The organism is Clostridium senegalense JC122, from assembly GCF_000285575.1.
Classification (GTDB): Bacteria; Bacillota; Clostridia; order Clostridiales; family Clostridiaceae; genus Clostridium_J; species Clostridium_J senegalense.
The window spans coordinates 233154-290824 of sequence record NZ_HE611052.1 but is presented as its reverse complement, the minus strand read 5'-3'; the positions used below and the strand labels follow the sequence as shown (position 1 = coordinate 290824).

The following is a 57671-nucleotide window of genomic DNA, read 5'->3' as shown; positions in this document are numbered from 1 at the left end:
TAGGCATCTTTTTTTTATTCTAAAAGTTCAAAAGTATAACCTTGTTGTTTTGCTTCTTTTATAACGTCTCCTAAAATTTCATTATTTGTTTTAGAGACAGCATGTATAAGCATTATAGAACCATTATGTAAACCATCTAAAATTTTTTTCTTTGCTTTTTCAGGTTCAGGTTGATTATTAATATCCCAATCATGATAAGCAAAACTCCAAAATACAGTTTTATAACCTAAATTTTTAGTCATAGCTAAACTACGTTGTGAATATTTGCCCATCGGTGGTCTAAAAAATTTAGGCATTTCAGTTCCTGTAATTTCAGTAAATAATTCTTCTACATCAGTAAACTCTTTATTGAATTTACTTTCATCAGTGGCTACTTCAGGCATAGAAGGGTGATGGTTAGAGTGGTTTCCAACAATATGACCTTCATCTACCATTCTTTTTATGATATCTTGATTATCTCTGATATAAGGTAAGGTAACAAAAAAGATTGCTTTTACATCATTTTCTTTTAAAGTATCAAGAATTTTATCAGTATAACCATTTTCATAACCTTCATCAAAGGTTAAATATAAAACTTTTTTAGAAGTATCTCCAAGACAGTGTGCATCATAATCTTCGAATTTAAAAGATAATTTATCATTCAGACGTGGAGCTTCATGATTTCCATTGGGAACAAACCACCAGTCAATACAGGTGTTATCTACATTAGTATCCATCTTTTTAGCTGTTTTTTCTTTTTTCTCAAGTGGTTTATTATTTTTATCCTTTTCTGCTTTTATTGTTTGCATTACCATTTCATATTTTTCATTATTCTCAGGTAAGTATTGTTTAAAGTATGAAAAATATGAAAAAGCACAAGAACCAATAACTGCAACTGAAAGGGTAAGTGGCAGTAATTTACTAATTTTTTTCATTTGAGTACTCTCCTTTCTACACAATATAATATTAGTTTATACAGATTTAAAGAATTTTATTACAATGAGAAAATATTAAGTTTTTACAAGTAGAAAGTATAGTATAGTATAGTATAGTTTGTTTTTTTATATAAAAAGGTACTTGAACTTTTAATTTCAAGTACCTTTTAAAAAATATTATATTAAAATTTTAATTTATTGAAATTGAATTATTATCATTCAATGATTTTTTTTTTAGTTTAACTTCAGGTTCACGTGGTAATTTAAATAATGGTATAAATCTATCAAGGCCAGTAAGAGTAAGTAAAAGTATAGAGATTACTGCAACAAAGGCCATAATGTTATATTTTATAAAATCAGTTGCTGCAAATTGACGAAGAGGATATACAGCAGATGCTATGCCGGCATAAAAAGTTAAATATACATGCCATGGCAGTAGTTGAGATCCAAAAACTCCTAATGCATCAGAAAAAGTTGCATTTCTTAAACGAAGCTTGTACATAGCTTCATCATCACCTTCAACATTTTCTTCAACTAATTCTTTAATAATAGGTCCAATAGTAACTATTTGTGCCATTTCATCTGCAAGAAGTGCATTACCAGCTATTGAAAGAACACCATTCCAGAACATAAGTTGGCGTACGTTTCTTGAAAATAAAACTACAAGCCTTGATAAAGGTTCAAAGGCTTTCATTTTAGCCATTATACCACCAAAAGCACCAACCCACATCATCATTACAATAACCCAACTACCAGCTTCAGAAAATCCACCTTGAACTAAAGCTAAGAAGTCTGTTAAATTTGTAGTTCCAGCAAATGTTCCTAATATTAAAGAGGATATAATACCTATAGATAAACAAGCAAGTGTTGGAATACCTTTAACAGCTGCTGCTATAACAAGAATTAATGGTATTATCATATAATATGGAACTCCAGATTTAACTTGGTTTAGTAAATCTACAGCTTCTGGTTTTTGTGCTTCTAAAACACCCCAAACTTCCTTAGGAATTGCATCTATAGCAGCACTTCCTGAAGATACAGTTGTAGGTAATTTTAATGAAATTATATAAAATAAGATTGCTGTTACAACTAAACAGCTTAAAGACCAAACCCCTTGATGCTTAATTCTATCAATAACTTCAACATTTTGTATACCTGAACTAACAACAGTAGTATCAGATATAAGACCAATATTATCACCAAAACAAGAACCACCAGCTATAGCTGCCACTGTTATAAGTATGTTGCCATCAACAATATGAGAAAGCCATAAAAATATAGGAGCACAGGCTGCAAAAGTTCCCCAAGAAGTACCTGTAGCAATTGAAAGTATTGAAGTAACTAAAAATCCTGTAACAGCAACAGTTCTAGCAGTAAGACCAAGTTCTAATGCTAAGTTAACTATTGATGCACCAACACCAGTAGACATAAATGCAGACGCCATAGCGTAGGCAAACATTAGAATAAAGAAAACAAGTTGCATTGATTTTACATTATCTACAGCACAGTCAACAAGTTCATTAAATTCAATTTTTTCTGTTATTGTGGCAATTATAGCTGCATAAAGAGTTGAAAGTGGTGCTGCCATTAAGGCATTCATTTTCATCATCATCAAACCAGCTAAAAGAAATACTGGAGATAATTTTAAAAAACCAATTATAATTTTTTTAAAAGTCAATATAAACTCCCCCTTTTTATAACGTCAAAGTTTGGTTAAAGCGTATGTTTGTTTTAGAATTAAAAGTAGAGTTAAAATATTTCATATATTTTATGTTAAATATATATGAATATTTATAAACTAGTCATTTAATGCTAAAACAAGGTTTGGTTATAAGTAGATTATAAGGCCATACAAAAAAAAATTCAATATCTTTAGAAAATTCTAACAATTTGTTAATAAAGTTATAAACCTATAATTAATAGGGCAGAATTATGTTGAAAGTGAATTTTTGTATGTAATTTTATAATGAAATAAGAGAGAAAAGTTATATATTAAAATAATAAAAAAGCTAGCATTTACATAATGCTAGCTCTACATACATATATTATGAAGTTGCTTCTAATTCATTGTTATAATTGTCATCTGTAGAAGCAGACTTCTTTTTAAGTCTAACCTGTGGCTCTCTTGGTATACCGAAATAAGGTATAAATCTATCGAGACCAGTACCGGTAAGAATCAATAATGAGAATACTGCAACAAATGCCATAACATTATATTTTATAAAATCAACTGGTGTGAAATTATATAATGGATATACGGCATTGGCAATTGATACATAAAAGCCTAAATAAACATGCCATGCAATTAATTGAGAACCAAAAACGCCTAATGCACTTGAAAAAGTAGCATTTCTTAAACGTAATTGATACATGGCTTCTTCATCACCTTCAATATTTTCCTCAACTAAATCTTTGATAATAGGTCCAATAGTAACTATTTGCGCCATTTCATCTGCAAGAAGCATATTACCAGCTATTGAAAGTATACCATTCCAAAACATAAGCTGACGTACATTTCTTGAAATAGAAACAACTAACTTAGAAATAGGTTCAAAGGCCTTCATTTTAGCCATTATACCACCAAAAGCACCAACCCACATCATCATTACAATTACAGTTTGTCCTGCCTCGGAAAATCCACCTTTTACTAACTCTAAAAACTCAGGCACAGAAGTAGTCCCTGCAAATAATCCTAAGATTAATGAAGAGATAATTCCTAAGAATAAACAAGATAATGTAGATAAACCTTTTATAGCAGCACCTATAACAAGGATTAAAGGAATTACCATGTATATAGGAACACCTAATTTAACTTGGTTTAATAAATCTACAGCAGCAGGACGTTGTTCTTGCAACACACCCCATACTTCTTTAGGAATTGCATCTATAGCTGAAGCTGCATTGGTAGAAGCAACATTTGAAAGTCCAAAATATGCACTTAAGAAATAGAATATTATAGCAGTTATAACTAGACATATAATAGACCAAACACCTTGGTTTTTAAGCCTGTCTATAACTTCTACCTTTTGAATACCTGAACTAACAACGGTACAATCAGATATAAGTCCAATATTGTCACCAAAGCAAGAACCACCTGCAGTAGCAGCAACTGTTAATAAAACATTTCCGTCAACTATATGAGAAAGCCATAAGAATATAGGTGCACAAGCGGCAAAAGTACCCCATGACGTTCCAGTAGCAACAGATAAAATACAAGTAACTATAAAACTTGTAACAGCAACTGTTCTAGCTGTTAATCCTAATTTTAATGCAACATTAACTATAGCAGCACCTACACCAGTAGCCATAAATGCAGCTGCCATAGCATATGCAAACATAAGTATAAAGAAAACAAGTTGCATAGATTTTACGTTATCTACAGCGCAATCAATAAGATCATTAAATTTAATTTTCTCTGTCAAGTATGCCATCAATGCTGCCCAACAAGTTGCAAGTGGTGCAGCGATTAAAACATCCATTCCAGACATCATTAAGCCTACAAGAACTCCAACTGGTGAAAGTTTTAAAAGTCCAATTAAAAAAGTCAATATAAATTCCCCCTCTACGTTAACCATCTTTATAATGATGGTAACTAAAAAATAAAATAATAAATAAAAATTAAAAAAAGTAGATTTATAAGTTTTTTGAAATAATTTTGTATGTTTAAGTAAATTATAGAATGAAAAAATAAACAATTCAATGTTTTGAGAAAATTCTAATACTTTATTAATAATTTATATACATATATTAAAAAATCTACGTATATATTCAAGAAAATTCTAATTAATTTTTAAATTTATTTAAATTTTAAATCTTATATGTCTATTATATCATATTTTTTTATATATATTTAAATTGAAAAGTTATAAAATATATACCGCATCTAACAATATAAGCCATTTAATTAAATATTTATAAGAAAAAATAGGGTTTAATTAAATGAAAATGTAAAAAAATTAACAAAATGAAGATAAGAAAAATATAAAATTAACATTTTATTAACACAATATTCATAAATAATGGTTATTTAGGAAAATCTTTTTTTATTATAAATAATAAAGAGCAAATTAACAAGTTATTTTTACGAAAAAATTAAATTACTTTTAACAATGTGTAAAATAAATGAATGACATACAATTATTTTACACATTGTTAAATGTATATATAATTACCTATATTTAATATAAAATCTATTTATTAAATATAAAAATGGTATGTTATCTTTCAATAAAATAACATACCATTTAAGAAATTAATAATCAGATTTTACAGATTTATCATCATTTACAATTGCAACGGAAGCACTAGCTCCAATTCTATTAGCACCAGCTTCTATAGCGTTTAATACATCAGCTTTAGTTCTAACTCCACCAGATGCTTTAACTCCAACATTTGGACCTACAACTTTTCTCATAAGTTGTAAATCTTTAGCATTAGCACCACCGGTACTAAAACCAGTTGAAGTTTTAACAAAATCAGCACCAGCTTCTACAGAAAGCTCACAAGCTTTTACTTTTTCATCATCAGTTAAAAGGCAAGTTTCTATTATAACTTTAACAAGTGCTTTTCCTTTAGCAGTTTCAACAACTTCTTTAATATCATTTAGAACTAAATCGTAGTTTTTATCTTTTAATGCTCCTACATTTATAACCATGTCAATTTCATTAGCTCCAAGTTCTATAGATCTTGCAGTTTCAAAGGCCTTTGCTTTAGAATCCATAGCACCTAGAGGAAAACCAACAACAGTACAAACTAGAACTCCAGAATCTTTTAATTGTTCTGAAACAAATTTTGTGTAACAAGAGTTAACACATACAGATTTAAATTTATATTCTTTTGCTTCATCACATATTTTTTTTACTTGATCTAATGTAGTATCAGCTTTTAATATAGTGTGATCGATCATTGATGCAATATTCATATTGGTAACCTCCAAAAATTATATATTTAATAATAATTAATATAACATATTAACTACATAAATATTTATATTATATTAAAAAACAAAAAATATACTTTATTTATACAGTATATTTGAAAATATATTATATACTGTAAAGAAAAATATGTCAATTAGGTATATTTTAAAAGATATTAATTTTTCTTAATCATCTTAAAATCATAACTGCCATCTTTAGATTTTTTATTTAATTTAGATGAAAGTAAAAATGAAACTACTAAAAATACTAACCCAATTATAGCACCAAAAAGTTCATAGTTCGATATATTTAATGCTTTGAAAGTAAAAACTCCTCCAAATAAACCAATAAGAGTCATTATTGTTGGAAATACATAAGCCCAAAAAGTCATACTAGAAAATGCTTTGTTGTTAACTGAAACAGTTATTGTATCTCCAATATTAGCATTTAATGTGTTTTCTACAGGAATTATAATAGTATCAGAAGGGCAAGGTGATTTACAACTGCCACAATTTCCTCCACATCCAGATTTTTTTATAAAAGCAATTTCAGCAATATCGCCGTTGATTCTTTTTACGACACCGTTTTGTTCCATAACTTTCGCCTCCTTAATTTAATATTAAATTAAATATATGTAAAATACAAATACAGTTGATTATAGGGTTCCAAGTTAATTTCTAAAAAAATGATTATTTACAAAAATAGAAAACTATAAATAGGCATAAAAATATTGTTTAAATTAAAACCATTAGAGAAGAATATATCTTCTCTAATGGTTTTATAAGTTTTACTATCTAAAATTTTAAGCTTTAATAGTTTCACTTTCTTTAGGTTCTACTTTGTTAGTGTTTGCTGGTTTACGTAAATTTTCTATACAATGTTTTGGACATTTAGTAGCACATATTCCACAGTTAACACACTTAGAATAATCAATTACAGGTAAGTTGTTTACCATAGTAATTGCTTCTTTAGGACAGTTTTTAGCACATAAGCCACAACCAATACATCCTACAGCACAAGCATCCATAACATCTTTTCCTTTGTTATTAGAATTACATTGTATACGTACTTTAGATTCTTTAGGTACAAGAGCAATTACACCTTTAGGACAAGCAGTAACACAAGCACCACAAGCCACGCAGTTTTCTTTATTAACCTTAGCAATTCCATCTACTATTTCTAAAGCATCAAATTTACAAGCTTTAACACAACTTCCTAAGCCTAAACATCCAAAATCACAAGATTTATTACCTGTACCAGGAGTGTTCATAGCCATATTACAATCTTTTACACCGTAGTAAATAGATTTTGTTTTAGCTTTATCACAAGTTCCGTTACATTTAACATAAGCAACTTGTGGATCAGAAGTTTCAACAGATACACCTAAAATCTCAGATATACCAGCAGAAGCTGTAGCACCGCCAGGATTACAAAGATTTGGTTTAGCACCATCATTAACAACTGCTTCTGCATAGGCATCACAACCAGCAAATCCACAAGCACCACAGTTAGCACCAGGTAGACAGTTACGAACTTTAGGTATTCTATCATCTACTTCAACTTTAAATTTATCATTAGCATATCCAAGTAATAAACCAAATAAAAGACCGAGACCTCCAAGGCTTAATACAGGAAATAATATTTCTTTAATTCCAATGTCCATTAAAATGCCCCCTTATATAAGACCACTGAATCCAAAGAATGCTATAGCCATAATTCCTGCTGTAATTAATGCAAGAGGCAATCCTTTGAACGCTTCTGGTATATCGGTATTTTCTTCCATTCTTTCTCTAAGACCTGCAAGTAAAACTATTGCAAGCATATAACCAAGTGCCGCACCGGCAGAATTAACAATAGATTCTATTAAGTTATAGTTATTGTCCATGTTTAAAACAGCAATACCTAAAACAGCACAGTTAGTTGTTATAAGTGGTAAGAATATACCTAATGCTTTATAAAGACTAGGGTTAGTTTTCTTTACAACTATTTCAACAAATTGAACTAATGCAGCTATAACTAATACGAATGCTAGTGTAGATAAATACCCAATATCAAGAGGTATTAATATACACTTATTAACTATATAAGTAATTATTGAAGCAAGTATCATAACGAATACAACAGCAAGCCCCATACCTTTAGCAGTTTCAGTTTTTTTAGAAACTCCTAGGAAAGAACATATTCCTAAGAACTTTGATAAGATTACGTTATTAACAAGTAACGCACTTATAAATATTGCAAAAAGTCCCAAATTTATTCACCTCTTTATATTATTTTGAAAGTTTAGATTTTTTAGCACTAGAAATCTTGTATTGATTTAATATGGCTAGTAGTACTCCTAAAGTTATGAAAGCACCAGGTGCAAGAAGCATAATTCCTGCTGGTTCATAAGCTTTTGGTAGAACTTGTAATCCATAAAAAGTTCCAGCTCCTAATATTTCTCTTACAGAAGCTAATACAGTTAATGCTAAAGTAAATCCAAGACCCATACCAATAGCATCAAATATAGAATCAATAACTGTATTTTTAGAAGCATAAGCTTCAGCTCTTCCAAGAATTATACAGTTAACAACTATAAGCGGTATGAATAATCCTAACTCTTTATATAAATCAGGTAAATATCCTTGTACTAAAAATTGAATCAAAGTAACAAAGCTAGCAATAATAACTATAAATGCTGGTATTCTGATTTTATCAGGAATACATTTTCTAAGTAGTGCTATAACTGCATTTGATCCTATAAGAACTGCAGTTGCTGCAAGGCCCATACCAATGGCATTTTTTACGTTACTTGTAGTAGCCAGGGTAGGACACATAGCTAAAACTTGTATAAAAACAGGGTTTTCAACAATTATACCCGCTTTTAATCTTTCTGTAAGTTTACTCATGATTACTGCGCTCCTTTCAGATTTTCATTAAATAGTTTAACAGCATTATTAACTCCAGCTGTAACAGCTTTAGATGTTATAGTAGCACCAGAGATTGCTAAAATTTTATCATCAGAACCACTTTCTTTATCTACAGATAGTTCAGTAGCTTCTTTATCTTTAAATTGATCTATAAACTCAGGTTCTTTAGCTTTACTACCAAGACCTGGAGTTTCGCTTAGTGATAAAATTTGTACACCTTCAATTTTTCCATCTTCAGATATACCAATCATCATGTTAATAGGTCCGCCATATCCTTTGCTAGATACGTTTATACAGTATCCAACATTTTTACCATCTTTAGTTCCAGCTTCAACGCCAAGAATTTCTTCTGTTATTTCAACATCTTTTACAGTGGTAAAATCTTCAGCTTCAGGTAATATAACCTTCATAGCTGCAACCTTTTCTTCTTTTTCTTTAGCTAAAATAGGTCCCATAGTAACTGAATGGGCAACAGATAATATAAGTCCAGCAATTGCTGTAATTATAAGAAGTATTCCACCTAATTTAAAATTTTCTTTCACTTATTTTACCTCCCCAAAAGCACGTGGCTTAACATATTTATCGATTATAGGTACAAACAAGTTCATGATTAATATTGAATAAGATACACCTTCAGCATATCCACCAAATATACGAATAACTGTAGTTAAAATACCACAACATATACCAAAGATTACTTGTCCTTTTTTAGTCATAGGAGATGTAGTGTAATCTGTAGCCATAAATATTGCACCAATCATTAATCCACCTGAGAACATTTCAATAATTGCTTGGTTAACAGTAAAACTATCTCTACCTATAAATCCTAATATTAATGTAAGAATTAATGTAGTTCCTATATAAGCTACAGGAATATGAAAAGTAATAACTTTTCTATATAATAAATAAGCAAAACCTATAAGTAGTGCTAATGCAGAAATTTCACCAATACAACCGCCTACATTACCTAAAAATGCATCTGCAATTGAAGGCATTGAGCCACCACCATACTTAGCAATAGCAAGAGGTGTTGCTGTGGAAACTCCATTTAGTGTCCATTGTGTCATATGACCAGGATAAGCAGATAATAAGAAAGCTCTACCTAATAGTGCAGGGTTTACTATATTTTGTCCAATTCCTCCAAAGAAGCATTTAACAACTATGATAGAAACAGCACTTCCTACAACACAAATCCAAATAGGGGCAGTTGGTGGAAGATTATAAGCTAAAAGTATTCCTGTAACAACTGCACTTAAATCCTTTATAGTAATAGGGCGTTTTGTTATTTTTTGAAATAAATATTCAAAAACTACGCAAGAAACTACACAAGCAATTGTAACTACAAGTGCTCCAATTCCTAAATATATAACTCCTGCAATTAGAGCAGGCATTAAAGCAATAACAACATCTCTCATTATAGTGTTTACAGAGTCTTTAGACTTTATATGAGGAGATGATGATACTGTAAATAACTTTTCAGACATATTTTTTCACCTCAATTATTTACTTTTCTTTCTATTGTTCATTATTACTCGTTTTCCTTCACGACAAGATTGAGTTAAGTGTCTTTTAGCAGGACAAATATAAGAACAAGCACCACATTCTATACAAGATAGTCCGCTATTCTTTTCAAACTCTTCAAACTCTCCTCTTAAAACTAAACTATTTAATTTAGATGGTACAAGCCACATAGGGCATGCTGTTACGCATCTACCACATCTTATACAATTAGATTCTTCAGAAAGATCTGCTTGATCTTTTAAAAGTGCTAATACTCCAGAGGTACCTTTAATTGAAGGAACTTCTAATGATATAAGTGACATTCCCATCATTGGTCCACCAGATAAAACTTTAACTGGATCTTCTTTGAATCCACCACAAGCATCTACAAGTTCAGTTAATGAAGTACCAAATTTAACTTGTAAATTTTTGGGTTCCTTAACTGCTTCACCAGTAATAGTAACAATTCTATCTGTTAAAGGTTTTCCTTTTATAACAACATCACGTATAGCGTAGATTGTTGCTAAATTTTGTACTATACATCCTACATCAGCTGGAAGTTTTCCAGTTGGAACAGCTCTTTTAGTAAGGGCGTAAATAAGTTGCTTTTCAGCACCTTGTGGATATTTAGTTTTTAAACTTTTTACTTCAATACCTTTATATTCTTCAAGTGCAGATTGAAGAATTGATATTGCATCACTTTTGTTATCTTCTATACCAATATAAATATTAGCTTTAGGGAACATATGTTTAATAATCTCTAAGCCTTCTATAATTTCTGCATGCTTTTCAAGCAATAATCTATAGTCACAAGTTAAATAAGGTTCACATTCAGCCCCATTTATAATAATTGTGTCTATTTCTTGCTTTGGTGAAAGCTTTACATGAGTTGGGAAACATGCTCCGCCAAGTCCCACAATCCCACCTTCGTTTATAATTTTTAGCAGTTCATCTTTTGAAAGTGATTTATAATCTTCATGTGGAGTAAATTCACATTCCTCATATAGACCATCATTTTCAATTACGATTGACATGATTTTTTTACCGCTAGGGTGAAGCATTGGTACAACATTTTTAACTGTACCTGATACACTTGAATGAATTGGAGCAGATACAAAACCTGTAGCCTGTCCAATTTTTTGACCAACTAGAACCCTATCACCTTTTTTTACTATTGGTTCACAAGGTGCACCGATATGTTGGCTCATTGGAAATACTAAGTCTTTTTTTGGTAGTAAAGGTTCAATTGCTTTGTCTTTACTTAGAGTTTTTCCATGTGGTGGATGAATACCACCTTTGAAACTAAAAAGTCCCATAAATAATCCTCCTTTTTGTATTCTGAAAGTTAAAAAAATTAACATTTATAAATTAAATGTATGTATACAATTAAAATTATAAGACAAATTATGCGATTTGTAAAATATTTAACCTAATATTAAAAATTTAACAAATTTATATAAATTATAAAAATTAATGTTTAATATTTTAAAAGAAATATTAAACATTAATTTTTAGAAAAAATAGCTTTAAATTTAATACAATTAAAATAAATCTATTAAATTTAAAAGGAAAATACATAGTAAAGTAGAAAAAAAGTAATATTAAAATCCTTTAAAAGTCTGTATATTTCAATAAAATTACTATGAAATATATGGTAAAAATATTAATATTATAAAAAGTAGATGAAAAATGTCGAAAAATACGAAAAGTCTTTAATTTGAATTATAACTATAATATTATATCAAAATTTTAAAAATTATTTTAATATAAAATTAAAAAATATTTTAATATTTAAAAAATATGTAGTAAATTTAACAATCATAGAGAAAAATATATATTATTTGGTAAAAAAGTAGGATGTTTTCTAAAAAAATATACTTTAATTTTAAAAAAATATTAATAAAATTATATTAATTTTAAATAACATTAAATAATAAATCTAATTATTAAATAAAAATTTGTCAAAATAATTATTTTTTAATGTAAAAAATAAATTTGTATGAATATTTATGTAGAATGAAAAGTAAAAATTCTAACATTATTTATGTTAATTGAGTTCAAATTTTATTTATCTATTAAGTTTAAAAAGTTTTTATTTAAATAATTTTATAAAATTTAAGTATTTTTTAGGTATTATAAATTTAAAATGAATAATTTAAAGGAAAATTAAAGAATATGTTTTACATAAGATAAAAATTTATGTTTAAGACAATAATAAATTTAACATATATGACTAATTAAAAAATAGAATATAAATATTAAAAAAAGCAAATTTTAAGTATATAAAGAAACTAAAAAATAGATATTTTTTAGTTGCATTTATAAAAAAACGTGATATTATTTAAACAAGCTAAACAAATGCTTATAAAGTAAGCAGATATGTAGGTGAAAAGATGACAAAAAGAGAAGAAGAAATATTAAACTTAATAAAAAAGAATCCTTTGATATCTCAAAATCAGTTAAGTGATGTATTAGGAATAACAAGATCTTCCGTAGCTGTACATATAACTAATCTAATAAAGAAAGGTTATATAAAAGGCAAGGGGTACATTGTAAATGATGAAGATTTTGTTGTTGTAATAGGAGGAGCTAATGTAGATATTTTAGGAATAGCCAAGAAAAATTTAATATATAGGGATTCTAATATAGGAAAAATAAAAATGTCATTAGGTGGAGTTGGACGAAACATTGCTGAAAATTTAGTAAGACTTGGAGTTAACACAAAACTTATAACTACTATAGGGGATGACCTTTATGGAACAAAAATACTGAATGAATGTAGAGATTTAGGTATAGATTTAGAAAATAGTTTAATGCTTAAAGGATATAATTCATCTGTATATATGTCTATCTTAGATTCTAAAAATGACATGCATGTTGCTATATCTGAAATGGAGATATTAGATAATATGTCTATAGAATTTATTAAACAAAAGAGAAATATAATAGAGTCTTCTAAAGTAGCTATTATAGATACAAATATACCTAAAGAAGTTATAGAATATGTTGTAAATAATTTTAAAGATACTAAATTCTTTTTAGATACAGTATCTACAGAAAAAAGCAAGAAAGTTAAGGATATAATAGGAAAATTTCATACAATAAAACCTAATAGGTATGAAGCTGAAATTTTGTCAGGAATAGAAATAAAAAATAAAGAAGACCTAACAAAAGTGAGTGAGTTTTTCTTAAATAAAGGTGTTGAAAGAGTTTTTGTATCTTTAGGAGAAGAAGGAACTTATTATAATGACCAAGAGGGTAATGAAAAAATTATTAAACCAAATAAAGTTGAAGTTAAGAATGCTAATGGAGCAGGGGATGCTTTTGTATCTGGTTTAGTTTATTCATATCTTAGAGATTATTCAGTGGAAGATACTATAAATTTTTCAATGGCATGTTCTGCAATGGCGTTAAGTCATGAAAACACTATAAATCCAAATATAAATGCAGAGGATGTTAATTTATTAGTTGAACAAAATAAAAAAGATAAAAATTATAATTAATTTATAAATGAAAAGGTTTATTTAAAAGGAGTGTAATTTTATGTTAGAAAAATATTTAGAAATAAATGAAGATGTTAAAAAAGCCCTAGAAGAAGGAAAACCAGTAGTTGCACTAGAGTCTACTATAATTTCTCATGGTATGCCATATCCTAAAAACGTAGAGATGGCTTTAAAAGTAGAACAAATAATAAGAGAAAATGGAGCAGTTCCAGCAACTATAGCTATATTAGGTGGAAAATTAAAAGTTGGATTAACTAAAGATGAAGTTGAATATTTAGGAAAAGCACCTAATGTTATAAAAACAAGCAGAAGAGATATACCTTTTATAGTTGGGAAAAAGCTTGATGGTGCAACAACTGTTGCTTCTACTATGATAATAGCAAGTCTTGCAGGTATAAAAGTATTTGCAACAGGTGGGATTGGAGGAGTTCATAGAGGAGCTCAAGAAACTTTTGATATATCAGCAGATCTTGAAGAGTTAGGAAACACAAATGTTGCTGTAGTTTGTGCAGGAGCAAAATCTATACTAGATATAGGATTAACTTTAGAATATTTAGAAACTAAAGGAGTTCCAGTTATTGGTTATAAAACAGAAGAATTACCAGCATTTTATACTGTGAAATCAGGATTTAAAGTAGATTATAAAGTTGAAGATGCAAAAGAATTAGCTGTTGCATTAAAAGCAAAATGGGATTTAAACTTAAAAGGTGGAGTTGTTGTTGCAAATCCAATTCCAGAAGAATATGCAATGGATTATGACATGATAACGAATGCTATAAATAATGCGGTAAAAGAAGCAGCGGAAAAAGGTATAAAAGGTAAAGAATCAACACCTTTCTTACTTTCAAAAGTAAAAGAAATAACAAAAGGACAAAGTTTAGAAGCTAATATAGAACTTGTTTACAATAATGCTAAACTTGGTGCTGATTTAGCCGTAGAATTAAGTAAATTACAATAATATATAAATAAAAAATTTAGGTAAAATTTATTTTATATTAGCTGTCTTTAAATAGAATTTATTTAGAGACAGCTTTTTTAGGTGCATTTTATTACATAAATAATATTTTGAAAATATATAGTTGAATTTAAAGAAATATGATAATATTCATAATGTAGAAAAAATATAAAAATGGGTTAAGGTGGAATATGGAAAAGGGAGTTTTACGTGATAAAAGATTTTATAAGAAAATGTTTGCAATAGCTATTCCAGTAATGATTCAAAATTTAATTTCATCATCACTGAATATGGTAGATACTATAATGATAGGTAAATTAGGTGAAACACAAATTGCTGCAGTTGGTCTTGCAAATCAGTTTTATTTTTTATTCTCACTATTTATTTTTGGAGTTAATAGTGGATGTTCAATATTTACTGCTCAATTTTGGGGGAAAAATGATAAAAGTAATATAAGAAAAATATTAGGAATTTGCTTAATTTTAGGATGTGCTGGAGGATTAATATTTAATATATTAGCTTTTTTTTCGCCAGAGCTTGTAATGAGATTTTTCACCAAAGATCCATTAGTGATAAAATTAGGTGCAGATTATTTAAAAATAGTAGGATGGAGTTATGTAATAACGGCGATAAGTTATGCATTTGCTTTTTCTTGTAGAGGTATAGGTCAGGCTAAATTACCTATGATAACAAGTGCTATTGCTCTTTTGTGTAATACAGTATTTAATTATATTCTTATATTTGGAGCGCTAGGTTTTCCAACTTTGGGAGTTGAAGGGGCAGCTATTGCTACTCTTATTGCAAGAATAATGGAAATGGCACTTATAATAATTGTAATATATAAAAGAAAAAGTCCATTAGTTGGAAGGTTAAAAGAATTTTTTGATTTTAATAAAAAGTTCTTTTTAGGAGTTGTAAAGACAATGTATCCAGTTGTAATTAATGAAATCTGTTGGTCCTTGGGAATGACAATGTATTCAGTTATATATGCAAGAATAGGAACTGAGGCTGTTGCCACATATCAGATAGCAAGTACTATACAAAATATATTTATAGTAGCTGGATTTGGACTAGCTAATGCATGTGCAGTTATGATAGGAAATGAAATTGGTGCTGGTAGGGAAGAAAATGCTCAAATATATGGAAATCGGTTTGTAAAAATTACATTTATTATTGGGTGTATAACTGGTACACTATTATTTTTAGCAACTACTCCAATAGTAGAAATGTATAATGTTTCACCACAAGTTTTACATGATACTAAAATTATATTACGTGTATTTAGTTTTATAACACCTTTTAGAATGCTTACAAGTATATTTATAGTGGGAATTTTAAGAAGTGGAGGAGATGTAAAATATTCATTTGTATTAGAGATGAGTGGAGTTTGGATAGTTGGAATACCTATTGCTATAATATGTGCTCATGTTTTGAAATTACCAATATATTTAGTTGTATCAGTAGTATATATACAGGAACTTTTAAAGGTAATGTTAGCGTTCCCAAGATTTAAATCTAAAAAGTGGATAAGAAACTTAGTGAGTGATATGTAGTGAAAAAAATTTAAAACTCAGAAAGTTATATTTAAGTAAATAAAAAATTACAATTTATCTTTAAAAAAAATACAAATTAGTATAAAATAATGAAGTCTAAACATAATATGTTTAGACTTCATTATTTGTTATGTTAATTTTTACCTTTAATACAGGTTATGGTTAATCTTATTAAGTTGACAGCAGCTAGTCCAACTAAAATGTACACTAATCTAGATAAAACTACGCTTAAACTTTCAGGAAAAACTGAAAAAATTGTTGTAACAAGGTTGAAATTAAGTAGGCCTATTAATCCCCAATTAAGTCCACCAATTATAAGTAGGACTAAAGAGATTTTGTCTAATAAATTAAAGTGATACATATTATTCCCCCCAATGATATATTATATATTTCTAATTAAATATATGAATGTAAAATAGATATTAGAACTCTAAAGAAACGAATAAATATATTACTTTTTAAGAAAATATATGTTATAATATGAAGTATAACGTAAAAAATATTTTAAATATACGGAGGAAACTATGAGAAATTTATATAATTCACCATTTAATAAGAGATATTCTTCAAAGGAAATGTCTTTTATATTTTCAGATGAAATGAAATTTAAAACTTGGAGAAAGCTTTGGGTTGCTTTAGCAAAAGCTGAAAAGGAACTAGGTCTTAATATAACAGATGAGCAAATAAAAGAACTTGAAAATAATATAGATAACATAGATTTTGATGCTGCAGAAAAAAAAGAGAAAGAGATTAGACATGACGTAATGAGCCATGTATATGCTTATGGATTGGTAGCACCAAGTGCAAAAGGAATAATTCATTTAGGGGCTACTAGTTGTTACGTTGGGGATAACACAGATCTTATAGTTATGAGAGAAGCTTTATTTTTAGTAAAGAAAAAAGTTATAAATATAATAAATAATTTATCTAATTTTGCTATGAAATATAAAGATACTCCTGCTCTTGGATTTACACATCTTCAACCTGCACAGTTAACAACAGTAGGTAAAAGAGCTACACTATGGGCTAATGAGCTTGTTATGGATCTTGAAAATTTAGAATTTGTTATAGAAACAATGAAATTTAGGGGCGTGAAAGGAACAACTGGAACACAAGCAAGCTTTATGGCGTTATTTAACAATGATGAAATAAAAGTAAAAGAACTTGATAAAATGGTATGTGCAGATATGGGTTTTAAGAAATCTTATCCAGTAACAGGTCAAACATACTCAAGAAAACTTGATTCTATAATATTAAACACTTTATCTGAAATAGCACAAAGTGCTTATAAATTTAGCAATGATTTAAGAATACTTCAGAGTATGAAAGAAATGGAGGAACCTTTTGAAAAAAATCAAATAGGTTCATCAGCTATGGCATATAAAAGAAATCCTATGAGAAGTGAAAGAATTGGAGCTCTTTCAAGATACATAATAGTAAATTCTTTAAATCCGGCTATAACAGCAGGAACTCAATGGTTTGAGAGAACTTTAGATGATTCAGCCAATAAAAGAATTGCTGTATCTGAAGCATTTTTAGCATTAGATGGTGTTTTAAACTTGTATTTAAATGTAACTGAGAATATGGTTGTTTATCCAAAAGTTATAGAAGCACATGTAAACAATGAATTACCATTTATGGCTACAGAAAATATATTAATGGAAGCTGTAAAAAGAGGAAAGGATAGACAAGAGTTACATGAAAGAATAAGAATTCACTCTATGGATGCAGCAAGAAGAGTAAAAGAAGATGGATTAAATAATGATTTAATTGAAAGAATAATAAATGATGATAATTTTGGATTAACAAAAAAAGAAATAGAAGATATTATAAGCCCTAAAAACTTTGTTGGAAGAGCGCCAGGTCAGGTAATAGACTTTGTAGAGGAATATGTAAAACCAATATTAGAAGCAAACAAGGAACTTTTAGGTGAAAGCGCTCAAATAACTGTTTAATTATAAAAGTTTAATTATAAAAAATATCCTATAGAGTAGACAATATAAAAAAATCTACTCTATAGGATATTTCTGTTTATAAATGTTTTTTTAGTGAATTAATTATTAGACCTTGCTCTTTTTTGGTTAATTTTTTACTTTTATTAGAATTAGATATATAGTTAAGCATGTCATAACCACCGCTTGTCTTATGTAAAAATATTTTCAAAGAAGTATTTTTGAAAATTACATTAGCATTTGGATTAGTAAAATATATAATACCGTCTACATCACAATCAACATTAAGATTTTTTAAGATTTTATTTATTTTTTTTATATGAGTTTTAACTTGTCTGCAGGGATTGTACATTTTAAAGTTAGTTTTTCCATTACTATAATATTTATTAGAAATGGAAATAGTTTTATCATTTCCATTTCCACAAATGAATCCAAAAACATTTTTAGTTTCTATTATGAAAACACCATTTTTACCAATGACTATAGTGTCAATTTGTGCAGAATTATGGTCTGACTTTATTTTTAAATCCGATAAAACAGTATAGCTGTTTTTAAGTTTTTTTAATACCTGTAAAGTTATGTCTTCACCTTTAATACCAGAATTTAATTTTTTTATTTTATTATTCAAAATATAAACAATAGATATAGATGGAAAGATTAATAAATATAATAAAAAGTGTACATTAGTACCTAAATATAAAAACAGATATATAAAAATAATATTAACTATAATATTAAAATGATATATAAGTTTAAGCCTTTTTAAACGATTTTTCTTTTTTAGTATAGTAGCCAAAATTTTCTCCTTTGTAAATAAAAGATTAATATATATTTATTATAGAAAAAATAAGATAAAATTACAATATTCGACATATAAAAAGGGATACAAAATTAATATATAATTAACAAATAAAAACAAAAAATATGTTGACTTTATTTATTAAATATAATAATCTTAATAGGCGTTTGTAAATTTATATAAAATTTTAATGGAATTATAATATAACGCAAAATTACATTTAAATGGAGGGACTTATGAGTAATAATAAAGTACAAATCGTAACAGCAGATCCTTCAGCTTTAGGATTATTTGGACTTGCTGTAATAACATTAGTAGCATCTTCACAAAAACTTGGGTTAACACAAGATGTATCTTTTGTTTTACCATGGGCAATATTTTTAGGTGCATCTGCTCAATTGGTTGCATCAATAAATGATTTTAAACATAATAATACTTTTGGAGCAACAGCTTTTGGAGCGTATGCATTCTTTTGGTATTCTATGGGACTTACTTGGTTAATTCAAAATGGTGTGTTTGGAGAAGCTCTTGCATCAAAAGCAGATCCAAAACAATTAGGATTTGCTTTTTTGGCATATTTAATATTTACAATATATATGACAGTAGGAGCTATGGAAACACATAAGGTTTTGTTTACAATATTTTTCTTTATAGATTTCCTATTTTTAGGATTAACTTTAAGTTCATTTGGAATTATAGCAGAACCTGCACATATGATAGCAGCATATGCAGAACTTGGAATAGCTATAGTATCATTTTATGGTAGTGCAGCAGCAGTATTAAATACTCATTTTGGAAAAATTGTATTGCCAGTTGGAAAACCTTTTGGAATATTTAAATAGTTATTTTACATAATATTTATATAGAATTACATAAGTTTTAACTAATAAAAAGGCTAGTAAGTGATAAAATCAACTTACTGGCCTTTTGGTTTATTGTAGATATATAATTTATAAGTTTAATTTATATATATAATTTTAAATGGATAACTTATTTGATATTTTTATTATAATAAGATATATTAATTTAAAAAATGTAAAAATAATTTTGTTTAGATAAATATTTTAAAAGTCAACTTTAAGATTTACATAAAAGGAAGGAGACAAAATGAAAAAAAATAAATTTTTAATTTTAGTATATATTACAATATCTATGATGTTAGTTGGATGTGGGAAGATTAATTTAACAACTATAACAGAAATAAATAAAGACGGTAGTGGATATGTTATGGGAAAAATGAAATATGATAACATTTCTGGAAAGGTTTTAAATCCAATATTGGAAAAGAATATAAGAGGAGAAGAAGAGGGATTCAAAATTAAAAAATATGAAGAAGATAATATGGAAGTAATCGAATATAAATATAGCTTATATGACTTTAAAACAGTTAGTAAGGAAGATTTAACAAAATACATAAGTATTCATAAAAGTATAAAGCCAGGGATATTGAAAAACAAAGTATATTTAGATATAAAAGTTAATAAGGATATTCTAAAAGAAATAATATCTCATGCTACGGATAAACAATATAAGGTTATAACACCATCACTGATTAACTTTATTAAAGATATTAATTATGAGAATCAGATGAAGGTTCCTGGAAAAATAGTAGAGTCCAATGCAATGACTATAGACAATGATGTAGCAAAATGGAACTATAAACTTAATGAGATAAAAAGTGGAACTACTATGTCTATTGTTTACGTTCAGAATCAATTTTTATATGTAATTTTATTATATGTATTTGTATTAGGAGTTTTAATGGCTTTAGTATGTTATAAGTTTATAAGAAAACATAACCAACAAAGAATATATTAAGTATTCAAGTTTTAGATAAATTTAAACGATAATTATAATGCAATAAGTTTAAATTTTACTAGAAAGTAGGGGAATGGATGAAACGTGTATCCATTATAGTAGGGGCTATTATATTATTTATAATTATGGTTTTAGTGTTTGAAACATCTTATAAATTTGGAATAAAAAAAGCATTAAAATAGATGGGTTAGATACCTTAAGATACATAGAAATAACAAAGGAAGTATGTGACAATAAATTTAATTTGAATTGGAGAGAAATAGCCGCTATAGCTGTTGTGGAAAATAATAATTCATTTTTAAATATAAAAAATGAAGATATAGAACATACAGCAAAAACATTTATAAAAACATCAACTAATGAGGTTTTTTCATTAGAAGAAGTATTAAAAAAGTTAAACTTTACAACTAAAGAAAAAAGAAGAGTTTATAAATATATAGAAGAGATTAAGAATTGTAAAATAAATCTTCCTAAAGATATAAAGGGAGAGGATTATCAGATGAATTTTATAAATGAAATTTTGGAAGGTTCAATATATAATTACGAAAAATATAACATAATGCCATCAGTAACAATAGCACAAGCAATAATAGAGTCCAATTGGGGAAAATCAGAACTTGCTATTTCTGGAAATAATTTATTTGGGATAAAAGCAGATGGTAAGTACAAAGGTGAGACTATTAGTTTCAAGACTAAAGAATTTTATAATGTGGTAATAGATGGATATTTTAGAAAATATAAAAATAAAAATCAATCTATTAAAGATCATGGTATATTTTTAAATGAAAATAAAAGATATAAAGACCATGGATTTTTTAAAGAAAAAAATTATAAAAATCAATGTTTGTCATTAGAAAATGCTGGCTACAGTACTGCAGAAAATTATGATGGTGAAAAAAATTTATGGTGATATTTTAATAGAACTAATAGAAAGCTATAAATTATATCTTATAGATATTCAAGTTGAAAATAAATAATTAACGTAAAAAATCAGTTTTTTATTTAATGAAAAGCTAAGTGTTTTCTGTTACAATAAAAATATTAAAAAAATTAAATTAGGGAGTATTTTATGAATGAAAATAAATTTAATGAAAAACAAAAACTAGTTATTGAAACATTAGATAAAAATATATTACTTTTAGCTGGTGCAGGTACGGGAAAAACTAATACATTATCATATAGAATTTCAAATATAATAGAAAAAGAAAAAGCTACTGCAAAAGAAATTTTATGTATTACCTTTACAAATAAAGCGTGTAAGGAAATGAAGGATAGAATACTTGAAAATATGGGGAGCTGTGGACAAAATATTACTGTAAGAACTTTTCATAGCTTTTGTTTTGATATTGTAAAGAGTGAAGCTAAAAAAAGAACTGATATATTTACGGATTTTACAGTATATGATGAAAATGACTGTGAAGAAATTATAAAGAAAGTAAATTACTTTAATCATCCAACACAATCTCTTCAAAATTTTATAAATTTAGTAAAAGAGCATAGGGCCATATATAACGTTTATAGTGAAAACTCCGTAGACGACTATAAAAATGTTATATCCATATTGAAAACTGAAGAGCCTTATAAATTAAAAAGAGTTTCGGTGGAAAAATATAAATTTTCTCAAAGCATATATGATAAGTTCCTAGAGCATGGACAAGATATGGTAGAAGCATATAATAGGATTTTATATGGTAATCATGGATTAGATTTTACAGACCTTATAGTTAAGGCGAAAGAATTATTTAATCAGCCTAAAGTAGTTGAAAGGATATGTGAAAAATTTAAATATATAAATATAGATGAAGTTCAAGATACAAGTATTTTAGAATATAGCATAATAGAAAAAATATTTAGTAAAAATAATATATTGCTTTGTGGAGATAGTTTTCAAACAATTTATGAGTGGAGAGGATCTACACCAGAAAATATATTTGAAAGATATTTAAGAAAGTATAATCCTTTAAAAATTAATTTTGACAAGAATTATAGAGCAACAAAAGTATTAACAAACGCATCTTGTAATTATTTAAAAAATGCATTTCATAATAAAATTGACAATTCAAGCATTAGTGATATTAAAGCTTATTCAAAGGAAGTTGGAGAAAAAATAAAATATTTTAAAGCTGAAAATATAAATGAAGAAGCAAAATGGATATTGAATGAAATAAAAAAATAAATAAAGAACATCCTTCTAAAATTTGTGTTTTGACAAGAAACAATAAATATAATATAGAGTTAAGTCAACAATTAGCAATGGCTTCATTAAGAGAGAAAAATGAAGTGAATTTTATACTTATAGATCAATTTAAATTTTTTAGGAGACAGGAAGTAAAAGACATATTAGCATTTATAAAATTGATAGTAAATAGAAATGATAATAATAGCTTATCAAGAATACTAAGAAGACTAAAAACAGGTATAGGTGAGAGAACTTTAAATGAAATACAATCTAAAGAATATAAAGAAGTAGGAATAAGTTTATCGGATTTTATAGATTTAAATACTTTTAAATATGGTGATAAGTTTATTTTTTTACATAGTGAACTAGAAAAAAATAATGTAATAGTGTTTGACGTAGAAAGTACTGGAGTTGATACAACAGAAGATGAAATAATACAAATAGCTGCAATAAGAATAAATAATAAAGGGGAAGCTATAGAAGTATTTGAAAGGTTTTTAAAAAATAATAAATCTGTGAAAGATTCAGAGTATGTTCATGGATTTAGTGATGAATATTTAGAAAAACATGGGAATGATAAAATAGAAGTATTAAAAGAGTTTTTGAAGTTTTCTAGAGGGGCTGTAATAGTTGGACATAATGTTCAATTTGATATAAGCATATTAGCTAGTGAACTTTCAAGAAATAAATTAGATGAGGTAGAGTTTATAGGCGTTTATGATACGTTAGACATATATAGAAGGTTTTATCCTAATATGTGTAATCATAAGTTGGAAACATTGAGTAAAGCATTTAATACTAACCACAAACCAAGTCATAATGCTATGGATGATATATTAGCCACTGGGGAACTTTTAGTAAAGGGAATTTATGATAAGATTCTTCCTACAACTTTGAAAAGACAATCTTTAATACTAAAACATTTAAAAAGTTTTGAAGAAATAAGTATAAAGTTAATTGATTTCATAGAAAAATCAAAAGGCTTAAGACCGCAAGATATTGTAGCACTTGTGGTAAATGAGTTTAATATAAAAGAAATATATATAAAAGAACCTAATAGAATAAATAACTTAAGAGAATTTTATTTGATAGCAAAAGAATTAGATAACAAGGAAAAAAACCATAAGGATTCATTAATGGAGTTTATTCAAATCACATCGCTATCAAATGGAGAAATGGAAAGACTTATGACAAAGGGTAAAAGAATACCTATAATAACAGTGCATCAAGCAAAGGGGTTGGAATTTGAATATGTATTTTTAAGTGGATTATATGAGCCAAATTTTCCATCATATCAATCAATAAAAGAAAACTATTTTGAAGAAGAAAAAAGAATATTTTATGTGGCTATGACAAGAGCTAAAAAAATGTTGTATTTAACAAACACTTCAAGTAATAGATATGTTCCAAGTAGATTTATAAAATATATAAATAAAGAGTTTATAGAAGAAATTTAAATATAGTTCGGTAAAGTGATAAAAGCAGTATTAAAATCCATAGTAATACTATTTTTATCATTTTATAATATAAAATTTAATAATTGTATAAATTAGTTTACATAATTTAAATTAAGTTATTTACTTAAAAAGTAAACTATGTAAATATAAATTAAATAGTAATCTGTATATTAAATTAATTCTTTATCAACATGCTAAAATTATATTAATAAAGAATTTATAAGATTGTTATATTACTATTGAATAAAAGTATAAGATTTATTATAAAATAAAAGTAATCCATATTTTATACGGATTACTTTTATTTGTGCTAACTGAGCTATGTTATATTTCAAATTAATAAATTTGTTTATAATTTAATAAAATAGTTTAGTTTATATGATCACTTTGAAAACCTTGTCTCTTAATAGAATGTTTTTTTGCTGTTCTATTATTATTTTTACCTTCTTCGCTAGTTATAGGTGTTTGATAATTACATTTTCTCATTCTAGCTTCTTTATTATCAGGTTGACTATCTTTTGGCATAAAAACGCCTCCTTTTGAAATATACTTAAATTAATTATTATAGATTTTATAGTTATGATAATATCTTGTGTTATATTTATAAATTTATTAAGTTAATTTAATGGTTAAAATGGATAATTTTGATTAAGTAAGGTATATATTATATAATTTGATTATGTATAGAAGGGATGGTGCCACTTAATTATGTGCCTTTACAGTAGAGCAAAGGATTTAAAACTATTTTATAAAGAGCTATGGTGGAGAAGTAATTGCGATTTATGTTTAGATATAGATTATGTTGATTATTTTGATAAAAAGCGAAATGAAAAAGAATTCAATTTATTTTTAGATGATTTTTTAAATAATATGATGGAATTTCCAAAAGATGATGAAGAAAAGTCTAATTTGAAAAATAGGTGTATGGAGAATATAAAGGATTTTTTAAGTAAAGTAGATTTTTATAATGCTAAATATATTGAGAATCATATTGATGAAAAGTTTTTTGAAAGTACGAAATTATTTATTGAGAATTGTAAAATTTTTGATGATAAATTAACTTTTGAAGATATAGGTCAAGCTATGCGAAATTTATGGATAGTAAATATACTTCAAAAAGCTTTCGGTCAAAACGTTCAATTTACAAAAGCTATATTTGGTTATAGTATGTTATACCCTTATACAGATAATTATTTGGACAATCCTTTGATTTCAATTGAAGAAAAATCTAATTTTAATAAAAGGTTTTTAAAAAGATTAGAAGGAGCAAAACTTAATGGAATTTGTGAACATGAGAATAAAGTTTATGAATTAATAGAAGAAATTGAAAGAGTATTTGAAAGAGAAGAACATAAAAATGTTTATGAATCGCTTATTATAATTCTCAATGCACAACAACAAGGTTTGATAAATCAAAGTAAAAAAAGTATACCTTATGAAAATGATATTTTAGGAATATCTATAGAAAAGGGTGGGGCGTCTGTACTTGCAGATGGATATCTTATAAATGGAGTTTTAAATGAACTTCAAGAAGAATTCGTATATGGTTACGGATTTTTGCTTCAGCTCTGTGATGATATTCAAGATATAGAAGAGGACTTAGAAAATAATCACATGACAATAATAAGCCAAATAGCGGGTAAATATCCCTTAGATTTAATAGTAAATAAACTAATAAATTTTACAAGTGAGTTTTTAGATAAAAGTGAGTGCTTTAACTGTGAAAAAGAAGATGAATTAAAGTACATTATAAAGACTAATTGCTTAATGATGATATTTTTTGCTGTAATTAAAAATAGAAAATATTTTTCTAAAAAATATGTAAAGGAAATAAAAAAATATGTACCATTTACTAACAGATTTATAGATAAGTTAGAGGTAAATATAAAGAAAAAGGTAAAAAAATTAAAAGAAAATTTAAATATAGATAAATATTAAATTTTATATATTATTTTTGGATTGGAGGATTTTATTTATGAAAATTGGAGCATTTATGGGAAGTCCACATAAAAGCGGAAATACAGCTTTATTGCTAAATAAATTTTTGAAAGGAATTAGTGATAACCATAAGGTAACTATAGCAAATATATTCTTACAGGAATATAAAATATCACCTTGTAGGGCATGTAACTATTGTAAAAGAGAAGGTGAATGTATTCAAAAAGATGATATGGTGAATTTATATGATGTTTTTAAACAATCAGATATTTTAGTTTTTGCAACACCTATTTATTGGTGGAGTATGTCTGCACAGTTAAAGACTTTTATAGATAGAACTTATGCATTGAAGGAAAAAGATAGGCAGGGCAAAAAGGCATATCTTCTTATGACATATGGTGGAGCAATGCCAAATTCTGGACCAGAGCTTACAGAAAAAATGTTTAAAGATATATTTGATTATGTAGGAATAGAACTTTTAGGTGTTTATGGTGTATGTACTGATGAGAATGTACCAGTAAAAGATAACACTTTGGCATTAGAAGAAATATATAAGATAGGAAAAGAGTTAATATAAAAAGTAAAGTGCCTTAAAAATTTTAAGGCACTTTACTTTTTAAAAGGAAATATATTTTTTACATCTACAATAATACATTAAAAGAAAATTTACTCCATATATTATTAAAGGACATAAAGTTATAGAATACCAAGGTAGAAATTCTTTAATTAATATTACACCTAGAATAAAATTTAAAATAAAAATTGTTATAGATCCATAAAACTGTATCTTGAAAAATGATACTTCGTCATTGAAAGAAAGATTAATATATCTGTTGTAAATTAAAACCATATTTTGACCAAGATAACCATAAAGAATATATACAAATGCAATTATTATAAGTAATATACCTAAAAATTTCATAAAGTACCTCCATAAATATATTTTACAATGTAATATGATTTTTATCTTTAATATATTTTATAATTTATAAAATATAAAGTTACAAATATTTAAATAAGTTAAACATTTATAAAGCAATTTTATGAAAATAAAAAAAGACTATTATTTTAAAGTGATATTTTATTTATCAGCTATAAGTAATAGTCTTTAATATTTAAATTAGGTTAGTTTACTTAATTTAAAGCAATTAATCTGTAGAAGATGGTTTAAAATTTTTCCTTTCAGCTATACCTGTCAGCATTAAAGCTATAGCACCATCTCCAACAATATTACATGCAGTACCAAAACTATCTTGTAGTGCAAATATTGTAAGGATTAATGCTGTACCTACTTCATTAAAACCTAGTACACTGGTTATAAGTCCTAAAGATGCCATTACTGTTCCTCCAGGAACTCCAGGTGCACCTATTGCAAATACTCCAAGTAGTATTATAAATAATGATATACTGCCTAATGATGGAAGATTTCCATAAAGAATTTTTGAAACTGTCAGTACAAAGAATACTTCTGTTAAAACAGATCCACATAAGTGAATGTTAGCACATAGTGGAATAGCAAAATCAGTTATATCATCTCTTAATGTTTCTGTAGATTTAGCACATTTAAGAGCTACTGGTAATGTTGCAGCAGATGACATAGTACCTACAGCAGTTAAGTATGCTGGACCATATTTTTTTACAACCTTAAGTGGGTTAGTTTTAGAAATAGCCCCAGCTATAAGATAAAGAAATGCAAGCCAAATAAAATGTCCAATTAATACAATAATTATGACTTTAATAAAAACTGGTAAATGGTTTGTAATACTACCTTCATATGCAAGTTGTGCAAAAGTAGTTGCTATAAAAACAGGTATTATAGGTATAACAACTTTTGTAGCAATACTAAGAACTATATTTTGAAACTCTTCTAAAAGTTTTTCTACTGTTTCGGATTTTGTCCATGCTGTTGCAAGTCCAACAAGAATTGATAATGCTAGTGCACTCATAACACTCATAATTGGAGGTATATCTAAATTAAATATCACCTCAGGAATTTTTTGTAATCCGTCTGTAGTAGAAACAATATTGAGATGTGGAATTATTGTGTATCCTGCAATAGCAGAAAATGCTGCTGCTCCAACTGAGGATAAATATGCTATTAAAACAGCATATCCTAAAAGTTTTGTAGCATTAGACTTTAACCTTGCTATAGAAGGAGCAATAAAACCAATTATAATTAGTGGGATTGTAAATAGAATAATTTGAGATAATATTTTTTTAATAGTTACTATTATTGCGATTGTAGGTGAAGAACACATAAAGCCGAATAAAAGACCTATGGCTACAGCTACTATTAGCTTAAAAATTAAGCTGTTAAAAAATTTTTTCATTACAAATGAACCTCCATTGTATAAAATCTTTGTCTATCCACATTTATAATTAGACAAAGAAAACCAAAATACCTTTTAATTTGATAAATATTTTTAAATCAAATATATAAATAAAATCTATTATAAAAACAAATATAAGATAAAAATAATAATTGCTTTTATAATAGATTTTATTTATTAGCTGTAATTATTGATAAATTTAAAAAAATTTAATTTAGTTATATTAATTTATAAAAGTTTAAAGATAAAAAGTTAATTAAGATTTATGTGAAAAATATATAATTTGAAAAAATGAATATTTATATGTGAAGTTAAATATATAAATACCATATAGGTATTACATAATATAATTACTATATTTAAATATCTATAAATATAAATTAAATGGGGGTAAAAAATGAAATCTATTTTAAAAGTAAAAGGTAAAAAAGACTATTTTCTTTTAATAATAAGTCTAATTTTTACTTTAGGACTTCCTGCAATTATAAGTATTGTTACAAGAAATGCACCGACAATTTATAAAGTATTGGTAAAACCAAGCTTTTCTCCACCACCAACAGTTTTTGCTATTGTCTGGCCTATATTATATTTTATGATGGGACTAGCTTTTTATAGAATATTAATGCTAGGTAAATTAGGATATGATGTAAATAAAGAAATAATATTGTTTGTAATTCAATTTGCATTAAACCTGTTATGGTCAATTATTTTTTTCTATTTTAATTTAAGATTTTTAGCTTTTATAGAATTATTTATATTGATTATATTTATTATTTTTACAACTGTAGCATTTTATAAAAAGGACAAGATCGCTGGTTTGTTACTTTTACCATATCTTATTTGGAGTAGTTTTGCTTTAATTTTAAATTATCAAATATATAAGTTAAATAAATAGAACTTAAAAGATTAGTTTTTGCTTAGAGTTGAATTTTATAAAAAAGTTTGATAAAATATAGTGCTAGTCAATTAAATAATACAAAGCATAATTTTTAAGTTACATGTTATATAGGTTTCTAAGTTAACTTTAAAAATTATTTATTCCCAAATTTGGATACCTAAAATAATGAGACATGATTCGAATCAATTGGAATTTAACATTACATTTTATATGAAAATATTTTAAAGGTATTGAATAAATTTAAATTGGTCATTGTTTCTTGTAATATTAAAAAATGAAATGGTATTTAAACATATAAAAATGTTTAATATATACAATAAATTAGAGAGTTAAACGGAAAAATAAGAATAGTAAAGAAGGTTGTAAGTATGAGCAAAAACTGTATCTTTAATGAAAATAAATTGTGTAATGATTGTAAAGAATGTGAGTTATGTGAATTAGATAGAAAGAAAGTTTGTAATAACTGTGGAAAATGCTTAGAGTTAGAGGGTTATGATATTAGAGCTATAAAAATAGATGAAGTCTTTGAAAATAAAGAAGATGAAAAAGAAAAAATTAACATAGACATTGAAGAATTTAGTGATTTTGATTTGGAAGATGATAATTTAGAAAATGATTCATATGACTTAAAGGAAGAAGCTACTGAGTATGTAGATGTATTTGATAATGAAGAAAATTTAAGCTATATAGATGATGTTGAAGAGTTAAAAGAATTATTAGATGAAGGTAAAGAACTTGGTGATGAGGTATGCCCTGGATTAATTACTTATAAAAGAAATAAATAAAGTATAGATAAAGAACCTAGATTGCATTAATAGATAGTATCTAGGTTCTTTTTACACTAAAAATGTAGAATTATCTAGCCATTTCCAATCAGGCTTTAAAATTTTTATATCTTTTACTAATTTGAATAGTGCTAAATCTTTATTTTTTGCTTCGAGCATAACATCTAAGCTATCATATCCTAAGGAACTACATAGTTTTATAAAATTCACAAATTCTATTGGATTTATATAATCTGCATGTTTTCTATCCAATTTATGACTACGTGGACTGGAATAATGGATTTTTGCAGGAAAAGGTTGGTTTTCCCAGGTTTTAAAAAAATTATTTAAAATTTCAACTAAAGATTCGTTATTATTATTACATTTAAAATGATGTAGGTCTAATACCATAGGTATATTTAAACTATTGCAAATTTTAATTGTATCTTTTGCAGTAAAGCTTTTATCATCATTTTCAAGTATTATTTTTGATTTAATTGATTGGGGAATGGTGTTAAAATTTTCAATAAAACGTATACTAGCTTTGGCTATACCATCTTGCTTCCCGCCAACATGTAATATCATTTTACCATTTTCATATTTTAAATCTTCAAATAAATTAGCATGAAACATAAGATTTCTTATGGTGTTATTAACAGTAGTATCATTAATACTGTTAATAACATTAAATTCATTGGGGTGAGTGTCTACACGAAAATTATTTATTTTAATATATTCTCCAATGAAATTGAAATAATCATAAAATAATTCTCTAAAATTCCAATTAAAAACTTCAGGATGAGTTGCAAGTGGAATCAAAGAGGACGTGATTCTATAAAAAGAAATTTGTTTATTTTTATTATATTTTAATATAGTGTATAAGTCATCTAAGTTAGATCTAGTAACAGTTATAAGTTTTTGTAGTTTTTCTGGTTCAGTAGCAAGTTTATTATAATAACTATAAGTTACATTACTAGAACTAGAGATTTTAGGGAGATTAAGTGATATTGAAACATATCCTAAACGAACTTTCATAATAAAACATCCTTTTTAACATATTTAATCAATATATATTATTAAATATAATTAATAGATTTATGCACAAAAACAATATTATAAAAATTAAGGCTACTTATTTACGATGATGCATAGAATAGTATTAATAGCTATGTATTTTGGAGGAATTATGACAAGACCTTTTAGTAATCCAATTTATTTAAGTAGACGAGTAGAAGAAATGATAAAAACCTCAGAGTATTTGGGAAAGGGTAATAATGGTGTTGTTTATTTATTACCAAATAATAAAATAATAAAAATATTTAATTGTACAAAGGTTTGTAAAATGGAATATGAAACTTTAGTAAAGTCACGAAAAAGTAAATACTTTCCTAAAGCATATGAACATGGTAGTCACTACATAATAAGAGATTATGTAGGTGGGGTAAGATTAGATAAGTATTTAAGAAAAACCCTATAAATAGAGAAATTGCAGAACATATAGTAAATCTTTATAGAGATTTTAAAAAATTAGGCTACAAAAGATTAGATATAAGATGTAAGGATTTATATGTACAAGAAGATTTTTCATTAAAAGTAATAGATCCTAAGAATCAATATAAGAAACGAGTAAGTTATCCAAGACATTTAATGAAAGGAATGGATAGTAGAAATAGATTGGAAGAATTTTTATCTTTTTTAAAGGATATAGACAAAAAACTTTATGATGATTGGAGTTCAAAGATATATGTTTATCTTGAACAAAAGGAAAAAGAGCATCAAGATAGATTAATAAGAAAAGCTATGAGAGAATTAAATAATAAGAATAAATAATAGGAAGTTAGTAAAAAATAACTATAATCTAAATGTAGATTATAGTTATTTTTATTGAGGAGGGATTGTTTTGAGTAAAATTTTCGTAATTTTAATTGCTTTTTCAATGCTTTTTTCTTTAGTAGGATGTACTAATAAAAATGAAAAAGTTGTTAAAAGTGAAGTAAATCAAGAGATTGAGGAAAAAGTTAAAGATGAAATAGTTACTTACCCTAAAGATTTTAAAGAAGAGTTGGGAGAAGGAACTATTATAGTATCAACACCAGATGGAAATGGTGAAACAGGATTAATACCTATAGTACATACGCAAGCAGATGTTAAAATAATGCAAATAGATTTAACAACTTCTAATTTTGATGAGAAAAAAACAAGCTATATATTTATAGATGAAAAGTTGGTTGAAAAAGGAAATTTCGGAGAAAGTAAAGTTTCTTTAAATCTTACTGATGAGAATCTAGTTAAAGGAACTCATAAAATAGAGGTTATTCAATTTGAAGATAATGATGCTAGTAAAAAACCCATAGTTTATAAAAGTGCAAAATATGAGGTGAAAGAAGCTTAAATAATTTGAAATTAGATTAATAGTATAGAATTCCAAGCATATACGTAAAGTCAAGCCTGAAAATTTATAGTGTTAAAAAAATAAAGATAAAAAACTATAAAGTGTCTAAATGAACTTTCAATGGATAACTTATTTAAGTTCTTTATTATAAAATGTAGCAATAAATTAAAAAATTACTGGAATAAGGATGTTGGCTTTGCGTATATGTTTGTATACATATAGACTTGAGGAAATATTATTAATTCATATTTTAATAAATTTTAAATTATATATAGGATTGTAAGTTGACTTTAAGAATTATCCATTTAAAAACTTGCATACCTAAAATAGTGAGGCATCCTCCAAATTACTTAGAATTTAATGCTGAATCTTGTATGAAAATATTTTAAAGTTATTTAATAAATTTATATAGTATTGACAAAATAAAATAAAAGTATTATATTGAACTTATACCCCTCGGGGGTGGGGTGGAAAGGAGTAGTTTTATGAATCAAGAAAAGAAAAATGCTGTAAAGTATTTAAAAATTGCTAAAGGGCAAATAGAAGGAATTATAAGAATGATTGAAGATGAAAGATATTGTATTGATATATCTAATCAAATAATCGCATCTCAATCTTTATTAAAGAAAGCTAATTCGGAGATAATAAAGCAACATCTTACTCATTGTGTAAAAAATTCTTGTTGTGAAGGCGATTTAGACACAAAATTAGAAGAAGTTATGATGATTATTGAAAAGTTAGCTAAATAGTTGCAATACAAAAGATTAATATTTAGATTATAAAAAGATATAAATAGTTTACCAAAGTTAAAATTTAAATTTAAAACTCTATATAGCGAAAGGAGAGGGGTATGGATAATAAGAACATTAAGATAGAAGGAATGACCTGTGCAGCTTGTTCAAAAGCAGTTGAGAGAATAACAAGAAAGCTTGATGGCGTTGAAAGTTCAAATGTAAACTTAGCAACAGGAAAATTAAACATAACTTTTGATAAAGAGAAAGTTATGTTAGAAACTATAATAGATGCTATAGAAAAAGGCGGTTATAAGGCAACGTTAGATACTGTAATTAGAACAGTGAAAATTGGAGGCATGACCTGTGCAGCTTGTTCTAAAGCAGTTGAAAGAACAGTTAAAAGATTAGACGGGGTAGTTAATGCTAATGTTAATTTAGCAAATGAAAAATTAACAGTAGAATTTGAAAAAGATAAAATTCATATATCTAAAATAAAAGAAGCTATAAAAAAAGCTGGATATTTAGTAATAAATTTAGAAAATGATTCTATAGATAAAGACAAAGAAAGAAAAGAAAAAGACAGTAAAAATCTCTTTAATAGATTAGTAGCATCTTCAGTAATAACAATACCTTTACTCATAATATCAATGGGATCTATGTTTGGATTGAAGTTACCTACCATGATAAATCCTATGAAAAATCCCTTTAATTTTGCTTTAATACAATTTATATTAACAACATTAGTGATAATTATAGGGAATAAGTTTTTTAGAGTTGGATTTAAGTCATTAATTAAAGGAAATCCTAATATGGATTCACTTATATCAATTGGTTCTTTGGCATCTTATTTGTATAGTATATATGCAATGATTGAAATTTATAATGGAAACGGACATGCTGTTCATGAAAAGTTATATTTCGAATCAGCAGCAACAATATTAACTTTAATTACTCTTGGAAAATATTTAGAGTCAAAAACAAAAGGAAAAACATCAGAAGCTATAAAAAAACTTATGGGTCTTACACCTAAAACAGCAACAATTGAAAGAGATGGAAAAGAAATTGTAATTCCAATAGATGATGTTGAAGTTTCTGATATAGTAATTGTAAAACCAGGTGAAAAGCTTCCTGTAGACGGAATTGTTGTTTATGGAACAACTTCTATAGATGAAAGTATGTTAACTGGGGAAAGTATACCAGTTGAAAAAGCTAAAGGAAGTAATGTTATTGGTGCTAGCATAAATAAAAATGGGCATATTAAATATAAAGCAACTAAGGTTGGTGGTGATACAGCTCTTGCTCAAATAATTAAGTTAGTAGAAGAGGCACAAGGGTCGAAAGCACCGATAGCAAGGCTTGCAGATGTAGTTTCTGGATATTTTGTGCCTACTGTAATAATACTTGCATTAATATCTTCTATAGGTTGGTATGTATATGAAAAGGATTTTGTATTTGCACTTACTATATTTACTTCTGTTCTTGTAATTGCTTGTCCGTGTGCTTTAGGATTAGCTACTCCAACAGCTATTATGGTTGGTACAGGAAAGGGAGCTGAAATGGGAGTTCTTTTTAAAAGTGGAACTGCATTGGAAGAAACTCATAAAATAGAAACTGTAGTTTTTGATAAAACAGGAACAATAACTGAAGGTAAGCCTAAAGTTACAGACATAATCAGTAAAAATATTAGTGATGAAAACTTATTATTAATTGCAGCATCAGCGGAAAAGGGATCAGAACATCCATTAGGAGAAGCTATAGTTTTAAAAGCTAAAGAGAAAAATTTAGAGTTTAAGGCTGTTGATAAGTTTAAAGCTATACAAGGTAAAGGAATTAAGTGTGAAATAGAAAATGATAATATTTTACTTGGTAATGATAAACTTATGATTTCAAATAATATAGATATAGAGGATTTTAATGATGATTATAAAAGCTTAGCAGAGCAAGGTAAAACGCCTATGTTTATTGCAATAAATAGTGAATTAAAAGGAATTATAGCTGTTGCAGATACTGTTAAGAAAAGCAGTAAAGAAGCTATAGAAAAGTTACATTCTATGGGTATAGAAGTAGCGATGCTTACAGGCGATAATAAAATAACAGCTAGTGCAATAGCTAAAGAAGTTGGTCTAGATGTTGTAGTTTCAGATGTTCTTCCTAATGAGAAAGCTTCAGTTATTGAAGAATTTCAAAATAATGGGAAGAAAACTGCTATGGTTGGAGATGGAATAAATGATGCCCCAGCACTTGCTAAGGCTGATATAGGAATAGCAATTGGATCGGGAACAGATGTAGCAATTGAATCAGCAGATGTAGTTTTAATGAAAAGTGACCTTATAGATGTTCCTCTAGCTATTAAATTAAGTGATAAAACAATAAAAAATATTAAAGAAAATTTATTTTGGGCATTTGGGTACAATACATTAGGATTACCAATAGCTATGGGCGTACTTCATATTTTTAAAGGTCCACTTTTAAATCCTATGATTGCAGCTTTAGCTATGAGTTTTAGTTCAGTTTCTGTGCTTTTAAATGCATTAAGACTTAAAAATTTCAAGGAGTAAATTAAAGTTTAAAATTATAAAACTTTATATAAATTATAATTAAAGGAGATAAAATTATGAAAATGAAAATCGAAATAAATGGAATGAGTTGTATGCACTGTGTTAAACATGTAAATGAGTGTTTAAGTGAATTAGAAGGAGTAACTTCAGTAGAAGTCAATTTAGAAGGTAAAAATGCTATAATAGAATGTAATAAAGAAATTGGTGAAAACATAATAAAAAGTGCATTAGATGAATACGGATATGAAGCTGTAAATTTTGAAAAAATTTAATAAATAAAATGTAAAAGGGTATTTGAAATTTAAGAAAATACCCTTTTACTTATTTTAAAATTTTTATAAGTAATAAACTTATATATTATTTGGACTAAATTTAAAAATTGCAGTATAATACATAAAGTTTGATTTATATGTTGATAATATATATTAATATAATTATATATATTTAAAGAAAGGAATGAGAAAAATTTATACTAAAGAAAAAGAAGATATAGAAGTATTATATGATTATGACTATGATACTTTTAATAAGGTACCAACAAGTGAATATCCTAAATATGAAGAAATTTTACAGTGGTCTTTAGAAAAAAATAATAATTAAGAATAAACCATGGATTTAATCATAGAATATATTACTTTGATATAAAATCCATGGTTTTATATTTTAATTAAATAAATATGTTGAAAATAAAAAGATAGTAATTTAAAAATTATATTTTATGAGACTGATATATTGTGGCACTTAATATATCTAAGTAAATATATTTTTTAGTCGTCACAGCTTTGTAATAAACATTAGATATTATTAAGTTATTAAAATTTTAAGCAAATAAAATACTTTCTAAGTAACAAATTATCTTTATTTTAATTTAGATTAAATATAAATATTTTACTTCATTTATAAATATGGTAAAATTTAATCAAAACTCAAGAAAGGAGATTTTTATGAGCAAAAAATACATAGCACTAATATTATTAATTATAATTGGAGTGACAGTTGTAATTTCTGGATGTACTAAAAAACAAGAGGACAAAGAGGAAGTTCCAACTGTAGTTAAAAGTGAAAAAGGAGAAAACGGGAAAAATCCAATTGCCAAAATAGAATTGGAGGATGGTTCTGTTATAAAGGCAGAGTTATATCCTGATTTAGCACCAAACACTGTTAGAAATTTTATATCATTAGCTAATTCTAATTTTTATGATGGTTTAATATTTCATAGAGTTATAAAAGGATTTATGATTCAAGGTGGAGATCCACAGGGGGATGGAACTGGTGGTCCAGGATATACTATTAAAGGTGAATTTAAAGAAAATGGATTTGAGCAGAATGTGTTAAAACATGAGAAAGGTGTTTTATCAATGGCAAGAGCACAAGATCCTGATTCAGCTGGTTCTCAATTTTTTATAATGCATGATACTGCACCACATTTAGATGATCAATATGCTGCTTTTGGTAAAGTGGTAGAGGGACTTGAAGTTGTGGATAAAATAGCAAATGTAGAGACAGATAAAAATGATAAACCAGTAAAAGAAATTAAAATTAAAAAGATAACAGTAGATACTTTTGGAGTGCAATATAATAAACCAGAAAAAGTAGCTCAATAGAATAAAAACAGGATTTCTAATTTTACTTAGAGTCCTGTTTTTTATTTAATATTTATATAGGTATATAAAATATGTAGTAGGAAATAATAAATCTGAAATTTATTATTTGGAGGTGCTGTTCATGTTTGAACACAAAAAACAATTACTACATGAGGTGAAAGTTGAAAGACCTAATCCTCAATATGCAGTTTTAATGCAAGAACAATTAGGTGGAGGCAACGGTGAACTTAAAGCAGCAATGCAATATATGGCTCAAAGTTTTAGAATCAAAGATCCAGAAATAAAAGATTTATTTTTAGATATAGCGGCAGAAGAGCTTAGTCATATGGAAATGGTGGCTCAAACTATAAATTTATTAAATGGTCATGATGTAAACATTAACGAAGTTAATAGTGGAGAAATTCAAACACATGTCCAATGTGGCTTATCACCAGTATTAATCAATTCATCAGGCGCACCATGGACTGCTGATTATGTAACTGTAACAGGTGATTTAGTTGCAGACCTATTATCTAATATAGCATCTGAGCAAAGAGCAAAAGTTGTATATGAATATTTATATCGCCAAATTGATGATAAAGAAGTTAGAGCAACCATCGATTTCTTACTTAATAGAGAAGAAGCACATAATGCATTATTTAGAGAAGCGTTAAATAAAGTGCAAAATACTGGTTCCAATAAAGATTTTGGAGTTACTGAGGATTCTAAGCTATACTTTAATTTATCTAATCCAGGACCTTCTCATGAAGCTCCTAATCCAACTCCACCTTCATTTGAAAATCCAAGAAAATAAAAAAATATAAATATAAATATCTTCAAAAGAACACTTATTCAGTGATGAATAAGTGTTCTTTTAATTTATAAAAAACATTCAAATAAAATATTATAATTTTTTTGCAAAGTAATTATTTTTTTAGCAATTGCAAGATGAGTGAGAGTAAAAAACTTAATTTTGAATAGTTATATTAGATAAAAGGAGTGATTAGTAAATTTATATTTTGTATGTTGTATAATATAAAAATATAATTTGAATTATTAATATTAAAGGAATGCCTAAAGTGAACTTTGTATGTTTAGTTTTGTGTCTAAATGTATACATACTTATAAGTGAACCTAAGGAACCACCTAAAATTACAATGGTAAGTAAAGTGTTTTCTTTAACACGCCATTTGTGCTTTTTAGCTTTAATTTTATCTATATACATTAATACGAATCCAAGTACATTCATGGTAATTAGATAAAATATAAATATATTATTCATAAAAACCTCCTAATTTATATATAGGATCTAACCTAAAACTTTGATTTATATATTATCTATATAGTACATCATAAAATATCAGAATGAAAATCTTTTTAGTTTTTTATAAAGACATGGTTAAAAAAATCAATAATAGAAACTATAAAAACAATAAATATACTCATTTTCTATTAATTTAAATAATATGTTTATTATAGAAAGGAAAAGGAGATGTATTTTTATTGTATATGGAAGAAAGTTATATGCAACCTAATAACCCTAGTAATGAAGAGAGATATAAAATGTTAAAGAGAGCTTTAGAAGTTTTAAATAGGCCAGAAGATTTAAAAAACATTATAGAGATGATGTCTCCTCCAAGAGATATTACAACAATACTTCCAGAAGGAAGTTGCAAAGGAATTAAGATTGGTATAATAGGTGCTGGTCTTGCTGGACTATCATCTGCTTTTGAACTTAGAAAATTAGGATTTGATATTACTATATTTGAAATGCAGGAAAAGCGTATAGGTGGTAGAATATATACTCATTATTTTGATAAAGATGAGGGGTTATATGCTGAACTAGGTGCTATGAGAATACCTGTTAGCCATGAGACTACATGGCATTATATAAATACATTTGATTTAAAAACAAGTCCTTTTATTCAATCAGATGAAAATACTTATATATATATAAGGCATAAACGAGCAAAAAATGATTTGTTAGGAAAAGATGTGATGAAAAAAATTTATCCGGAATTTAATTTGACTCCAAAAGAAAGAGTTACTCCATGGCAAAAACTTATAAGTTATGTATTAACAACTCCATTATTAAACATGAGTCCAGAGATAAGAAAAGAAATTTTAAAAGTACAGCAAGAATATCCATTAGAAATTGACTACTTGGATAATTTCAGTATAAGGAAAATGATGGGAAAATTAGGGCTAAGTGAGGGTGCTATAGAATTAATCTCAGGATTAGAGCCATTTATAGGTACGGCATATTATAATAGTTATTTTGAACCATTACAAGAAGAATATAATGTGGAAAATCTATATAGGTATAAAATAGATGGAGGTTTTGTAAATCTTTCAAATTCATTTTATAAATCATTGATGTCTAAAAAGCCTAGAGAAGTTTTTAATATTAAAGAAAAAAATTTAGGAAAGGTTACTTTAAAGACTGGTAGGACTGTTGTAGCATTATCTAAACATAATAAAGATGATAAAGTAATAGTAGAATATAAGCAACATAATAAATCACAGGAAAGATTTAATCAAACTTTTGATTTTGTTATTTGCAGTATTCCATTTTCAAGTCTTAGAAATGTAGAATTATTACCTATGTTTAGTAATGAAAAAATGCAGGCTATTAAAGAAGTAAATTATATGTGTGCTCAGAAGGTATTTTTCCTTTGTAATAAAAGATTTTGGGAAGAAGATGATATATATGGAGGAGCATCAAGTACTGATTTACCTATAGGAAAGGTATGGTATGTAGATCAGAGATATAATAGTAAGATTAATAATAATGATTGTCATAATAAGAAAAAAAATAAATCTAGTGATAAAGGTGTTTTGTTAGCATCTTATATTGCAGGACAAGATGCGATAAGACTAGGAAATTTAGATGAAAAAACAAAAATTGAGTCAGTGAAAAGACAAGTTGAGCAAGTACATGGACTTAAAAGAGGATATCTTGATTCTGTAGTTGAAGATGTGAAAATAATACAATGGGAAAGAGAACAAGGATTTTATGGAGGATATTGCTATTTTATGCCATCGCAACATAGACTTTTTTCATACCCTATGATAACACCAGAGTATGATAATAGAGTATATTTTGCAGGGGAACACACTTCTGTATTACATGCTTGGTGTCAAGGAGCTTTAAGTAGTGGCATGAAAGCTGCAAATGAAATAGCACAGTACTGCAAATTTATAATGTAATATTTTAATTTTAACTTTTAAATGGGACAGTATATAGAATTATATAATTCTATATACTGTCCTTAAAATTTATAATAAAAATAGTATTATTTTTATTATAAAAGTTACGATAATAGTTATTATTGAATAATAAGTAAAAAATGAAATAGCAAATCTTTTGATAATAATTTTCAATTGATGAATATTATGCTAATATATTATGGGGAGGGATTTTTATGAGATTAAAAGGAATGTTTAATTTAAATTCAGTTAAAAAGAAAATAATATTAGGATTTTTATCTGTAATAATTATAAATTTGATTGTTTTTTTAGGAGTTGAATTTGTCAATGGATATAAAGAATTTGAGGAGCAGTCATTAGACAAAAGTTATGCTTATGCAGAACATATAGAAAAAGTTATATCACCGATTGGTATAGAAAATCCAGAGGAAATTCAACTTAAAATAATTGATTTATTAGAATCACAGTATGAGTTAGCTTCTTATATTGGAGTTTTAGATAAAAATTTTAATTATGTTGCTAATACAGATAAAAGTAAGATAGGTATTAGTTTTAAAAATGAGAATATAGATAAGTTAATTGATGAAAATAAACCAGCAAGTTTTAAGGTGAAATTTAATGGTGAAAATGAATATTTTTCCGTGGTTCCATTATATAATACAAAAATTAATGGCTTACATAATAAAGAAAAATCAGATGCTGTAGCATCAGCTAGTGTTAAACCCAAAAATGAGGTTGTAAGTTCTGCTAGTATTAGTTTGGATATACCTGGTTTAGTGGTAGTGAAAATGGATAATAGTAAAATGTTTAGGGGAGTAAAAGAAAGAATTTATATTACAATTTTAATTAGTATAATAGTCTTTTTTGTATCAATAGTAATAGCATTGCTAATATCGTCTAGTATAACTAAGCCATTATTAAAGATAAGAGATTACTTAAGAAATATGTCAAAAGGAGATTTAACAAAGGTAATTGATATAAAATCTAAGGATGAAATATTAGCTTTGGCAAAAGACATTGATGGAACAAATATATCATTGAAAAATATTATATGTAAAATAAGAAATGTATCAGAAAATTTAGAAGGTTATTCAAAAGAAGTGAATATGTCTTCAAAAGAAATAGCAGCTGTAAGTGAAGAAATATCAAGTTCAGTAAATTCTATTGCAGAATCCAGTAATGTTCAAAGTGAAAATTTAATAGAGGCCACAGATAAAATTAAGGATTTTTCACTTAACTTAAATATAATAAATAAAAAAATAAATTCAATAGAAAATAATAGTAATGAAATTAAATTATTTGCAGACAAAGGATCTCAAGGAATAAGTGAAGTAATACTAAGTATAGATGATTTAACTTTTAACTTTAAAGGTTTTATAGATGAAATAACAAATCTTACTAATAATATTAATAATATAAGTTCAATTACCAAAACAATTAATAATGTAGCAAGACAAACTAATTTGCTGTCATTGAATGCATCCATAGAATCAGCTAGATATAGTGGAGAAGGTAGGGGATTTAAAATAGTTGCAGAAGAAATTAAAAAACTTGCAGGACAAACTTTAGAGTCCTCAGAGGATATAACTCAATTAATTGGAGAAATATCAAAGGCAACTAGTTCTGTTGGGGAAATGGCTAATAATATTTCTATGGAATTCTTAAATCAACATGAAAGAATTTTAAAAAATATAAATATATTTAAAGATATAGTTAATAAAATAAATACTATAATACCTGAAATTAAAGAAATAGCTACTCTTACTAATAATTCTGTAAAAATGAAAGATGGAATTTTAAATAATATTGAATATGTAACATCTACTTCAGAAGAACTTGCATCTTCTATGGAAGAAGTATCTCAATCAATTGAGCAACAATCATCTACTATAATTAATTTATCGGATTTATCGGAGGTATTAAATTCTATATCTAATGATATGGTTGGCATGATAGAAAGGTTTACTCTTGACTAAAGCTTAATATCAAAAAATATAGTTTAAAAGGTAATTTATATATTATGTAGTTAATTTTATGGTAAAAAAAGGAAATAACATCACCTATGTAGTATTTATATATAATTGGAGAAATAGGGGGTGTGTATGAATAGAAATAATAAAAAAATTGTAATTTCATTATTAATGATATTAATTGCAATATGTACAGTTGAATTAAACAATAATGGGTTATCACATTTTTTAAGAGAAAAGACAGATAGTAGTAAAAATGATGTATATAAAAATATAGCTATAGCTTCTATAAATAACAGAAAACATAAAATTCTTATTGTAAATAGAGAACATTCATTAGATAAAGATTTTATTCCCAAAGAGCTTATAAAGCCTAATATAAAATTTTTAAAAGGTTCAAATGAAAATGTAAAATTATTAGATAAGCCAGCGGCTTTAGCATTAGAGAAAATGTTTAGTTATGCTCAAGATGATGGAGTATATCTTTTAGGGGTTTCTGGTTACAGAGATTATTACTATCAAAAGCTTCTTTACGATAATGAAGTCAAGTCTGTTGGAAAGAAAGAGGCAGACAGGGCAGTAGCTAAACCTGGTGAAAGTGGACATCAAACAGGATTAGCAATAGATATACTTTCAGAAGAGTATACCACATTAGATGAAGGGTTTCAGTATACTAAATCATATAAATGGATTAAAGAAAATAGTTATAAGTATGGTTTTATAATTAGGTATCCTAAAGGTAAGGAGAATATTACCGGTTATGAATATGAGCCATGGCATATAAGATATGTAGGGGAAGATTTAGCGAAAGAAATATTTGATAAGAATATAACATTAGAGGAATATGTAGAAGAAAAAAAGAGCTGTTATGAAGCTAATTAAAAGTTCGATATTGTCCACTTATGATAGACAGATAAAATAATAAAAGTGTTTATCATAAGTGGATTATTTTTAAGTGTAATTTGCATAGTAGATTATTGAAGGTAATAAAAAAATAACTTAGTAAATAATAATATAAATTATAATTGTACTATCATTAAAATACTGATATAATTAAAAAAATACATATACCAATATATTTGAATATATTGGTATAATGGTAGTTATACGTAAGTTAAATGATGTTAAAAAATATATAGGAGGCTTCAAATGGAAAATGTAAACTTATTAATTGTTTTTATACAAGGGTTATTATCATTTTTTTCACCATGTATATTGCCCATATTACCTATTTATTTAAGTATATTATCCAATAGTAGTGTGCAAAGTTTGAAAAATGGAGAAGATAAGTTCATAAAAAGTTCTTTATTTAAAAATACAATATTTTTCACCTTAGGAATATCAACTACATTTTTTATATTAGGTTCATCAGTAAATGCATTAAGTAGTTTTTTTAATACAAATAAAAATATGATAATGTTTATAGGTGGAATTATTATAATTATAATGGGATTATTCTATATGGGAATATTAAATTTTTCTTTATTAAATAAAGAAAAGAGATATAATATGGAAGTAAAAGAAATGAAAGCTGTGTCTGCATATCTTTTAGGTTTTACTTTTAGTTTTGGATGGACACCCTGTGTTGGACCCATACTAGCTTCTGTATTAATAATAGCCTCAAGTTCTAGCACTATGCTAAAAGGAAATATTTTAATAGCTACTTATACTATAGGATTTATATTACCATTTCTAATTACAGCATTGTTTTATAATAAGTTATTTAAAACATTAGATAAAATAAAGCTTTATATGGATATTATAAAAAAAATAGGTGGTTTAATTCTTATAGGGGCAGGCATGTTTATGATTATTAATGGGTTTAGTGGAATAAATAATCAAATAAACAATATAGAAAACTCTGAGATAATAAAAGAGAATAATAATAGCCAAGTAGAAAAGGAGAATGTTGAAGAAGATAAAAATAATGCTATAGATTTTATTTTATATGATCAATATGGAAAAGAACATAAACTTAGCGATTATAAAGGAAAAACTGTTTTTCTGAATTTTTGGGCTACTTGGTGTCCTCCATGTAAAGGGGAAATGCCTCATATTGAAGAATTATACAATGAATACAACAAAAATGACAATGAAGTTATAATATTAGGTGTTGCTTCACCTAATATAGGTTCAGAAGGATCTAAAGAAGATATAATAGAATTTTTAAATAAGGAAGGATATACATTTCCAGTTGTTTTCGATAATAGTGGGAATTTATTATATCAATATGGAATAAATGCTTTTCCATCAACATTTATAATTGATAAAGATGGTAAAATAGTTCAATATATTCCAGGTGCAATGGATAAAGATACAATGAAGTATCTTATAGATAGCTCGAAAGAATAAATTAATTCTTAAAAAAACATAGAAAATATAATAAAATAAAAAATAAGCTATCTCATTTTAATTTTGAGATAGCTTATTTTTACAGTTTTATTTTAAAATTTCTATTGTTAATTTAGGCAAATTCCAGTTGAAATATAGAGACAACATTCTAAAAGAAAATGTTATAAAAGCAGAAATATATAAACAATGGATAATTGATATATGGTTATATAAGAACCAAAAAGCAAAAGCACCTAAAATAGAGGCTATAGCATAAATTTCTTTTTTGAATACTATTGGTATATCTTGTACAAATATATCTCTCAATATCCCACCACCTATTCCAGTTATAGACCCCATACAAATCACTAAAAATAAATTAGAAAATTTATTTGAAATAGCTATGTTTGAACCAACAGCAGTAAAAATACCAAGGCCTATAGCATCAAAAATAGCATTAAATTTCTTTAAAATAGCAGTTCTTTTTCTTAAAAAATTTATTCTATGTTTGATATTCTCACTATTATAATCTTTATCAAAAATATCAATTTCATATTCTTGTAAAGCCTTTTTATATGTAAACTTTGATATAAAAGAGTATAAAGAAATAGTTATTATTGATGTTAATATACTTATAAAACAAAAAAATGGATTCTTGAAAGCCATAGGTGGAGTAGTTCCAATGATTATGTCTCTAAAAATCCCGCCACCTACAGCAGTTACTATAGATAGAGTGAGAATGCCAAATAAATCTAGTTTCTTTTGTATTGCAATAAGAGTTCCTGATATAGCAAAAACAACAGTGCCTATAAACTCAAAAATATTTAATAAAAACATAGTAAAATCTCCTTAAAATAAATAGCATAAATTAAACTTTTGAATAAAAAAGGATTATAACATTTCTATAAATGCTTGAATTCTAGTGTTTAATTGACCAATGTCTGATGTAGAATAATCAGTCTCTATTTTTATATACGGCAATTTTTTTTCTTTTGTCATAAATTCTTGAATCCTATTTGATTCTACATTATATGTATGACAGGCTTGTAGGATTACATCAACAACTCCATCTACGGTATATTCGTCTGCTAAGTAAGATAAATACTCAATTCTATTATCATTGGGACTCATACAAGCACAAGCAGTTTTTAAATATCGTTCTGTCAATGCATCTATAGGATCTTTTTTTTCATCAACTAAAAGATTTTCATCTTTTGCACCATTACAATTTTCATAACATACTACAACTCCACCATTTGACTCAATGGCAGTTACAATCTTTTCTGTAGAATCACCTAATGGACATCCTGTAATTAATATTCGTTTAGCATCAGATGAAATTGGTCTTTTACCATTATTGTAATTTTCCATAGTCATTTTTATAATTGATTCAATGTCACTAATTTCCTTTTCTTTATCTGCTATATATAAAGTTCCCTGGATTACTCTTCTTAAATCATATCCACTCATAGGTGGAGGTGAAAGTTTAGATAAACCATAATAGTTTCTAAGAGTTATTCTTTCTTTATTTCTTAATTTAATAGCATACCTTAATTTCTCTTTTGTAATTTTCACATTAAAATTAGTTTCTAAAGTATTTTTAAGTTCTATTATTGAATTTTTATAATAAACATAAGATGCTTTACCATAAGGGGTTTGTGGTAATTGCATTACATGCATAGGTTTTCTTTTAGATAACAGTTCATACATTTTTTTCTTTCCATCACAGGTTGTTTCTCCAAGCAATAAGTCTGAAAAATAGTAAAAAGGGCATTTTTCTGTTATAGCATAGCCATAACTTGATTTAATGAGTGGACATAAATTACGAGGTAAATGTTTTTCACCATCTCTAATTGGGTCTTCATCCATACCACAAAGCCAAGCTGCTATTGCATCAGAGGCTTTTATGATTTCCCAAGGTGCAAAACCACAGTATACTCCAACGATTTTTTTCCCTTCATCTTTTAAATTTTTAATGTCCACAAAAGCATTTCTGCGAGCTTCACTAAACTCATAGATAAAATTAGGTAAATTATTCATTTTAAATCTCCTTATTTAAATAAACTACAAATGAATTATAGTATATAAAGCATAGTTATAGTAACATTATTCAAAAATAATATAATGTTACATAAATTTATAAAAAAGACAAATAAATATATAAATACTGAAGACTAAGTTATATGATTATAAATTTAAATTTCAAATTCTATAAAATATTTGCATTATAATAAGTTAGAATGTAAAATAACAAAGTAAATTAAATAATAAATTAGCAGGTGATTTAATGACAAATAAAGAATTTTTACCTATTTGTAAAAAAGATATGGAAGAACGAGGTTGGAAGCAGTTAGATTTTATTTTAGTTACAGGAGATGCATACATAGACCATCATAGCTTCGGAACTGCCATAATTTCAAGGGTTTTAGAAAATTCAGGATATAAGGTTGGAATTATAGCTCAACCGGATTGGAAAAACATAGATGAATTTAAAAAGTTAGGACGACCAAGATTAGGATTCTTAGTAAATTCAGGTAATATGGATTCTATGGTTAATCATTATACAGTAAATAAAAAGTTAAGAGAAAAGGATTTCTATTCATCAGGTGGCAAGATGGGCTTAAGACCAGATAGAGCTACTATTGTTTATTGTAATAAGATAAGAGAGGCTTATAAAGATGCCCAAATAATTATTGGTGGTGTAGAAGCTAGTTTAAGAAGATTTGCTCATTATGATTATTGGAGTGACAAGGTGAGAAAATCTATGCTTATAGATAGTGGAGCTGATTTATTAGCATATGGAATGAGTGAAAAACAAATTGTTGATATTGCAGATAGATTAAACCTTGGAATGGAGGCCAAATATATAAGGGACGTAAATGGAACTTGCTATGTAGTAGACGATTTAGATGAAGTCTATTCTGATTATATAGAGATTCCTTCTTATAAGGAGGTTTCACAAGATAAAATCCAATATGCTAAAGCATTTAAAGTTCAATACGACGAACAAGACCCAATTAGAGGAAATGTCATAATACAAAGACATGGAAGTAAATATTTAGTACAGAACAAACCAGAAATGCCATTATCAAGAGAAGAACTAGATAAAGTATATAATTTACCTTATAAAAGAACATACCATCCTATATATGAAAAAGATGGGGGAATAGATGCTATAGAAGAGGTTCAATTTAGTATTGTTAGTTCAAGAGGATGTTTTGGAAGTTGCTCATTTTGTGCTATAACTTTTCATCAAGGAAGAATTGTACAAAGTAGAAGTGAAGAATCTATAATAAAAGAGGCAGAAGAAATTACAAAACTTAAAAATTTTAAAGGATATATACATGATGTAGGGGGACCTACAGCAAACTTTAGAAAACCTGCCTGCGAAAATCAACTTAAAATAGGTGCATGTAAAAATAAGCAATGCTTATATCCTAAACCATGTAAAAATTTAGATGCAGACCATAGTGAATATTTACAAGTTATACAAAAGGTTAGAGAAATACCTAAAATAAAAAAAGTATTTATACGTTCAGGGTTAAGATATGATTATATAATGGCAGATAAAAATGATGTTTTTTTTAATGAACTTGTAGAGAATCATGTTAGCGGTCAATTGAAAGTTGCACCAGAACATATTTGTGGTGAAGTTTTGAAATATATGCAAAAACCAGCAGGAAAAACCTATAGTAAATTTATTGACAAATTTTACAAAATAACTAAGAAAGTTGGTAAAAAACAATATATAGTACCATATTTAATGTCTAGTCACCCAGGAAGTACACTTAAATCAGCTATAGAGCTTGCAGAATACTTAAGAGATATTAAATATCAACCAGAACAAGTTCAAGACTTTTACCCTACACCTGGAACTTTATCAACTACGATGTTTTATACAGGATTAGATCCAAGAACGATGAAAGAAGTTTATGTTCCTAAAAGTAAGGCAGAAAAAGCCATGCAAAGAGCATTACTTCAATTTAGAAATCCTAAAAAATATGATTTAGTATATGAAGCGTTAAATCTTGCAAATAGGACAGACCTTATAGGTTTTGAAGAAAAGTGTCTAATAAAACCTAAAAATAAGAAGCAATCACAACATTATAGTAAAGATAAAAAAAATTGTAATAAAAAAAGTGATAAAAATAAGAGCTTTAATAAAGATACTAAAAAAAGTAAGAAAGAGATAGTTATTATTAAAAATAAGAAAAAGGTTGGTAAAAAAAGAAGAAAATAAAAATGTGAAAAGCTACACTATACTATAGCGTAGCTTTTATAACAATTACATCCTTGAAAACTTTGAGTGTAAATAAGAATCTTTTCTTATAAATGTATGACTTGCATTTCCAGTATGAAGTTGCCACATATACCAAAATAGGTATGGAATTATAAGTATAAGATTTGCTATTCCCCAATACTTCCAAAGGCTTTCATTATACCAAGAAGATGCATCCATAAGTGTTATAAACATTGGACCAAAGCATGAACGAAGAATCATATGTGTTGCTAATGTGTAAACTCGTGCCATAATATATAATTCTGGTTTTCTTTTTAAAAATGGATACAATTCTGCTGCAAGAAGTATACAGATTGAGCTAGCAAAGTAATTAGGGCTCTCACCAAAAACAAAACAAAGATTCCATGTAGTATATAAAAAATTCCATCCGATTGTTGTATAACAAATTAAATCGCCAACACCTTGTTTATCATACTTCCAATATTTAGGTGCAAATGGGATTGTGACACATAGTAAAAAACCACAACCTGCATTGGCATAATTGCCTAGTGCAACATCTTTAAGAGTAGCTTCTAATATATTTAAAAATAATATTCCATAGGTAAACCAGAGAATCCACCTTTTTTGAAAGAATCCCCAAAATTTACCTTGGCGTTCTTCAAAATTTGAAATTCTACAGAAACCTACTATTATTGTCGGTAATATAACACTTAAAATTTTTGCCCAACGAAACCATCCTGAAACTCCCCCCATAATCCAAAGTGGAAAAGTTAAAAGAGAACAAATCCAAACTATGTTAGCTAGTTTGCAATGTTTTCTCATAAGTTCTACTATACATATTAAAATTGCAAAGTACATTGTCATAGACAGTGCATATTTTAAAATAGTAAAATCCATTTAAAAGTCCCCCTTATATCAATTAATATATAAAATACGATATAAGTATAGTATAAAGTTATTTACATATTATGTAAATGAAAATAAAAAATATTTCTATAATACTTTATATAATTTCTAATTTGTACATATAATTTCCACATTTTCATTTGTGAAAGAGTGCACTGCATTCCTCACTATATTAAGAGAATCATTATTTTTAAAATATAGGTAAACATATTCAAAGTCATATATAAAAAGCATAAATTTGCAGTTACTAATTAAAAAATCATCAAAACTTTTAATATCATAGATATCGGATTCGTTTATATAGGCTTTTAAATCTAAATACTTATTTTCATCGATAGAACTAGAAATAAAGTTAAAAAGTTCAAAAGACGTAGGATTAATTTTTTTAGGCTTGTCAATTTTGTTATTTATAATTTCAAAATAAGTGTCAACAACCCAAATAAGCCGTTTATAATCTAATGTTTTTAAGATATAAATAATCAATTCATCATAATCTAATGGAATTTTAAATCTTATACCAATTGGTGTATTTATATTTATCACTCTCCAATTTAAAATTTTATATACAATATAAAGATAATATGTAATTTATTTACATATAATTACGTGAAAAAAATTCACTTGATAAAAATTATATTTTAACAATATATACATTATCGAAATAAAATTACGAATATTTATATAAAAGAATATAATGATATATTTTAATATATGATATGAAAATAATTTTAATAAACTTCTTAATATTTAGTTAAGAATTAAAAAAAAGTATTTTTTATAGTTAATAATATGATTTAATTAATTTAATGGTTATTAAAAATTATAAGTGAAGAGGTGACGTAATATGTGGATGTATCTATTCATATTTGTGTGCAAAATAATTGAGGTATCTTTTACTACTGTAAGGACTGTACTTATAACTAGAGGAGAAAAATTATATGCAGCAACAATAGGTTTTTTTGAAGTTATAATTTGGTTATTGGTAGTTGGAAATGTATTAAATGGAATACAAGAAGATCCTATAAAAATAATTGTATATGCTTTAGGTTATGCCTGTGGTAATTACGTAGGATCTATTATTGAAGATAAATTAGCAATAGGAATGATAACTATGAATGTGATAGTATCAGAGGAGGATGGAGAAAAACTTATAAATACTTTAAGGGATGCAGAAGTTGGTGTAACCTCAATTGAAGGAGAAGGAAGAAGTAGTAAAAAACTAGTACTTTTAATTCATTTAAAAAGAAAAAGAAAACTAGAAATAATGAAGCTTATAGAAGAAACAGAAATTAAATCAGTTATTTCTGTAACTGACATAAAAACTGTATATGGCGGTTATGGTATGGTTAGAAAATAATTATATAAGATAGGAGTATAATTCGTTATACTCCTATTTTTTACTATATAGAAGAATATTTTACTTAAAGTATAAAGAATTTAGATTATACAGAGTATAAGTACTATACCAATTACAGCTTTATGATATAATTAAAAGATAGACTTTATTTTTAGGTTAGGAGAAATTATGTTAAGTAGGGATATTTTATTACAGAGATTTAATGAAAATACAAGTGGTAAAAATCATATAAGTGGTGAAAGAATATTTAACAATGATTTAGTATCAAAATTAGATATTGAATCAGATGAACATTTAGTAAGTATAAAAGGTAATGTCATCTCAGAAAAACTATTTAGTGATTATGATACAAGTATAGAGATAGATACAGAAAGTAAGTTGGTTATATCAACCTATTGCACTTGTGCAGATTATGAGAAAAAAGAGTTTTCAAATGATAATTATTGCTGTAAACATCTAATAGCTACATTTTATAAATCGTTAGATTCACTTGTAGCTAATCCATTGCTTTTTAAAAATGATGTAAAATCTAATTTAGTTTTCAAAAAAGAGAATAGTGTATTAGATTTACTTTTAGAAGATAACAATAAGGAAGAATTAAGGATAGATGTATATATAAATAAAAGGGAATGGGATAATCTTATTACTGCAGAATTTAAAATAGGCATAAAATCTAATGGTAATAAGGGCTTGTATACTCTAAAAGATATAGAACAATTTTTAACAGCTTATTATAATAAAATTGCTATAAGATATGGGAAAAATTTCACTTTAGATATAAAAAGTCAAAAATTTAGTACAAAGGATAAAAGACTTTTAGATTTTATAGAACTATTAAAAGTTATGGATAACTCAAATTCTTTTAATAGGAAATACAATAAAAATATAGATGGTAAATTTATAAAGATACCCAACCATTTAATAAGGGAGTTTTTTCAACGAGTGAAGAATCATAGAGTTTATTTAAATGAAGGGTTCTTTTATAGAGCAGTAGAAACAGAAATAGTTAATGATTTTCCATCTATGGAATTTGGACTAAAAGACATTAAAAAAAGTAATGAATATATTTTAAGTTGTATATCAGGGGTACCGACAGTATTAAATGAAAAATGTGATGTTTTTCTTTTTGGAACAACAATATATTTGCCTGATTATGAAAGTTGTTATAAAATAACACGTTACTTAAATGTTTTTAATGGAGCTAAGTCGGTGTCTATAAGTAAAGAAGAAGAAGAAAGAGTGCTTAGAAAATTAATACCAGATTTAAATTTAATTTCAGAAAAATTAAATTTAAGCAAATCTATAAAGAGTAAAATTGTAATGGAAGATGTAAAATTTAAGTTTTATTTTGATATGGAAGGTAAAGATATAGTTTTAATTTTAAAAGTTCAATATGGAGAATATGAATTTAATATTTTTCAAGATATTAGTGAAAAAGTTATATATAGAGATAAAAAAAGGAATTAAGAGTTATATCAAAACTAAAATCTTTAGGTTTTGATGAAATTAAAGAAAAATTTTATCTATTGTATGGTGATGATTATAAGTTTAAATTTTTTAAAGATGATATATGGCAACTTGAAGATTTCGGAGAAATTTATTATTCCCAAAATTTTAAAGGTATAAAGTCCATAGGCTCCAAAGGTATTAAAGGTCAAATACACTCAGGAAAATATAACTATTTTGAAATGGATTTTAAAGTTGGAGACATTCCAACAGAAGAAACAATAGCAATATTAAGAGCATTTAAAGAAAATCTTAAGTACTATAAACTTAAGAGTGGAGAATTTTTAGATTTGGAAGAATTAGAACTTAAAAAGTTTTTAAATTTATTAGATATTGTATCATATGAAGATAATATAGAAAATAATATTGTAAAGGTTAGTAATAGTAAAGCTATGTTCTTAGACAATTATTTAAAAGAAAATAGTATTAGATATATAAAAGGTAAAAATGAACTTAAGGAAATTAAAGATAAATTTAAAAATATAGAAAAATTAAATTTTAAAGAGCCAAATCAATTAAATGCAACTTTAAGACCATATCAAAAAATAGGGTATAACTATTTGAAGACACTGGAATACTTGGGTTTTGGAGGTATACTAGCTGATGAAATGGGACTTGGGAAAACTCTTCAGGTTATTACCTATATTCTCTCTAATAAAGGTAAAAAATCTTTAGTAATAGTGCCTACATCTCTAATTTATAATTGGAAAGAAGAATTTTCAAAATTTGCACCATCTATAAAAATAGCAGTGATAAATGGAGATAAGAAGTCAAGAGAAGAAATTATAAAAAAGAAAGAAAACTTTGATGTGATAATAACCACATACAATCTTTTGAAAATAGATTTAGAATTTTATAAAAAGCAGTCTTTTCATACTGTAATATTAGATGAGGCTCAGTATATAAAAAATCCTAATTCTCAAAATGCAAAAGCAGTAAAAGATATAAATGGTGATATAAAATTTGCATTATCAGGAACGCCTATTGAGAACTCACTTATGGAACTATGGTCAATATTTGATTTTATTATGCCCACTTATCTTTACGATGAAAATAAATTTTCAGTAAGATATCATAAAAGACTAAAAGAAGGACCAGAAGTTTTGGAAGAATTAAATAAGCTTATAGCACCATTTATACTAAGAAGAAAGAAGAAAGATGTTGTAAAAGAACTACCTAAGAAACTTGAAAAGAAATTATTGGTGTCCTTAAATGATAAACAAAAGAATGTATACAAAACTTATGCTAATCATGCATTAGAATTAATAGAGAATAAGGTTAAAAATGATGAGTTTAGAAGTAGTAAAATAGAAATTTTAGCTTATATAACAAAGCTTAGACAAATATGTCTGGATCCATCATTAGTATCTAAAGATTATACATATGGAAGCGGGAAAATAGAGGCTTTAATAGAATTGCTACAGCAAAGCATAGAGGGTGGACACAAGGTTTTAGTATTTTCTCAGTTTACATCGGCATTGAAAAACATACAAAAGCGACTAAGGATTGAAGATATGTCTTTTAGTTACTTAGATGGTAGTGTAAAAGCTGAAAAACGAATGGAGATGGTTGAAGATTTTAATAATGGAGATAACTCTATATTTTTGATAAGTTTAAAAGCTGGTGGTACAGGACTTAATCTTACATCTGCAGATATAGTAATTCATTTTGATCCTTGGTGGAATCCAGCAGTTGAAGATCAAGCAACAGATAGAGCACATAGAATAGGTCAAAAAAATGTTGTTCAAGTAATAAAATTAATAGCTGAAGGAACTATTGAAGAAAAAATTGTACAGCTTCAAGATGAAAAAAGAAAGTTGATTTCACAAATAATGGATAATGAAAATGAAAAAGGAAATGATTTATTGTCTTTAAGTGAAGAGGAATTATTGTCACTGTTTGAGTTGAATTAGTTTATGAAATATATATTAATGATGATATTTAAGTGTTTATATAAAATACTTAAATACCATCATTTTTTTATTAGATAAAAAATATTTTTGCTTTTGAAAAGTCAGTATGGTAGATTTATAGAGTAAAATAGATATTTCCAGTAGAATACCAATGCAAATGCTCCCAACCATGTTTTTAGACAGGTGGACAAGATTGAAAAAAAAACTATTCATGATATCATTTACATTGTTTGAGTAAGGCTTGTTACAAATAAGTAATAAGTTTTTATTATTATGCAAAAAAGTATTTGATAAGATTTAAACAAGGCTAATGAAAAGTTAGTCATTTTATAATAAGTTACTTTGGAGGGTTAAAAATGAAAAATAATGATTTAGAGCTCCGTCAAGAAGTTTTTAAATCGGATGCTATAAAAATTTTACAATGGATGGAAGATGAAGAGATTACTAGATACTTGAATGAAAGTCCTAATGTATGTAATAGTATAAGGAATACGCTAAATTCAATTAATTTACCTGTGTTAACGCATCTGTTTAATCAAAATGGAAGTTTTTATATGATTACAAAGAAGGAAGAATCAATAGGTTTTTTAAAACTTATACCAAAAGGAAAAGCAGTAGAAATAGTTATTGTAATAGGTGATAAGGAAAAATGGGGAATGGGATTAGGTAGTAATGCTATTTTTCAAGGATTAAAGGAAGCGTTTTTTTATTGGAGAGTAGATGAAGTAATTGCAAAAATTAATTTTGAGAATGAACGTTCAAAAAGAGTTTTTAAAAAAGTTGGGTTTGATGTTGATAGAGAACTTAAAAAAGAAATTCAATATAATATGACTATGAACAAGTTTTTAAAGTTAGCTGCATAAATGAATTTGGTTTAAAAATAATATACTGAATATTAAAAAAATAATTACCAATACAATAAAAACAAAATATAGAATACATAACTACTTAAGCTTATATTAAAGAATTTGAAAAATGATTTATGCAAGTTATGGAATAGTTAAAATTTATAGCAATCCATATAATCAGCTTTAAAAAAGTTGAATATATTTAATTATATAATGTAGAATATAGACAAAATACTATTATAAAAATATAGATATTTTGTCTATATTTTTTTATGTAACAAATATGTAACATTATCAATGTATAATTTATATGTATTTAAGTTATACGGTGAAAAACAAGTATTTGGTGAGGGGTGAATAGATGAAAAAATTTTTAATAATAAGCTTAATAGTGGTATTTATCATTTTAAGTATGATTTGGGGGATTAACTATAGAGCTCTTAAGGAAATAGATACATCTAAGTTAGATGCATTGGAATATACCAATTATGCAGATGATATTGGAGAAGGAAAAGTTCAATTAAATTGGAAGTACATAGCAGCAATAACTGCAGTCCAAAGTAAAAACAAGATTGAACAGGTAACAGAAGAACAAATTAAACAAATAGGACAAGCTTTTGTAATTAAAGAAGATAATGGTTATAAGTTAAAGTCTTTAGAAGATGTATTGACTCAGTTAAATTTTAATAATAGAGAAAAGAAAAGAGTACATACTTACTTAGAACAATTAGAGTATTTTGGTATAGTTCCAGAAAGTGTTGCAAAAGATTCAGAACAAATGAATTTTATAAATAACATAAAAGCAAGTGCAATAGAAAATTATAAAAAGTATGGTATTTTACCATCTATAACAATAGCTCAAGCAATTTTAGAATCGGACTTTGGAAGATCTGATTTAGCAATAAAGGGTAGTAATCTATTTGGTATAAAAGCAGATGCTAATTATAGTGGAGAAAAAATAAAATTTGAGACTAAAGAATTTCATGATTTAGTAATAGAAGATGATTTTAGAAAATATGATAATTTAAATCAGTCTATAGATGATCATGGCAAATTTTTATATTCTAATGAAAGATATAAAGAAAATGGATTATTTGAGGCTAAAACTTATATAGGCCAAGCTAAAGCTTTAGAAGTTGCAGGATATAGTACAGAAGAAGACGAAAATGGTGAAAAAATATATAGCAAAAAACTTATTCAACTTATAAAAGAATATAATCTTCAACTTATAGATAGTCAGTTGAAGGAAAATTCATAAGATAGCCTCCATGTTATATGGAGGCTTATTTTTTATTGTAATAAAATAAAAATTAAGAAGTATAATTTATAGATGGGCGTATTATATATTTAAAATTTTATGAATAATATATGGAAACAAGCTCAAATTTATTCAATAACTTTAAAATATTTTCATACAAGATTCAGCATTGAATTCTAAATGATACGGAGCATGTCTCACTATTTGGGTCATCCAAGTTTTGGAATGGATAATTTTAAGAGTCAACTTGGAACCCTATAGTATAATAATTTAAGCATATTGGAGGGTGTTATGAAGGATAAAAAAATAGAATGTCATAATTACATGACAACGAATCAAGGTTCACCAATTTATAATGATAGTGATTCATTAACAGTAGGTGATAGAGGCCCTACATTACTTCAAGATATACAATTAATAGAAAAGCTAAGTAATTTTAATAGAGAGAGAATACCAGAAAGAGTTGTCCATGCAAAG

At 26.5% G+C, this 57671-nt stretch carries 51 protein-coding genes and 2 pseudogenes; 31 read left to right on the top strand and 22 right to left on the bottom strand.

Annotation, left to right across the window (positions count from 1 at the left end):
- Positions 1 to 14: 14 nt before the first annotated feature.
- The 11 genes from pdaA to rsxC all read right to left on the bottom strand — a co-directional run bounded on the left by pdaA (position 15) and on the right by rsxC (position 11558).
- The gene (pdaA, locus tag CSGHG_RS13180; protein ID WP_010296132.1) at positions 15 to 914 is read right to left on the bottom strand and encodes a delta-lactam-biosynthetic de-N-acetylase; all 900 of its coding nucleotides are present in this window, start codon (positions 912 to 914) and stop codon (positions 15 to 17) included.
- A gap of 190 nt (positions 915 to 1104) precedes the next feature.
- Positions 1105 to 2592, bottom strand: a complete 1488-nt coding sequence (locus CSGHG_RS13175; protein ID WP_010296131.1) for a Na+/H+ antiporter NhaC family protein — start codon at positions 2590 to 2592, stop codon at positions 1105 to 1107.
- A 367-nt stretch (positions 2593 to 2959) separates the two neighbouring features.
- Positions 2960 to 4462, bottom strand: a complete 1503-nt coding sequence (locus tag CSGHG_RS13170; RefSeq protein WP_010296128.1) for a Na+/H+ antiporter NhaC family protein — start codon at positions 4460 to 4462, stop codon at positions 2960 to 2962.
- A gap of 704 nt (positions 4463 to 5166) precedes the next feature.
- A complete protein-coding gene (deoC, locus tag CSGHG_RS13165) occupies positions 5167 to 5835 on the bottom strand; it encodes a deoxyribose-phosphate aldolase (RefSeq protein WP_010296125.1) in 669 nt (222 codons plus the stop codon).
- 173 nt (positions 5836 to 6008) lie between these two features.
- Positions 6009 to 6428: a SoxR reducing system RseC family protein gene (locus CSGHG_RS13160; protein ID WP_010296122.1), complete on the bottom strand. Its 420-nt coding sequence runs from the start codon at positions 6426 to 6428 to the stop codon at positions 6009 to 6011.
- Between the two features lie 207 nt (positions 6429 to 6635).
- Entirely contained in the window at positions 6636 to 7484 is an 849-nt protein-coding gene (locus tag CSGHG_RS13155; protein WP_026022348.1) for an RnfABCDGE type electron transport complex subunit B, read from the bottom strand.
- Positions 7485 to 7508: 24 nt separating this feature from the next.
- The gene (rsxA, locus tag CSGHG_RS13150) at positions 7509 to 8084 is read right to left on the bottom strand and encodes an electron transport complex subunit RsxA (RefSeq protein WP_010296117.1); all 576 of its coding nucleotides are present in this window, start codon (positions 8082 to 8084) and stop codon (positions 7509 to 7511) included.
- Between the two features lie 19 nt (positions 8085 to 8103).
- Positions 8104 to 8721, bottom strand: a complete 618-nt coding sequence (rsxE, locus tag CSGHG_RS13145) for an electron transport complex subunit RsxE (RefSeq protein WP_010296115.1) — start codon at positions 8719 to 8721, stop codon at positions 8104 to 8106.
- Positions 8722 to 8723: 2 nt separating this feature from the next.
- Complete coding sequence (locus CSGHG_RS13140) at positions 8724 to 9284, bottom strand: RnfABCDGE type electron transport complex subunit G (RefSeq protein WP_010296114.1); 561 nt, start codon at positions 9282 to 9284, stop codon at positions 8724 to 8726.
- The gene (locus CSGHG_RS13135) at positions 9285 to 10226 is read right to left on the bottom strand and encodes an RnfABCDGE type electron transport complex subunit D (RefSeq protein ID WP_010296109.1); all 942 of its coding nucleotides are present in this window, start codon (positions 10224 to 10226) and stop codon (positions 9285 to 9287) included. It abuts the gene before it with no gap.
- 15 nt (positions 10227 to 10241) lie between these two features.
- Positions 10242 to 11558, bottom strand: coding sequence for an electron transport complex subunit RsxC (gene rsxC / locus CSGHG_RS13130; RefSeq protein ID WP_010296105.1), 1317 nt, complete (start codon positions 11556 to 11558; stop codon positions 10242 to 10244).
- 1077 nt (positions 11559 to 12635) lie between these two features.
- Here rsxC and CSGHG_RS13125 point away from each other — a divergent pair.
- From CSGHG_RS13125 to CSGHG_RS13115, 3 genes are all read left to right on the top strand, one after another.
- The gene (locus tag CSGHG_RS13125; RefSeq protein WP_010296102.1) at positions 12636 to 13745 is read left to right on the top strand and encodes a PfkB family carbohydrate kinase; all 1110 of its coding nucleotides are present in this window, start codon (positions 12636 to 12638) and stop codon (positions 13743 to 13745) included.
- Positions 13746 to 13785: 40 nt separating this feature from the next.
- Entirely contained in the window at positions 13786 to 14703 is a 918-nt protein-coding gene (locus tag CSGHG_RS13120; RefSeq protein WP_010296099.1) for a pseudouridine-5'-phosphate glycosidase, read from the top strand.
- A 188-nt stretch (positions 14704 to 14891) separates the two neighbouring features.
- On the top strand, positions 14892 to 16253 hold the full coding sequence (locus tag CSGHG_RS13115; protein WP_010296096.1) for an MATE family efflux transporter: 1362 nt from the start codon (positions 14892 to 14894) through the stop codon (positions 16251 to 16253).
- A 133-nt stretch (positions 16254 to 16386) separates the two neighbouring features.
- On the opposite strand, the gene CSGHG_RS13110 is transcribed toward CSGHG_RS13115, so the two are convergent.
- Positions 16387 to 16614 carry a DUF378 domain-containing protein gene (locus CSGHG_RS13110; RefSeq protein WP_010296093.1) on the bottom strand — a complete coding sequence of 76 codons (228 nt, stop codon included), beginning with the start codon at positions 16612 to 16614 and terminating at the stop codon, positions 16387 to 16389.
- A 163-nt stretch (positions 16615 to 16777) separates the two neighbouring features.
- On the opposite strand from CSGHG_RS13110, the gene purB reads away from it, so the two are divergent.
- Complete coding sequence (purB, locus tag CSGHG_RS13105) at positions 16778 to 18208, top strand: adenylosuccinate lyase (RefSeq protein WP_010296091.1); 1431 nt, start codon at positions 16778 to 16780, stop codon at positions 18206 to 18208.
- A gap of 76 nt (positions 18209 to 18284) precedes the next feature.
- Here the strand turns inward: purB and CSGHG_RS22040 are convergent, their stop codons facing one another.
- Positions 18285 to 18833: a nuclease-related domain-containing protein gene (locus CSGHG_RS22040; RefSeq protein ID WP_162130918.1), complete on the bottom strand. Its 549-nt coding sequence runs from the start codon at positions 18831 to 18833 to the stop codon at positions 18285 to 18287.
- 407 nt (positions 18834 to 19240) lie between these two features.
- Between CSGHG_RS22040 and CSGHG_RS13095 the strand changes: the two genes are divergently transcribed.
- The 4 genes and pseudogenes from CSGHG_RS13095 to CSGHG_RS25100 all read left to right on the top strand — a co-directional run bounded on the left by CSGHG_RS13095 (position 19241) and on the right by CSGHG_RS25100 (position 24458).
- A complete protein-coding gene (locus tag CSGHG_RS13095) occupies positions 19241 to 19846 on the top strand; it encodes an acetate uptake transporter (RefSeq protein ID WP_010296086.1) in 606 nt (201 codons plus the stop codon).
- A 265-nt stretch (positions 19847 to 20111) separates the two neighbouring features.
- On the top strand, positions 20112 to 20822 hold the full coding sequence (locus CSGHG_RS13090; protein WP_010296083.1) for a hypothetical protein: 711 nt from the start codon (positions 20112 to 20114) through the stop codon (positions 20820 to 20822).
- 244 nt (positions 20823 to 21066) lie between these two features.
- Complete coding sequence (locus CSGHG_RS20815; RefSeq protein WP_010296081.1) at positions 21067 to 21732, top strand: glycoside hydrolase family 73 protein; 666 nt, start codon at positions 21067 to 21069, stop codon at positions 21730 to 21732.
- Positions 21733 to 21891: 159 nt separating this feature from the next.
- Positions 21892 to 24458: pseudogene (locus tag CSGHG_RS25100) on the top strand (3'-5' exonuclease).
- A gap of 369 nt (positions 24459 to 24827) precedes the next feature.
- Here CSGHG_RS25100 and CSGHG_RS23740 read toward each other — a convergent pair.
- Positions 24828 to 24983 carry a hypothetical protein gene (locus tag CSGHG_RS23740; RefSeq protein ID WP_010296079.1) on the bottom strand — a complete coding sequence of 52 codons (156 nt, stop codon included), beginning with the start codon at positions 24981 to 24983 and terminating at the stop codon, positions 24828 to 24830.
- A 183-nt stretch (positions 24984 to 25166) separates the two neighbouring features.
- Here CSGHG_RS23740 and CSGHG_RS20805 point away from each other — a divergent pair, with 183 nt between their 5' ends.
- Both CSGHG_RS20805 and CSGHG_RS13065 read left to right on the top strand, forming a co-directional pair.
- On the top strand, positions 25167 to 26396 hold the full coding sequence (locus tag CSGHG_RS20805; RefSeq protein ID WP_010296077.1) for a hypothetical protein: 1230 nt from the start codon (positions 25167 to 25169) through the stop codon (positions 26394 to 26396).
- A gap of 37 nt (positions 26397 to 26433) precedes the next feature.
- Complete coding sequence (locus tag CSGHG_RS13065) at positions 26434 to 26973, top strand: flavodoxin family protein (RefSeq protein ID WP_010296074.1); 540 nt, start codon at positions 26434 to 26436, stop codon at positions 26971 to 26973.
- 39 nt (positions 26974 to 27012) lie between these two features.
- On the opposite strand, the gene CSGHG_RS13060 is transcribed toward CSGHG_RS13065, so the two are convergent.
- The gene (locus CSGHG_RS13060; RefSeq protein ID WP_010296071.1) at positions 27013 to 27318 is read right to left on the bottom strand and encodes a hypothetical protein; all 306 of its coding nucleotides are present in this window, start codon (positions 27316 to 27318) and stop codon (positions 27013 to 27015) included.
- A 226-nt stretch (positions 27319 to 27544) separates the two neighbouring features.
- Positions 27545 to 28726, bottom strand: a complete 1182-nt coding sequence (locus CSGHG_RS13055; RefSeq protein WP_010296068.1) for a dicarboxylate/amino acid:cation symporter — start codon at positions 28724 to 28726, stop codon at positions 27545 to 27547.
- Between the two features lie 397 nt (positions 28727 to 29123).
- Between CSGHG_RS13055 and CSGHG_RS13050 the strand changes: the two genes are divergently transcribed.
- Positions 29124 to 29621 carry a TspO/MBR family protein gene (locus CSGHG_RS13050; RefSeq protein ID WP_010296065.1) on the top strand — a complete coding sequence of 166 codons (498 nt, stop codon included), beginning with the start codon at positions 29124 to 29126 and terminating at the stop codon, positions 29619 to 29621.
- A gap of 371 nt (positions 29622 to 29992) precedes the next feature.
- Positions 29993 to 30409 (top strand): hypothetical protein, encoded by a 417-nt coding sequence (locus CSGHG_RS13045; RefSeq protein ID WP_010296063.1) that lies wholly within the window; start codon positions 29993 to 29995, stop codon positions 30407 to 30409.
- A gap of 51 nt (positions 30410 to 30460) precedes the next feature.
- Here the strand turns inward: CSGHG_RS13045 and uvsE are convergent, their stop codons facing one another.
- Positions 30461 to 31423 carry a UV DNA damage repair endonuclease UvsE gene (uvsE, locus tag CSGHG_RS13040; protein WP_010296061.1) on the bottom strand — a complete coding sequence of 321 codons (963 nt, stop codon included), beginning with the start codon at positions 31421 to 31423 and terminating at the stop codon, positions 30461 to 30463.
- Between the two features lie 151 nt (positions 31424 to 31574).
- On the opposite strand from uvsE, the gene CSGHG_RS24325 reads away from it, so the two are divergent.
- The 9 genes from CSGHG_RS24325 (at position 31575) to CSGHG_RS13000 (ending at position 38469) form a co-directional block, all read left to right on the top strand.
- Positions 31575 to 31865 (top strand): hypothetical protein, encoded by a 291-nt coding sequence (locus tag CSGHG_RS24325; RefSeq protein ID WP_235700149.1) that lies wholly within the window; start codon positions 31575 to 31577, stop codon positions 31863 to 31865.
- A 170-nt stretch (positions 31866 to 32035) separates the two neighbouring features.
- Positions 32036 to 32218, top strand: coding sequence for a hypothetical protein (locus CSGHG_RS24320; RefSeq protein WP_010296058.1), 183 nt, complete (start codon positions 32036 to 32038; stop codon positions 32216 to 32218).
- A gap of 70 nt (positions 32219 to 32288) precedes the next feature.
- Positions 32289 to 32780, top strand: a complete 492-nt coding sequence (locus CSGHG_RS13030) for a hypothetical protein (RefSeq protein ID WP_010296055.1) — start codon at positions 32289 to 32291, stop codon at positions 32778 to 32780.
- A gap of 485 nt (positions 32781 to 33265) precedes the next feature.
- Complete coding sequence (locus CSGHG_RS13025; protein WP_010296053.1) at positions 33266 to 33529, top strand: metal-sensing transcriptional repressor; 264 nt, start codon at positions 33266 to 33268, stop codon at positions 33527 to 33529.
- Positions 33530 to 33630: 101 nt separating this feature from the next.
- A complete protein-coding gene (locus tag CSGHG_RS13020) occupies positions 33631 to 36072 on the top strand; it encodes a heavy metal translocating P-type ATPase (protein ID WP_010296051.1) in 2442 nt (813 codons plus the stop codon).
- Positions 36073 to 36128: 56 nt separating this feature from the next.
- Positions 36129 to 36344: a heavy-metal-associated domain-containing protein gene (locus tag CSGHG_RS13015; RefSeq protein ID WP_010296049.1), complete on the top strand. Its 216-nt coding sequence runs from the start codon at positions 36129 to 36131 to the stop codon at positions 36342 to 36344.
- 184 nt (positions 36345 to 36528) lie between these two features.
- Complete coding sequence (locus CSGHG_RS23300) at positions 36529 to 36672, top strand: hypothetical protein (RefSeq protein WP_155844766.1); 144 nt, start codon at positions 36529 to 36531, stop codon at positions 36670 to 36672.
- A gap of 344 nt (positions 36673 to 37016) precedes the next feature.
- A complete protein-coding gene (locus tag CSGHG_RS20795) occupies positions 37017 to 37676 on the top strand; it encodes a peptidylprolyl isomerase (protein ID WP_010296047.1) in 660 nt (219 codons plus the stop codon).
- Between the two features lie 121 nt (positions 37677 to 37797).
- Entirely contained in the window at positions 37798 to 38469 is a 672-nt protein-coding gene (locus CSGHG_RS13000) for a manganese catalase family protein (protein ID WP_010296045.1), read from the top strand.
- Positions 38470 to 38667: 198 nt separating this feature from the next.
- On the opposite strand, the gene CSGHG_RS12995 is transcribed toward CSGHG_RS13000, so the two are convergent.
- Positions 38668 to 38937, bottom strand: coding sequence for a DUF1294 domain-containing protein (locus CSGHG_RS12995; RefSeq protein WP_010296043.1), 270 nt, complete (start codon positions 38935 to 38937; stop codon positions 38668 to 38670).
- A 227-nt stretch (positions 38938 to 39164) separates the two neighbouring features.
- Here CSGHG_RS12995 and CSGHG_RS12990 point away from each other — a divergent pair, with 227 nt between their 5' ends.
- The 4 genes from CSGHG_RS12990 to CSGHG_RS12975 all read left to right on the top strand — a co-directional run bounded on the left by CSGHG_RS12990 (position 39165) and on the right by CSGHG_RS12975 (position 45187).
- Positions 39165 to 40865, top strand: a complete 1701-nt coding sequence (locus tag CSGHG_RS12990; RefSeq protein WP_042316608.1) for a flavin monoamine oxidase family protein — start codon at positions 39165 to 39167, stop codon at positions 40863 to 40865.
- A 215-nt stretch (positions 40866 to 41080) separates the two neighbouring features.
- The gene (locus tag CSGHG_RS12985) at positions 41081 to 42841 is read left to right on the top strand and encodes a methyl-accepting chemotaxis protein (protein ID WP_010296038.1); all 1761 of its coding nucleotides are present in this window, start codon (positions 41081 to 41083) and stop codon (positions 42839 to 42841) included.
- Between the two features lie 126 nt (positions 42842 to 42967).
- Complete coding sequence (locus CSGHG_RS12980) at positions 42968 to 43717, top strand: M15 family metallopeptidase (RefSeq protein ID WP_010296036.1); 750 nt, start codon at positions 42968 to 42970, stop codon at positions 43715 to 43717.
- Positions 43718 to 43984: 267 nt separating this feature from the next.
- Positions 43985 to 45187, top strand: a complete 1203-nt coding sequence (locus CSGHG_RS12975) for a cytochrome c biogenesis protein/redoxin (RefSeq protein WP_010296035.1) — start codon at positions 43985 to 43987, stop codon at positions 45185 to 45187.
- 87 nt (positions 45188 to 45274) lie between these two features.
- Here the strand turns inward: CSGHG_RS12975 and CSGHG_RS12970 are convergent, their stop codons facing one another.
- Together CSGHG_RS12970 and CSGHG_RS12965 are read right to left on the bottom strand one after the other, a co-directional pair.
- Positions 45275 to 46003, bottom strand: coding sequence for a trimeric intracellular cation channel family protein (locus CSGHG_RS12970; protein ID WP_010296032.1), 729 nt, complete (start codon positions 46001 to 46003; stop codon positions 45275 to 45277).
- A gap of 54 nt (positions 46004 to 46057) precedes the next feature.
- The gene (locus tag CSGHG_RS12965) at positions 46058 to 47206 is read right to left on the bottom strand and encodes a double-cubane-cluster-containing anaerobic reductase (RefSeq protein WP_010296031.1); all 1149 of its coding nucleotides are present in this window, start codon (positions 47204 to 47206) and stop codon (positions 46058 to 46060) included.
- 247 nt (positions 47207 to 47453) lie between these two features.
- On the opposite strand from CSGHG_RS12965, the gene CSGHG_RS12960 reads away from it, so the two are divergent.
- The gene (locus CSGHG_RS12960; protein WP_010296027.1) at positions 47454 to 49406 is read left to right on the top strand and encodes a YgiQ family radical SAM protein; all 1953 of its coding nucleotides are present in this window, start codon (positions 47454 to 47456) and stop codon (positions 49404 to 49406) included.
- Positions 49407 to 49451: 45 nt separating this feature from the next.
- Here the strand turns inward: CSGHG_RS12960 and CSGHG_RS12955 are convergent, their stop codons facing one another.
- Together CSGHG_RS12955 and CSGHG_RS12950 are read right to left on the bottom strand one after the other, a co-directional pair.
- On the bottom strand, positions 49452 to 50303 hold the full coding sequence (locus CSGHG_RS12955; protein ID WP_010296024.1) for a hypothetical protein: 852 nt from the start codon (positions 50301 to 50303) through the stop codon (positions 49452 to 49454).
- A gap of 117 nt (positions 50304 to 50420) precedes the next feature.
- Positions 50421 to 50855 (bottom strand): DUF2691 family protein, encoded by a 435-nt coding sequence (locus tag CSGHG_RS12950; protein ID WP_010296021.1) that lies wholly within the window; start codon positions 50853 to 50855, stop codon positions 50421 to 50423.
- 301 nt (positions 50856 to 51156) lie between these two features.
- On the opposite strand from CSGHG_RS12950, the gene CSGHG_RS12945 reads away from it, so the two are divergent.
- The 5 genes and pseudogenes from CSGHG_RS12945 to CSGHG_RS12925 all read left to right on the top strand — a co-directional run.
- A complete protein-coding gene (locus CSGHG_RS12945) occupies positions 51157 to 51669 on the top strand; it encodes a DUF2179 domain-containing protein (protein ID WP_010296019.1) in 513 nt (170 codons plus the stop codon).
- A 168-nt stretch (positions 51670 to 51837) separates the two neighbouring features.
- Positions 51838 to 55088 (top strand): annotated as a pseudogene (locus CSGHG_RS20790) (DEAD/DEAH box helicase).
- Positions 55089 to 55444: 356 nt separating this feature from the next.
- Positions 55445 to 55951: a GNAT family N-acetyltransferase gene (locus CSGHG_RS12935; RefSeq protein WP_010296017.1), complete on the top strand. Its 507-nt coding sequence runs from the start codon at positions 55445 to 55447 to the stop codon at positions 55949 to 55951.
- Positions 55952 to 56297: 346 nt separating this feature from the next.
- Positions 56298 to 57194: a glycoside hydrolase family 73 protein gene (locus tag CSGHG_RS12930; protein WP_010296015.1), complete on the top strand. Its 897-nt coding sequence runs from the start codon at positions 56298 to 56300 to the stop codon at positions 57192 to 57194.
- A 291-nt stretch (positions 57195 to 57485) separates the two neighbouring features.
- Positions 57486 to 57671: catalase (locus tag CSGHG_RS12925; RefSeq protein WP_010296013.1), on the top strand; the 186-nt coding region annotated here is incomplete at its 3' end.

What these genes read in the sequence shown, in the direction of transcription:
- CSGHG_RS12970 (WP_010296032.1), bottom strand. Translation starts at nt 46,003, where the DNA reads ATGTTTTTATTAAATATTTTTGAGTTTATAGGCACTGTTGTTTTTGCT.
- CSGHG_RS13020 (WP_010296051.1), top strand. Translation starts at nt 33,631, where the DNA reads ATGGATAATAAGAACATTAAGATAGAAGGAATGACCTGTGCAGCTTGT.
- CSGHG_RS13045 (WP_010296063.1), top strand. Translation starts at nt 29,993, where the DNA reads ATGAGCAAAAACTGTATCTTTAATGAAAATAAATTGTGTAATGATTGT.
- CSGHG_RS13025 (WP_010296053.1), top strand. Translation starts at nt 33,266, where the DNA reads ATGAATCAAGAAAAGAAAAATGCTGTAAAGTATTTAAAAATTGCTAAA.
- CSGHG_RS12965 (WP_010296031.1), bottom strand. Translation starts at nt 47,206, where the DNA reads ATGAATAATTTACCTAATTTTATCTATGAGTTTAGTGAAGCTCGCAGA.
- CSGHG_RS23300 (WP_155844766.1), top strand. Translation starts at nt 36,529, where the DNA reads ATGAGAAAAATTTATACTAAAGAAAAAGAAGATATAGAAGTATTATAT.
- CSGHG_RS12985 (WP_010296038.1), top strand. Translation starts at nt 41,081, where the DNA reads ATGAGATTAAAAGGAATGTTTAATTTAAATTCAGTTAAAAAGAAAATA.
- CSGHG_RS12945 (WP_010296019.1), top strand. Translation starts at nt 51,157, where the DNA reads ATGTGGATGTATCTATTCATATTTGTGTGCAAAATAATTGAGGTATCT.
- CSGHG_RS13115 (WP_010296096.1), top strand. Translation starts at nt 14,892, where the DNA reads ATGGAAAAGGGAGTTTTACGTGATAAAAGATTTTATAAGAAAATGTTT.
- rsxE (WP_010296115.1), bottom strand. Translation starts at nt 8,721, where the DNA reads ATGAGTAAACTTACAGAAAGATTAAAAGCGGGTATAATTGTTGAAAAC.
- deoC (WP_010296125.1), bottom strand. Translation starts at nt 5,835, where the DNA reads ATGAATATTGCATCAATGATCGATCACACTATATTAAAAGCTGATACT.
- CSGHG_RS13120 (WP_010296099.1), top strand. Translation starts at nt 13,786, where the DNA reads ATGTTAGAAAAATATTTAGAAATAAATGAAGATGTTAAAAAAGCCCTA.
- CSGHG_RS12995 (WP_010296043.1), bottom strand. Translation starts at nt 38,937, where the DNA reads ATGAATAATATATTTATATTTTATCTAATTACCATGAATGTACTTGGA.
- CSGHG_RS12980 (WP_010296036.1), top strand. Translation starts at nt 42,968, where the DNA reads ATGAATAGAAATAATAAAAAAATTGTAATTTCATTATTAATGATATTA.
- CSGHG_RS13160 (WP_010296122.1), bottom strand. Translation starts at nt 6,428, where the DNA reads ATGGAACAAAACGGTGTCGTAAAAAGAATCAACGGCGATATTGCTGAA.
- CSGHG_RS24320 (WP_010296058.1), top strand. Translation starts at nt 32,036, where the DNA reads ATGAAAGGAATGGATAGTAGAAATAGATTGGAAGAATTTTTATCTTTT.
- CSGHG_RS13125 (WP_010296102.1), top strand. Translation starts at nt 12,636, where the DNA reads ATGACAAAAAGAGAAGAAGAAATATTAAACTTAATAAAAAAGAATCCT.
- rsxC (WP_010296105.1), bottom strand. Translation starts at nt 11,558, where the DNA reads ATGGGACTTTTTAGTTTCAAAGGTGGTATTCATCCACCACATGGAAAA.
- CSGHG_RS23740 (WP_010296079.1), bottom strand. Translation starts at nt 24,983, where the DNA reads ATGCCAAAAGATAGTCAACCTGATAATAAAGAAGCTAGAATGAGAAAA.
- CSGHG_RS13050 (WP_010296065.1), top strand. Translation starts at nt 29,124, where the DNA reads ATGAAATCTATTTTAAAAGTAAAAGGTAAAAAAGACTATTTTCTTTTA.
- CSGHG_RS12930 (WP_010296015.1), top strand. Translation starts at nt 56,298, where the DNA reads ATGAAAAAATTTTTAATAATAAGCTTAATAGTGGTATTTATCATTTTA.
- CSGHG_RS13055 (WP_010296068.1), bottom strand. Translation starts at nt 28,726, where the DNA reads ATGAAAAAATTTTTTAACAGCTTAATTTTTAAGCTAATAGTAGCTGTA.
- CSGHG_RS13060 (WP_010296071.1), bottom strand. Translation starts at nt 27,318, where the DNA reads ATGAAATTTTTAGGTATATTACTTATAATAATTGCATTTGTATATATT.
- pdaA (WP_010296132.1), bottom strand. Translation starts at nt 914, where the DNA reads ATGAAAAAAATTAGTAAATTACTGCCACTTACCCTTTCAGTTGCAGTT.
- CSGHG_RS20805 (WP_010296077.1), top strand. Translation starts at nt 25,167, where the DNA reads ATGTGCCTTTACAGTAGAGCAAAGGATTTAAAACTATTTTATAAAGAG.
- CSGHG_RS13000 (WP_010296045.1), top strand. Translation starts at nt 37,798, where the DNA reads ATGTTTGAACACAAAAAACAATTACTACATGAGGTGAAAGTTGAAAGA.
- CSGHG_RS13090 (WP_010296083.1), top strand. Translation starts at nt 20,112, where the DNA reads ATGAAAAAAAATAAATTTTTAATTTTAGTATATATTACAATATCTATG.
- CSGHG_RS13135 (WP_010296109.1), bottom strand. Translation starts at nt 10,226, where the DNA reads ATGTCTGAAAAGTTATTTACAGTATCATCATCTCCTCATATAAAGTCT.
- CSGHG_RS12960 (WP_010296027.1), top strand. Translation starts at nt 47,454, where the DNA reads ATGACAAATAAAGAATTTTTACCTATTTGTAAAAAAGATATGGAAGAA.
- purB (WP_010296091.1), top strand. Translation starts at nt 16,778, where the DNA reads ATGAGAAATTTATATAATTCACCATTTAATAAGAGATATTCTTCAAAG.
- uvsE (WP_010296061.1), bottom strand. Translation starts at nt 31,423, where the DNA reads ATGAAAGTTCGTTTAGGATATGTTTCAATATCACTTAATCTCCCTAAA.
- CSGHG_RS13110 (WP_010296093.1), bottom strand. Translation starts at nt 16,614, where the DNA reads ATGTATCACTTTAATTTATTAGACAAAATCTCTTTAGTCCTACTTATA.
- CSGHG_RS12955 (WP_010296024.1), bottom strand. Translation starts at nt 50,303, where the DNA reads ATGGATTTTACTATTTTAAAATATGCACTGTCTATGACAATGTACTTT.
- CSGHG_RS24325 (WP_235700149.1), top strand. Translation starts at nt 31,575, where the DNA reads ATGACAAGACCTTTTAGTAATCCAATTTATTTAAGTAGACGAGTAGAA.
- CSGHG_RS13065 (WP_010296074.1), top strand. Translation starts at nt 26,434, where the DNA reads ATGAAAATTGGAGCATTTATGGGAAGTCCACATAAAAGCGGAAATACA.
- CSGHG_RS12935 (WP_010296017.1), top strand. Translation starts at nt 55,445, where the DNA reads ATGAAAAATAATGATTTAGAGCTCCGTCAAGAAGTTTTTAAATCGGAT.
- CSGHG_RS12975 (WP_010296035.1), top strand. Translation starts at nt 43,985, where the DNA reads ATGGAAAATGTAAACTTATTAATTGTTTTTATACAAGGGTTATTATCA.
- CSGHG_RS20795 (WP_010296047.1), top strand. Translation starts at nt 37,017, where the DNA reads ATGAGCAAAAAATACATAGCACTAATATTATTAATTATAATTGGAGTG.
- CSGHG_RS13015 (WP_010296049.1), top strand. Translation starts at nt 36,129, where the DNA reads ATGAAAATGAAAATCGAAATAAATGGAATGAGTTGTATGCACTGTGTT.
- CSGHG_RS13095 (WP_010296086.1), top strand. Translation starts at nt 19,241, where the DNA reads ATGAGTAATAATAAAGTACAAATCGTAACAGCAGATCCTTCAGCTTTA.
- CSGHG_RS12990 (WP_042316608.1), top strand. Translation starts at nt 39,165, where the DNA reads ATGGAAGAAAGTTATATGCAACCTAATAACCCTAGTAATGAAGAGAGA.